Origin of the sequence: Pelomonas cellulosilytica (assembly GCF_021353265.1) — a bacterium.
In the GTDB taxonomy this organism is placed as follows: Bacteria; Pseudomonadota; Gammaproteobacteria; order Burkholderiales; family Burkholderiaceae_C; genus Pelomonas; species Pelomonas cellulosilytica.
Map to the genome: position 1 here is coordinate 1 of NZ_JAJTWU010000015.1, position 57,142 is coordinate 57,142.

The following is a 57,142-nucleotide window of genomic DNA, read 5'->3' on the forward strand; positions in this document are numbered from 1 at the left end:
CGATGGGAGACCATCATGGGATCAGCAAACAACACCCCGTCGCGCGAGCCGTGGACCAAGGGCAAGATCATCGGCCAGAAAGCGCCGTTCAAGGTCAAGGACATCTGGGCACTCCGAGTCCGGGCTCCAGATGGAGAACCGCGTTCGCGAGCTCGCGCTGTTCAATCTGGGCATCGATAGCAAACTTCGAGGTTGCGACCTCGTCTCGCTCAAGGTGCGAGATGTCTGCCACGGCGACGCTGTGGCCAGCCGCGCGGTGGTGATGCAGCACAAGACTCAGCGCCCCGTCCAGTTCGAGATCACGCAGGTGACCCGCGAAGCCGTGCAAAGTTGGATCAAGCAAGCGGGACTGAGATTCAGCGCCCCCATGTGCTCACCACACGGTGGAACTCGCCGCTCGCGTTCGCCATGGCCGGCGGAAGCTTGTCTGCCAGCAGGTCCACGAAGGCCCTGACGGCCGGCACCATGCCGCGCCGGGAAGGATACACAGCGTGCAACCGGTGTGGCGGCGGCCGGTAGCCGGGCAGCATGTCGACCAGTGCGCCGCTGCGCAACTCATCCGCGCAGACGTGATACGGCAACTGCGCAACGCCGACGCCGGCGACAGCCATGCGGCACTTCAGGTAGACGTCATCGACGGCACAACAAGGTTGGTAGGCGATGTCCAACGTGTCACCGTTTGGCCCTGTCAGGGACCATGTCGGCTTCTGACCCCGCACGCCCGCCGGCCCCATACCTCTGATCCCCTGAAGCGACTCCACCGTGCCGAAGGGCCCGTGAGCGTCCACGAAGGCCGGACTGGCCGCCAGCAGCTGGTCACTCGCGCCGAGCTGCCGGATCACGAGATCTGAGTCCTCCAGCGCGGATCGCATGCGAAGGGCCACGTCGTAGCCCTCGCCAATCAGGTCTACGCGCCGGTTGGTGAGGTCCAAGTCCAGCCTGACGCCGGGGTGGGCCAGCAGGAACTCGGGCAGCAGCGGCCCCAGGAACAGATGCGCGACGCCAATAGGGCAACTGACGCGCAGCCTGCCGGAGGGCTTGGCGTGGGCACGCGCTGCGACCTCGTAGGCGGCCTTCGCTGACGCTGAGACGGACTCGCAGTGCGTGAAGAAGGCGGCTCCGACCTCGGTCACGCTGACTGAGCGCGTGGAACGCTGCAGCAGGCGCACTGCGAGGCGGGCCTCCAGCTCTGCCACCCGCCGGCTCAGCCGTGACTTCGGAATGCCCAGTGCCCGGGCTGCTTCCGAAAAGCCGCCATGCGTAACCACCGCGGCGAATAGGGCCAGGTCGTTCAGGTCTTCCACGTTCCATCAGCTCGAAGTTGTCGGTTCATTGTCCTAAAAGTGGAACGATCCGTCCTGCTCCCGGCGGCTAGTGCAATGACGGTCGGTTCTCTATCGTGACGGCCATCAACACCTCGACTTCAACAGCCATGAAATTTCTGCACCTGGATTCCAGCTTTGCCGCCGACGCGTCGGCATCGCGACAACTAAGCCGCATCATCGTGGCGCAGATGGCCGAAGCGCTCCCTGGCGCCGAAGTGCGCTACCGCGACCTGGTCGACGATGCTGTTCCCCACCTCACCAGCGCTATCGCCGCAGGTTTCCGGAGCGTGGTCGGCGCGACGCCGGATGCCGCTGCGTCGGCGGAGCATGCCCGCTCCGAGCAGTTGGTGTCCGAGTTCCTCGACAGCGACGTCATCGTAATCGGCGTGCCGATGTACAACTTCTCGGTTCCGAGCCAGCTCAAGGCTTGGCTGGATCGCCTCGCGCAGCCCGGCCGTACCTTCCGCTACACGGCCGAAGGACCTGTCGGCCTGGCGGGCGGTCGGCGCGTCATCGTGGCCTCAACCCGTGGCGGGATGTATTCCGTGGGGGCGGGTTCGGGAATGGACTTCCAGGAGTCTTACCTGACGGCCTTCTTTGGCTTCCTGGGGATCACTGACGTGCAGTTCGTGCGCGCCGAGCGGCTGAGCAAGGGCGCGGAGGCCAGAGAGCAGTCGTTGGCCGAGGCAACAGCCCTGGTGCCCGACCTCGTCGCCCGAACCCTTGCTGCTTGAATGGAGTCCCCGTGCTGTTTCTCGTCACTCTCAGTTCGCGCGCCGAGCAGAGCGCCATTCAGCGTCAGAGCAACGCACACCGTGCCTGGTTGGCACATCACACGAGCCAAGGTCGTTTCATTGCCGCCGGGCCGTTGGCTTCGGGAGAGGGGGGCGTGATCGTTGCTCACGGAGACCAGCAATCCGAGCTTGAAGCCGTGCTGTCGTCGGACCCTTTTGTCGCCCTGGGTCTTGTGGACGTCACTGTGCAGGCCTGGACGCCCGCGATCCGCCATGACGAATTTCCCGCACGATGGGCTCAGGGCGCCACATCGCTAGCAGGCTGAAACAGACAGGAGCAAAAGACAATGACGCACTTTCGACGCTGGCTGGCCTTGTTCACGCTGGCCCTTTCCACCGCAGCGAGTGCCGCACCACCGCTGCCCAGCGTGGTGCTCGTGCACGGCGCGTTCGCTGATGGCTCCAGCTGGTCGCGTGTAATCCCGCTGCTACAGAAGCGGGGTTATCGCGTGACCGCGGTGCAACTGCCGCTGACCTCGCTGGAGGAGGACGTCACGGCGACGCGGCGCGTCATCGAACGGCAGCCGGGCGACGTCGTGCTGGTGGGCCACTCGTGGGGGGGCGTCGTTGTGACCGAGGCCGGGAACGCCCCACCAGTGAAGGCGCTGGTCTACCTCTCTGCCCTGGTGCCGGACAGCGAGGAATCGGCGCAGGCACTGCTGGGCCGCCTGAATGCTCCCATGCAGGGACTGGCGCCGGACGCCGCGGGGCTCATCTGGCTCGATGACCCTCAGGCCTTCCGCGCACTGATGGGCACCGACCTGTCGTTGCCCGCGGCTCGTGCATTGGCCGCGGTCCAGAAGCCGCTGGCCGCACGCGCGTTCGGGGAGCGCGTGTCTCACGCTGCATGGCGCGACAAACCGAGCTCCTATCTCGTGACTACTGAAGACAAGGCCCTGCCGTCGCACGTGCAGCGCCTGATAGCCGGTCAGCTGAATGCCCACACCCTGGAACTGCACTCGAGCCACCTGTCGATGGCGAGCCACCCTGACCGAGTGGCCGACTTCATCGACAGCGCTGCCCGGAGCCAGCTCCGGTAAGGCCCGAGCGCTTCTGGCGCCACGCCCCCCACCTCGGAAAACCTCATGACAAACCGCCGCCATTTCGTCACCTCTCTCGCAGCTATGGGCGCCGCCAGCCTGCTGCCGCTCCAGGCGAACTGGGCGCAGGACGCTGCTCCGTTTGGCCTGCCCATCCTGCCAACGGAGCGATTCCGCCGCTTCACGATGGGCGACGTCGAAATCATCGCGCTGCACGACGGTGCCACGCGGCTGCCCTTGCACGACAAGTACGTGACGAACGCGCCGTTTGCCGAGGTCAAGGCCTTGGCCACATCGCTCGGGCTCACTACCGACTATGTCGAATTGCCGTTCACGGGCTTTCTGGTCGTCAGCGGCTCCCGGCGCATCCTGCTCGACACCGGCCTCGGTGATATGGGAACGCCGCGACAAACGACCGGCAAGCTCGTGGAGAGCCTGCGGGCAGCGGGGCTAAAGCCTGAAGACATTGACACGGTCGTCATCACACACTTCCATCCTGACCACGTCAGCGGGCTGCGCAACTTGGCCGGTGAGTTCACGTATCCGAACGCCACCGTCTGGGTGGCATCGCGTGAGTACGAGTTCTGGATGAGCGACGAGAAGATGCGCGCGGCACCGGCGCAAAAATTCAACTTCGAGCGCGCGCAGCGCGTCTTCAAGGGCATGCCTGAAAAGATGCTGCGTCGGTACACACCGGGCGGCGAAGTCGTGCCGGGTGTGTTCTCCATCCCAGCCTATGGGCACACCCCGGGTCACACCATCTTCGAGGTGCGCGGCGGCGGTCATACCTTCCACTACATCGGCGACATGGTCAACGTCCCGGCGATCTTCCTGCGCCACCCCGAATGGTCCGTGGCCAGTGACATGGATGCCGATGCAGCGCGGGCGGTGCGACTACAGGTCTTGGCAAAGGTGGCAAGCTCCGACGGCCTGATCGGCGGCTTCCATTTTCCGTTCCCAGCCATCGGCCGGCTCCGCTCTCGTGGAGGCGGTTACGACCTTGAACCGCTGAGTTGAAGCTTCGTGTCGACCTCGTGCACTCGCCCTCTCGACTGAGCTTCAAAGGCTTCTCGCATTCGAAGCTCAAGAGGGGGCGTCAGCTTGCATTGAGCCCAAACCGCGACTGGAGCAGTAGCACAAAATCACGCTCGGACGTCATGCGCGCCGCCGGCAGCATCTAGCGGCCACTCTTGCCGTCAGACCAGTCGTTCGATCTGGCTTGCGACGCCGAGCTGGAATGCTGCGGCGGTATGGGCCCTGGCCTGGCGCAGGGAGGCAACTGCACCCGCGATGGCCGACGCCTGCTCGAGACCGCTGCATAACTTCCCGGATGCGCTGTTTTGAAGCCTGCGGTGCGATCAGGGCATGGACAGCTTCTTCCTCATGGGTGCCAAACCGCTGGTTCAAGACTCGCCGACGATGAAGTTGCACGAGTTGCCGGACTGGGCCGAGATCGCGCACAAGCTCAAGGGTCTGTACAAGCGTGAAGCCACGCACGGCGGCGGCCCTGAGCCGTACGCGCCGTTGTCCATGTTCAAGCTGATGCTGCTGGGCCGGTGGCACGGCCTGTCGGACACGCAGCTGGAGCACGCGCTCAAGGTACGACTGGACTTCATGGTGTTCACCGGCTTCGAGCCCGGTGACGGCAGTTTCACCGACGCCACCACCATCTGCCGCTTCCGCAACCGGCTCGTGACGGCCAAGCTCGACCAGGTGCTGCTGCGCCGGGTCAACGTCCATCTCGAAGGCCAGGGCCTGAAGGTTGCCGGCAGCCGCGGCGCGATCATCGATGCCACCATCATCGAGAGTGCGGCACGGCCGAACCAGCATGTCGAGGTCGATGACGAGGGGCAGGCCGACGTGGTGGACAGTGCCGATGAAGAGGCGCGCTGGGTCAAGAAGGGCAACGAGGCCTTCTTCGGCTATCGCGGCTACAGCGCGGTGGACACCGAGGACGGCTATGTCGAACACGTCGAGATGCACCCGGCCAACCAGTCCGAGGTGAACAAGCTGCCGGGCATCGTCGACGCGCTCATCGAGCAAGGCATCCAGCCTGAAGGCGTGCTGGCCGACAAAGGCTCTGCGAGCGCGGCCAACCGTGAGTACCTCCAGGCCAAGGGCATCGGTGACCTGATCCAGTTCAAGGGCAGCCGGGGTCGTGCGGTGCATCTGTTGCTGACCCAGATGAACCGGGCCATCGCCACGCTGCGCTACAAGGTCGAGCAAGGCTTCGGCACGATGAAGCGGCGCTTCCACCTGAGCCGGGCGAGGTACTTCGGGGCGGCCAAGACGCAGGCGCAGATGGCCTGGGCGGCGCTCGGCGTTAACCTGCTCAAGGCGATGAGGAAGCTGCACAAAGCGGGCGACTACAGCCGTGTGCAGGGAGTAGTCCGTCCTGAGGGGCCAAAGCCCCCCGGCAGAGGGCTCAAAAAGCCTCAAAACGGTCCGAAAGACCGCTCTAGATCGCACATCCCGAAATCCCCGCCACGATGGCTGGTCGGCGCTCGTTTCGACGTCAGTTGTGCAGCGGTCTCTGCTCGGCACGATGCGTCATGTTGAAGACCGACATCTCCACGTCTGCAGTGGCCTTGAGTGCGGCCAGCCGGAATGCCGCCAGCGCCTCAGCTTCTTGACGTAAATCACAGACGTGCGGCCTTCCAGATTGGCTTCTGCCCTAACCGCTCTTTACAGGGTTGCGCAATTCAAACTACTCAGCGGAGGAACGCCTCTCGAAGATGATCTCTTCCAGTATGCGCCTACGGTCGCGGCAAATTCCCGTGAGGCCGCATTCAATGGTTAATCCAAGCCCATAGATGAACGAATGAAACGAATCTCCAAGGGATAGAATAACCCTTTGAACAACCGTCACAGAACGGCTTGCGCTGAGAACGCGTCCCAGAAGTGCCAGTACATTCCTCAGCTCGCGAAAATCTTCGCGTGGCAAAAGCGTACAAATACGCTGTATTCCGTTCAAGGTCTGTTGGAAAGCCGCCAAGTCTAGCTTTTCAGAACTCGGAATCCACTGTGAACTAGCCAGCCTCCGAATGGCGTCGGCAACCAATGCATCGGCGTTAACGCCTGGCGTACGCTGTGCATCTGAAATGGTTTCTACCAATGCCGCCTTCAGGGTGCCCCAGTTTGAATTGGGTCTGATAATTGAGACGCATTCATCAGCCATTGCGGTTGTAAGGCTGGTTGCGTCAGGTGACATCCCACTCAAGAAGATGAAGACTTCTCGCCAGGTTTTGTCTAATAGTCTGGTGTTAACAAATGTCCACGAGCTTCTGAAAACGCGTCCGTTCATAATTGCGACCGACGTCAGATACTCTTGGATGCTCAGATGAGAGAACGAATATGCATCCTTGGCGCGACTCACAATCAGGCCCGTCTTGTATTCCAGGGCATTTAGTATTTCGATTTCCTCTTCGCCCGAGAGTAGTTTGCCTTCTGGTAGCTTTTCGTACCAACCTGATATTATTGACGCGGCTCGTGTCGGATGAAATATGTACGCTCCGGCTGCGAAGTTCTGTGCCGCCAATTCGCACAAAAGTGGTTCGTAGCGGTAGTGGGGTAGTGAAATTTTTGTATTGTCACGCTCAATATTCCTTGTCGTGTCCCACCTCCTCAACAGCGCATCTACGGCATCTTTATAAAGGTCCACTCTGCGGTGGGGTAGCTGCAATGTCTCTTCATATGCGAGACAAATGAAGGCTAGAAGCAGGGGTGTTCTTCCGAGTTCTCTTATGCCACTATTTTGTGGGGCCTTCCAATTTGTCAGGAACCTGTGAAGACGCTCTGGGTCTGATTGAAACCAGCGCTCGCAGAATGCGTCTTTCTGCTCATCGGAAAAGTCTGCGACCTCTAGATATTCGAATCGTTCGAATGCATATTCGGTGGCGGCAATTCGGCATGATACGCAAATTTGGCATTTTGGAAACCTCTTTGCTAGTGTAATAAGCTCGTTTATCAGGTGCTTCCGCTTGCCCTGATCTTCCGCCACCTCATCCAGCCCATCGAACAGTAGAAGTGCACGACCAGACTCAAGCAACTTGACCACGAATGGGCCTGCAGGAGGCATTCCGCAGTTTTGAAATTCTTTGCTAATAATGTCAACGATGGAACTTTGCGCGGTTATGTGATGCTCGCGAAAGGCAACAAAGACAGGTGTTCTGGCAATCTCTCCTTTGCAAGCAAGATATGCAAGATGCTTTAGAAATGTAGTCTTTCCCGCTCCTGGTCTTCCCAGTATGTAGATGTGCTTTCCAGACGAGACTACGTCAACGCCTCGCCGCCGGGGAAAGCTGTCTTCATGTTGTTGAAGATCGCGAGTGTCGAAATTCCTTAATTTCGAGAATCTAAAAGCGGACTCCTTGTCGTATACCATCACATCGGTATATAGCTGCGACAGGTCTATGGGTCTTGGGTGGCCGAGCAGCCGCGTCGTGCTTACTATTTGAAGCAGATTTGTCCGATATGCCGATAGCGCTGAATTCCATTTGACCTTTCCCCAAAGGGCGCGCTGGTTTTCTGCAATTTCTTTGCGTGCAACGTCTTTCGATGCTTCGACAATGGCTTTGTCGAGCGCCGGTATTAGATCGTCGGCAATCTTGTCCCATGCCCATAGCGCGAGAGCTTTAGCTGCAGAGGCGGCGATCATCGGATCCATATTGAGCATGGTGTCGTTGTGGACGCAGTCTACGGTGCAGTTATGTCTCGTGCTAGGGGGCTTCTTCGCTTTGTTGATGCGACTTTCAATCGCGGCTGTCCGCTTAGTTCTATCAAGACACCCGTATCAGTGCTGCAAGGCTTCGTCCACACAGAATCGAATGCAAACTCTCTTCAGCGCCGCGACTCTGCTGCTCTTCACCCTCACGTCCACCGCCCACGCCTGGGGCGCTGAAGGGCACCGCCTGATCGGCGAGCTCGCCGAGATCCAGCTGACACCAACTGCTCATTCCGAAGTCAACCGGCTGCTGGCGGCCGAACCAGACGCGACCATGTCGTCGGTCGCGACCTGGGCCGACGAGGTCCGTTCTCCGCAGACTGCCCATTGGCACTATGTCAATCCGCCGCTGGGCGATTGCTCCTACGCGCGCATCCGCGACTGCGCGGACGGCCAATGCTCGGTTGAGGCCTTGAGCAAGCAGATCGCGGTCCTGAAGTCCAAGGCACCGGACGAGGCGCGCCGCAAGGCACTCAAGTGGGTCATCCACCTGGTTGGCGATTTGCACCAGCCGCTGCATGCCGGTTTCAAGGGCGACAAGGGGGGCAACCTCTACCAGGTCCGGGCCTTCGGCCGTGGCACCCACCTGCACTCGCTGTGGGACGGTGTGATGATCCGCAACCGAGTGGGTGGCATTGACGAACTGCGCCGAGACGCGTCGACGGCCGGTCTCGCCGCGCCGGCCACCCCTCGGCCGGCCGCGTGGGCCGTGGAATCCTGCAAGATCGTCATCAAGACGGGCTTCTACCCCGGCGGTCGCTTCATCGAACAAAGCTACATCGACCGGTGGGATCCAGTGCTGGTGGCCCGTCTCAAGAGTGCTGCGCAGCGCCTGGCTGCCACCCTCAACGACACACTGCGCTGACGCTGCTCACCGGAGATCGCGGATCAGCGCGGATCGAGCCGGCGCGCCCGGCATCGGCGTCAAGTCCCTCAGCTTGCCGGCCACCGGCGCCGTCACATCGTGCCGCGCCTGCCGAGTGCCTTCCACGGCCAGGGGCGGGCTCTTGGGAAGTTCGCGCCGCTGCGCCTGGCGAATGCTGAGGCCAGCAGATCGCCTGCGTTTCGCCGTCCTAGTCCTAGTCCTAGTCTTCCAGCTACATGAACGTGGTCCCCTCGGCCTTCGGCTGCTGCCGGTGGCGGTCGGCGTTCGATGGCCCGCGACGACACGGCTCGACGTGGGACGGCCGCGGCTGCCCCACGGCTATGCCGGTGTTTCGTGAGGGCGGTTGCCGGTTCGTTGAAAAACTGTATGGACATACAGTACTATTCGGCGATCGAACTTCGAGCCACCAAGCCCAGGGGCGTGTCAAACGCCGCGGCGGCCACGGCCCGAGGGGACCGATCCACTCTGAACCATGTGCTCGAACTACGAACCCGTCACCGACAACGCCCGGCTGCTGGCCAGCTTCGGCGTGACGCTGCCCGAGCGCAGCGATGCCGCGCCGTACTGCAGCGCTGGGATCCTGGCGCCCTTCATCGTGCGTTCGGAAGTGAAGTCGCCGGATGCGATTGGCGAGGCAAGACTGGGGCTGTTGGGGCTGCTGCCAAGCTTTGCGACCGACATCGGGTTCGGCAGGCAGACGTACCACTGCAACAGCGAGACGATGAAGTCCAAGCCAGCCTTTCGGCAGAGCTGGTGGGCAGAGCGCCGCTGCGTGATCCCCGTGATGGCGATCTCCGAGTGGTGCTACGAGTCCGGCCGGCCCGAGATGTGGCAGATCCAGCGGGCCGATGGCGAGCCGATGGGGCTGGCGGGCCTGTGGAGTGAATGGACGAGTCCGACGAACGAGAAAGTTCTGTCGTTCACGATGCTGACCATCAACGCCGACGGGCATGAGGTCTTCGGGCGGCTGAACGCGCCGGACCATGACAAGCGCATGTCCGTGATCCTGCCGATCAGCGCGCAGGAGCTGTGGCTCTACGGATCGCTCAAGGATGCCGAGCGGCTGCTGGCGCGTTATCCCGCTGACCAACTGCTCGCGGCGCCGCGGGAGTCGTCAGCGTCAGCACCGGTACGGCGTGAGCCCAAGAGTTGGAGGGCGGTGCCCGACATGTTCGCGCCGGAATGGCATGCCATCGCTGCGGAGCAGCCGCCCAAAAGGGCAGGGCGCGTGCATCGCATGCCGCCCCGACCGCCCGAACTCCCAGGCCCCACGACGGGCGAGCTTTTTTGATCAGGAGCCTCAGATGCAACTCGACCTGAACAACGTGAACAGTATCGTGGCCTGGTGGCGGGTCTGGCCGGAACGGCACGACAGCTACCTGGACTACAAGCTCGGCACGAGTCCGGAGTTCGCTCCCACCATTCGTGCTGCGCGCCAGCTGATCGCGACCACGCCGGAGTTGCAGACGCTAAGGGTCCAGTCGCTCCAGGCAGAGCGCAACCGGCTGGCCCGGGGAGCTGAACTCGACGCTGAGGTGTCGGCGCGCGAGCTCAGGTATCGCGAGCTGGCGATGGCCTGAAGCGGCGCGGCACCGACAGGTGAGATGCCAACAGAGCAGTTGCCGTGGGTCTTGTTGACGACGCGGTATTGGGCTTGACGGTGCGTACTACCGTCAGGCCCTTTTTTGTGAGGCGTCGCATGGGTCGGCGCGATTGGCCGGGCCATGGCGTCTGGGGGGAGTGATCAAGGACGGGATCAGGCTTCGGCCGGCGTCTCAGCAGCTTTGGCGCGGGGCTTACGCGGAGCCGATGTCTTGGCCGCCGCTCTTTTTTTTGCAGCTGCCTTCGGTGCTGCCGCGGGTTTGGCCTTCTTCGGAGCTGCAGCCTTGGGAGCCTTCGCTTTGCTGGACGCGGGCTCAGCCGCCTTGTCGATCAGGAAATCTCCCAGCACCTTGCCAGCGGCCAGAGCCTGGCGAATCCATTCAGGGCGCTTGCCCATGCCGCCCCAGGTGTTGCCGGCGCCGTCGGCGTACTTCGGCGGTTTGGCGACTTTGCTTGCCTTGGTGCCAGTCTTTGCGCTGCGCTGTTTTATTGTGCTCGACGCACCGAACAATTGCTCTGCCGTCAGTCCGTACTTGGCGATGTCCTTGCGGATGCGCGTGATGACTTCAGACTGGATGGACGCCGCTTCCTTTTGAAGACGTTCGATCTGCGACAGGATGCTCGTGAGGGACTTCGCCATCTGAGGGGCTCCGATTGGTCTTGTGTGAGTCGTGCACGGGAACGCGTGCACCGGGCAGGACCATACCGCATTGCTGAAGACGAGGTCGTTGAGTGTTGGGCTTTGTGGCGGCGGCTGGCGCGCGATTGCATGAGTGCCGCAGCGCTGATCAGGGCGGCCAGGTCGGTTCCAAGCAATACAACACCATGTCGCCCGGCAGTCGACGAAGTCCTACTACAGCCCGATCGACGCCGGCTTCACAACGGCCGCGACTGCAGCCAACGACCAGAGTTCCACGGCAGCGCTTGGCAGTGGCCGCCAGGCGTCGACCGCCGCACGCTCAGCAGGGCGGCGACTTGGCCGGGCGCATGCAGCACACCCTTCATGGGACCACCGCGACCCCGACTGGCTAGATCATTTTTTGGCCCCCTTCGATATCGGTTTGGATATGTTGTCGTTGCGGCTCCGAGGGAGTTGCACCTCACGCCAATCCATCACTGAAGGTCCCCTGGGGGAAACCAGAGGAGGGGGAGCGTTTGGGCGCCAACAATGATTCCGCGGCGCGTGGCTGAGCCACTGGAGCGCGCCGGCTTGGCACGCATGGGTGCGGCATCGCTGCTGGTTCCCCGTCTTGCCACGTGGCGGGCTCCCGGCGGATTGACCGTTGCCAGCCGCTTCCTTCCCCTTCTTACGCAGGAACCGACTTGATCTCGCGCAGACAGATGTTGATGGCCCCCTTGATGGCTGGGCTGACCGGCAGCGTGCTGGCGTCGGCCGTTCGCTTCGAGCGCGGCGGCGGTGCCTTCGCCATCGCGACGTCCCAGTCCACAACGCCGGTCTGGGTAGATCCTTCCGACCACAAGGGTGTGGCACGCGTTGCGCATGACTTCGCTGCCGACGTGGCCCGCGTGACCGGCGCCGCGCCGCCCACTGTCAGCACGCGCGGCACGGGCGTACGCCGCGCCATCATCGTCGGCTCGCTCGACCGGAGTCCTCTGGTGCAGGATCTCGTGCGCCGCGGCAAGCTGGACGTGAGCGGCGTGGCCGGGCAATGGGAGGCCTGCGTCGTGCAGACCGTTGCGCAGCCCTTCCCGGGCGTCGACGAGGCGCTGGTGATCGCCGGCGCCGACAAGCGCGGCACGATCTACGGCGTCTACGACCTGTCGCGCAGCATCGGCGTCTCGCCCTGGTATTGGTGGGCCGATGTGCCGGTACGGCGCCGGGCGGGGATCTGGCTTGATGCCGGCCGACGCGTGCAGCGCTCGCCGGCCGTGAAGTACCGTGGCATCTTCCTGAACAACGAAGCGCCCTGCCTGTCTGGCTGGACCGCCGAGAAGTTCGGCGGCATGAACTCGGCCTTCTACGCCAAGGTGTTCGAGCTGCTGCTGCGCCTGAAGGCCAACTACCTGTGGCCGGCGATGTGGAACAACGCCTTCGCCGACGATGACCCCCGCAACGCCGAGCTGGCCGACGAGTACGGCATCGTCATGGGCACCTCGCACCACGAGCCGATGAACCGGGCGCACAAGGAGTTCACCAGCCGCCGCGAGCACATCGGCAACGGCGAGTGGAACTACGTCAGCAACGGCGACGCGGTCCGCGAGTTCTTCCGCGAGGGTGCGGCGCGCAGCAAGCAGCACGAGCTGCTCGTGACGCTGGGCATGCGCGGCGACGGCGACGTGGCGCTGGAGGGCACTGGCGGTCTGCAGTCCGACATTCGGCTGCTGGAGCAGGTCATCGCGGACCAGCGCCAGCTGCTCGTCGAGCAGACCGGCAAGCGCATCAAAGATATCCCGCAGGTCTGGGTGCTGTTCACCGAGGTGCAGAAGTACTACGACGCGGGCCTCAAGCTGCCGGCCGACGTGACGTTGATGTTCTCGGACGACAACGTCGGTTACCTGCGCCGCCTGCCCACTGCGGCCGAGCGCACCAGCCGCACCGGCGGCTTCGGCATCTACCACCACATGGACATGAACGGCGGCCCGTTCTCGTACAAGTGGACGAACACCAACCCGCTGCCCAAGCTTTGGGAGCAACTCAACCAGGCGCTGCACCATGGCGCCGACCGCATCTGGATCAGCAACGTCGGCGACTTGAAGCCGCTGGAGCTGCCGATCGAATTCTTCCTGGCGATGGCCTGGGACCCGGCCGCGATGGGTCGCGACAAGCTGCAGGCCTGGACCGAGGCCTGGGCCGCGCGCGACTTCGGCGCGGAGCATGCACGCGACATCGCCCGACTCGCGTCGCGCTACGCCAAGGCCAACGCCTGGCGTAAGCCCGAGGTGCTCAAGCCCGACACCTATAGCCTCGAACACCATGACGAGGCGCTACGCCTGTCGCGCTTCTGGGGTGAGCTGCGTCGCGACGCCGAAGGCGTCAACACGCGACTGCAGCCCGACCAGCGCGCGGCCTACTACCAGTTCGTGCTGCACCCGGTGCGTGCCTGCGCCAACCTCAACGAGCTGCTGCTGGCCGCCGCGCGCAACCAGCGCTTCTCGCGACAGGCTCGCGCCAGTGCCAACGACGAGGCGGCCCTCGTGCGCCGGCTGTTCGCCGAGTCGCGTCGCATCCGTGACACGTACAACCTGGAGCTGGTGGGCGGCAAATGGAACCACCTGATGGACCAGACCTACCTCGGGTACTTTGACTGGTACCAGCCCACTGCCGACATCCCTCCCGCCGTCACCGAGCTGGACCTTCCCGACGACGCGCGCTTCGGCGTAGCCGTGGATGGCTCGGTGCAGGGCTGGCCCGGCTACTACCTACCGCCCACGCTCCCCACCTTCGACGGGCTGCTGCGCAACACCAGCTGGCTCGAGGTCTTCCCGCGTGGCAAACGGCCAGCGCCGGTGCAAGTGACCGCTGAGCAGTCGTGGATCCGGCTGCGAGCGGTGCCGGCGTTCTCCGCCGGTAAGGACGACGTGCGCCACGAGGTGAGCATCGACTGGGCCAACGTGCCCGAGGGCAATGCCAGCGGCAGCATCGTCGTGACTGACGGCCGAGAGCGCGTCACCGTCGGCGTTCGCGTGGCCGGCGCGACGGTGTCGCAGCGCGACGCCGCGCGCGGCGCCTGGGGCAGCCTCGGCGCGCCGTTCAGCATCCCGGCCGACGGCTTCACGCGCAACGTCGAGGCCCGCGGCGTGCGCTGGCTGCCGCTGCCGGACTACGGCCGTGTGGAGGTGGCCATGACGCCGGAGCCTGTCACCGCCGCCTCCTTCGCCGACCCGCGCCAGGCACCCCGCCTGCACTATCCCCTCTTCGTGGGCGGCGCGGGTGAGTTCAACGTCGATGTGATCACCGCGCCCACGCTGCGCATCGACCCGGCCCATGAACTGTCGCTCGCGCTGTGGGTGGACGACGGCGCGCCCATCGTCCGCAGCGTGTTCAACCCGCAGGAGCGCGAGTCGCAGGAGTTCCTTGGCCGCCAGCATGACCTCAACGCCCGCGCCGACATGCGCGTCATGCGATTCAAGCTGCGCATCGACACGCCCGGTCGCCATGTGTTGACCGTCGCGATGGTCGACCCCGGCCTCGTGCTGCAGCAGCTCATCGTCTACCGCGACCGCCTGCCGGCGTCCTACTTCGGCCCACTGCCGCAACGCCTCGAAGCCTGACTATGCCGCCCCTGCTCCAGTCCCTCATCGCCACGTTGGCACTCGCCGCTGTGCCGCTGCTGCAAGCCGCCCCGCTCAACGCCACGCTCGTCGTCGAGGCCGACAAGCCCGGCCCGCGCATCGACCCCAACATCTACGGTCAGTTCGTTGAGCACCTCGGCCGCGGCGTGCATGAAGGCATCTGGGTTGGCGAGGGCTCGCCCATTCCCAACGTGCGCGGCATCCGCAGCGACGTGGTGGCCGCGCTCAAGCGCATCAAGGTTCCTGTCATCCGCTGGCCGGGCGGTTGCTTCGCCGAGCTCTACCACTGGCGGGACGGCATCGGCCCGCGCGACCAGCGCCCGCGGGGCGTGAACGCGGCGTGGGGCGACGAGCCGGAAACGAACGGCTTCGGCTCGCACGAGTTCATGGATCTGCTAGAGCAGATTGGCGCCAAGGCATTCCTGTCGGTCAACCTGGCCAGCGGCTCGACCGCCGAGGCCCAGACCTGGCTGCACTATCTGACGGACCCGGCCACCTCGGGTGCTGGAGCCGAGCGGGCCCGCAATGGGCATGCCGCGCCATACGCCGTGCCTTACATCGGCATCGGCAACGAGAACTGGGGCTGCGGCGGGAACATGACGGCCGACTACTACGCCGACCAGTACCGCCAGTACCTCAGCGTGTTGCGACCGTTCGGCACCCTGATCGCCACCGACGCGAACGCCGACGACTACGCCTGGACCGAGACATTGCTGAAGCGCGCGCTCTACCGCCACAGTCGATCCACGCCTCTGGCATGGATTAACAAGCAGCCGCAGCTGGCCATGATGTCGCTGCACTTCTACACCTTCGCCGGCGACGACTGGGACACCAAGAGCCCGGCCGTGGGCTTCAATGAGACGGAATGGGCGCGATCGCTGCTGCGTACGCAGAAGATGGACGAGCTGATCACCCGGCACACGGCCATCATGGACCGCTACGACCCAGCGCGGCAGGTGGGTCTCGCAGTGTCGGAGTGGGGTACGTGGTGGTCCGCCGACCCCAAGCGCCCGTCCAACCTCTACCAGGCGAATACGCTGCGCGACGCCGTCATCGCTGGCCTCACCCTGAACATTTTCCAGGACCATGCCGACCGTGTGCGCATGGCCAACCTGGCCCAGATGGCGAACGTGTTGCAGGCGCTCATCTTGACAAGAGGCGCGCAGATGATCGTGACGCCGACTTACCACGTCTTTGACCTCTACCAGGGCCACCAGGGAGCCAAGCGCGTGCCGGTCAGCGTCAGCGCGCCGGGCTACCGGGTGGACGACGTGGATTTGCCGAGCCTCAGCGTCTCGGCGTCGCTAGGCGAGGGCGGTCGGCTGACGCTTTCGATCGTGAACTTGCGCGCCAACGACGACATCCGCATCGGCATCGACCTGCGAGGCGTGGCGGCGCGCACAGCGCAAGGCCGCACCGTGACGGCAGCGGCGATGGACGCGCATCCCGACTTCGATACTCCCGACGCACTTCACCCGCGCCCTTTGGCAGGGCTTGCCCTCCAGCCGCAGCGACTTGAAGTTACCGTTCCCGCCAAGTCTGTGAACGTCATCGAAATCAACCCCTGACCGGCGGAGCCGTCATCCCGGATGAAGTTGCCCCGGCCTGCACATCACGTGGGCGACGACGGCTTGGGATCGATTTGCAGACCGGGTTCATGCAGTCGAAGTGGCGGCATGCAAAAGGTAGCCGCGTCGATGCGCCGCTTCGCGAATGGCCGACGCCATCTCAACTTCGCTGCGGCCGCCGCTGATGGCCTTTCCCGAACCGAAATCGAAGTGAGGAACCGAACGGATGCCCGCAGCGGCAGATCTGGCGACTTCCTCTGCGACCTGGTGGTGCATCGCGGGATCCAGCGCGATGGCGGGGGGGCCTGGCGATCGAATCCATGGTTGACGGCGACGTCCGCAAGCACATCGACGTCTGCGATGTTGCGCGCATCGAGGAAGTAGGCGTCGGTGATGGCGATCGCGAGTTGATGTTGGGTTCCGCGCGCTGCCGCGGCCAGAAGGAGCGCGTGAGCCGGCTGCGTCGGATACGTCCACAGTTGTCGACTGAGATCGAGACCGAAGCCTGAGGCGCGCGCCTCGGCCTCGGGCCGCGCAAACGACGCCTTCGGATCGGTCACGCCATATCGGGCACGAAGCAGGTCGGGTATGTAGAGCCGCGTGGCGGGTGCGTCGGGAAGCAGCTCGATCGCATCGCCGACAAGTGGAGCCTCTACATCATTGCGACGTTGCGCACCGGAACCCGACGGTTCAATGAGTTGAGGCGCGAGGTCGAAGGCATCTCCCAGCGCATGCTGACGCTGACATTGCGTGGGCTTGAGCGCGACGGCTTGGTCACTCGAACGATGTTTCCGACGATTCCGCCTCGCGTGGACTACGAGCTCACCGAACTGGGACAGACGCTGCTGGAGCCAGTGATGGCGCTGGTGGCCTGGGCGGAGAAGAACAAGCCGGTCATCGCGGAAGCGCAAAAGCGCTTCGATGAGGCGCCCGAACCGTTGCAAGCCTCTGGTCGAGGCACGGTGCATCGGCAGCTTTGACGATCGCGGGCTGTTGCCCACGCCGCCTGCACGACAGGGCGCTCGGGGACCTTGCCGTCGAAGAGCGACGGGAGATGGGCGCGACGGGTTCCGAGGGAGGTGGGAAAGTCGCGCCGGCTTCAGCGGCCCGCAAAGCGTGCGGGCACCAGTTGCTCGGCGCGTACGTCGAGCGCGTCGACGTCGTCTGGACGCGTGCTGCCCAGGCGGCCGTGTGACCGAGAGCAAGCGCCGTCTGAATGCCGTGGGCCGTCGAGGCCAGCACACCCGAAGAAGTCGGGAACGGCAGGGTCGAAGCCGACGACCGGGGAGCCGTCGGTACCGAAGACGCGCGGACCAGCCAGCGGTGGTGCGTTCGGAGCACGATGCAGCCGGGGACGGTCTCGAAGCGGTACACGGCAAAGGCCGCATCCGGCCCCCCTGAGATTCGGCCCAGCTCAGTCGTGTTTGGACAGCCATGACCACGGGTTGAAACCATGTCCCGAACGGCTTTTGAACGCTACAGTCCCCCGCAGGAGGCTGAAAGCACCATGCCAACGCACCCTGGAGCTCTGCGCCGCGGTGCCCACCCGGACGTGTGGGCGGCTTGGGGTTTTGCCCGATCGGCGGCGGTGGCCGTCATCGGATCGATAACGTTCTCCAGCACTGCGCGCGCGCAGTCGGTCAGTGCGCTGCCCTCGGTACTGGTCCAAGGCAGCCGCGCAAGTCTCGAGTCGGCGGACAGGCGGCGTCGCATGGACGTCGACATCGTTGATGCGGTCGCCGCCGGCGACATTAACAAGTTGCCAGACGCTAGCGTGGGTGATGCGCTGCAGCGCTTGACCGGCGTGCAAGTGCAACGTGACCGTGGCGAGGTGTCGAGCTTCGCGGTGCGTGGGCTGGTCCAGGTGGAATCGCTGCTCAACGGGCGGGAGATCTTCAGCGCCGGCGGCGCTCGCACGCTGGATCCCTCCCTTATTCCGTCTGAGATGCTGGCGGGTATCGATGTCTGGAAGACCTCAGCTGCGTCGCGCCTGGAAGGCGGCATTGGCGGCACCGTGGACCTGCGCACGCGCCGTCCGTTGGACTTCCCCGGGCCGATGACGCTGCTCTCGTTGCGGGTCCCTTATGCGGAACTCGCAGCGCGTGGCACGTTGCAGGGATCGCTCTTGTGGAGCCGGCGCGAGGCTGTTGGTGAGGGTGTCGTGGGTCTGTTGTTCAATGCGGCGCAACAGCGGCGCGCTTTCCGTGAGGACCAGAAGAGCACCGGCGCCCCGACGCTGCGAAGCGATCTGGTGCCCGGCATCGCCGTCGTGGCACCGGCCGGCAGCACCGAGAGCGCGAGCCAAGGCTGGAGAACGCGCCAGGGTGCCAGCGCCTTGCTGCAGTGGCAGCCTGGGCCGCACGCCGAGTTGCTGGCCGAGCTTCACGTCGCCGGCCTGCGCACGCGGCAGGACACACTGCAGGTCAACGCCGGTGCAGGCACCGGCTTCGAGCCCGGCAGCGTGGCGCTGTTCGACGGCAGCCGGGAGCTGCGCCGCGTCACGTGGACCGATGCGCCGGTGACGATGCTTGGTTTTGCGCGCGATACGCTGGGCCGTACTCGGCAGCTGGCGATCACGGGTTATTTCGATGACGATCGCGGTCGCTGGTCGGCCGATGCCAGTCACTCGCGCGCCCGCGACGAGCTGTTCTTTTCCGGTCCGGTACTGGCTGGCCGCGCGGCCCGCTTCACGCACGACCTGGCGTCGCGTGTGCCTAGTACGACGCTCGACGCCGGACTGCTGGACCCGGCCCATCTCGCGTTCACATCGCTGGCATATCGGGTGCGGCCCTTTGTCGGCGAGCTGACGGCGCTGCGCATCGATCGCACGCTGCATGTCGATGCCGGCGGACTTGAGCAACTCGCCTTCGGTTGGCGCGGCGCCTGGCGTCGCGCCAACAACGGCAGCGGCTTGGTGTTCGGCGATGTAGGTCTCGTCGGCAAGAACGCCGCGCAGCTGCCGGACCGCACGCAGCCCTATCCGCTCCGTCACTTCCTCGACGGCCACAGCGTCAGCATCGACCAGGTGATCATGCCCACGCTGGCCGATGCGCGTGACCCGGCCGGTCTGCGCCAGGCGTTCGGCGTCAGCACTCCGCTGCCGACAGATGGGGCAGCGCTGGGCACCTGGCGCATCGCCGAGCGCAGCGACGCGCTGTACTTGCAGGCCGACGGCCGCCATGGTGCTTTCGACGGACACGCGGGGCTGCGCGTCGTGCGCACGTCGCTGATGGCACGGGGGGCGCAGTCCCAGCCGTCCAGCGGTGGCGTGGTGCCGCGGCAGGACGATGCCCACACGACCGACACGCTGCCCAGCCTGGTGCTGCGCTGGCGGGCCAGCCAGAGCTTGCAGTGGCGGGCCGCGTGGTCGCGCACGATCACTCGGCCGGGCTTCGACCAGCTCTCGCCGTCGCTCACGCTGCTGCCCAACAGCGTGAACGCGGCGCTCAACACCGGCGCTGCGGGCAACCCTGCACTGCGGGCGGTGCGTTCGAGCAACGTCGACCTGGCCGTCGAATCAGCGCCGGGTCTGCCCACCGCGTGGTCGGTGACGGCGTTCTGGCGCCACGTCGACGGGTTCATTGCCAGTGCCAGCCAGCCGGAGTCGCACGATGGCGGGGTGTATCAGGTGACACGGCCGTACAACAGCGATCCGGCGCGCGTGCGCGGCGCCGAGTTGGCCGGACAGTGGTTTGCCGACGAGTGGTTGCCTGGTGCTGGCCTGCGCGCCAACTACACGCTGGTGGCCAGCCACACGCCCGACCGTCGGCTCGGATACGAGGTGCCGCTGCAGAACCTCTCGCGCCACAGCGTGAACCTCATCGGCTCTTACGAACGTGGCCCCTGGAGCGGGAGGCTCGCCTGGAACTGGCGCAGCCGCTTCCTGTCCGGCAGCACCAGTGGGGTCGGCATTGGCGCGCTGCCCGTCTACTCGCGCGCCTACGGCTGGGCCGACGGCACCCTGGCGTGGCAAAGCCCGGGTGGACTGACGCTGTCACTGGAGGGGGCGAACCTGCTGCGTACGCTACGGCTGTCCGACTACGGCAGTGCCACCCTACCGCAGAGCGCCTGGGTCAATGACCGGCAGTGGACGCTGGCCTTGAGCGTGTCGCTGTGAGGATCCGTTTTCGCCTTGCGCTCGGTAGCCTGCTCGTCGGCCTGCAACTCGCGGTCCAGGCGCTGCCGCTGCCCGATTGGCGGCGCGAGGCCGACGCGGTGCGCGAGCTGATCGACAACGATGCGCCCGGCGCTTTTCAGCGCGTGCGCAGACTGGCGGGCGAACTGCCGCCGGACGCGACGCCCCCGGATCACGTACGGGCCCTCACGTTGCAGGCGCGCGCCGAGATCAACCTGGGCCTGACCGAGGCCGCGGATGCCACCATTGCACGCGCCACCGAGACGGCCCGTGCGGGCGGCGACGTGGTCGGCGAGGCAGAGTCGGCGCTGATGGCCGCGATCAACGCGGTGAATCAGGGACGCATCGATCGCCTGGTGGACGCATCGACGCGCGCCGTCTCGCTGATGCAGGGCCAGGGCCCGCCCGAGCTGCTCAGCGAAGCGCTGCTGCGTGTGGGCACGATGTACGGCCGCTTCGGCCAGCTTGAGGACCAGATTGCGGTCGCCGTCCAGGCCATGGAATTCGCGCAGCGCGAGCGCCACCCGAGGGCCTTGGCATTCGCCCACCAGGGCATGGCGATCGCCTTCGACATGACCGGACGCGTGGACGAGGCCATGCAGCACTACCAGCAGATGTACGAACAGTCGCGTCGCGCCCGTTCCAGACTGCTCGAAGCGACCGCACTCCTTGGGATTTCCGGCATGGAGCGCCATCGCAAGAACTACGCTGCGTCTCTGGAAAAGGCAGAGCAGGCACGCGAGATGCTGCGCCAGTTCGGTTCACCGTTCGCGTACAACTTCGCCGTCTTCGGCCTGGCGGACCTGGCGCGCGAACAGGGGCAGCAGGTGAGGGCGCTGGAGTTGCTCGACGAGGTGCTGCGCGGCTACGGTGAACACCCTAACCGCATCGGCGAGTGGTTCGCACGCACGGCGCGCAGCCGCGTCTACGAGGCGCTGGCCAGGCCGGACGCGGCGCGCCGCGAGGCCGAGCAGGCGTACGCGCTGGCCCGGGCGATCAACTTCCCCCTCTACCTCAGCAACAGCGCGCGTCGCATGGCTGAGATCGAGGCGGCAGCGGGCCATCACCGCCGTGCCTACGAGCTGTCCATCGAGGCCGTCGACATGACCGCGAAAGCCGCACGCGAACGTTCCAGCGTTCGCGTCGTGCAGCTGCTGCAGCGTTATCGTGACGAAGGCCGTGCGCGCGATCTCGCCGAGCTCACACGGCGCAGCGAGCAGCAGCAGGCCCAGCTGGCGCAGCAGGCGCTGCATCAGCGCTGGCTGTGGACGCTGGTGGGCGCCACGGTGCTGATGCTGGCTGCCACGCTGATCTTTACGCTACGGCTTCGGCGTAAGCGCGAGGAGGTGAATGCGCTGGCAGAAACACTGGAACTGCGTGTACAGCAGCGCACGGCCGAGCTGCAGCAGGCGCAGCAGATGGCAGAGGCCGCCACGCGTGCGAAGAGCGAGTTCCTGGCAACGATGAGCCATGAGATCCGCACGCCGATGAATGCCGTGCTCGGAATGTCCTGGCTGGCGCTGCAGACGGAGCTGGACTCACAGCAGCGCAGCTACGTCGAGCATGTGCATCGCGCGGCGGAATCGCTGCTGGTGGTCATCAACGACATCCTCGATATCTCCCGCATCGAGGCCGGCCGGCTGGAGCTGGAAGACATCCCTTTCTGCCTGGGCGACGTCACGGATCGTGTTGCCGGGCTCATCGGCATGCGTGCGGCAGAAAAGGGTCTGGAGCTGCTGTTTGAGCTGCCCGCCACGCTACCGGCCCAGCTGGTGGGGGACCCGTCCCGCCTGGGCCAGGTGCTTCTGAATCTCGGGAACAACGCGGTCAAGTTCACCGAGCGTGGCGAAGTGCGCCTGCGCGTGGCCGAGCGGGAGCGCGACGGCGATCGAATGCTGCTCGAGTTCGAGGTGGCGGACTCCGGCATCGGCATCGACCCCGAGGCCGCACGGCGGCTGTTTCAGCCGTTCGCGCAAGGTGATTCGTCCACCAGCCGCCGCTACGGTGGCAGCGGGCTGGGGTTGGCGATCTGCCGTCATCTCGTGCGGCTGATGGGCGGCGAGATCGGGCTGGAGAGCACACCGGGTGTCGGCAGCCGCTTCAGCTTCACCGCCTGGTTCGGCGTGCAGGCCGGGCCGCGGGAGTTGCAGGTGCCGCCGGTGCTGCTTGGCGCGCGCGTGTTGGTGGTGGACGATCACGCAGGCACGCGTGACTTGCTTAGCCGCTTCGCAGCAGGGTTCGGTTTCGTGCCTGACACGGCCTCCGAGGGGCTGCAGGCGCTGCAGATGGTCCAGCGGGCCGACAAGGTGGGCCGTCCCTACGGCCTGCTGGTACTGGACTGGCGCATGCCCGGCGTTGATGGCGTCGAGCTGCTGGCACAGCTGCGACGCGCGCGGCTGCGCAGCTCGGCACCGGCCGTGTTGATGGTCACCGGCTTTGGCCGTCACGAGCTGGAGCAGCAGCTGGCCGCGCGGCAGCTGCACGCCGACGCGCTGCTGGTGAAGCCGGTGACGCCTTCGAGCTTCCTCGAGGCTTGCGCCGCGGCCACCGGTGCGCCGGTCGAACACCCGCGACGTGACGACTTGCGGCGTGAGGCGTTGCTGGCACATACCGAGGCCTTGCGTGGTGCGAAGGTGCTGCTGGTCGAAGACAACCCGGTGAATCAGGAACTGGCGCGGGAACTGCTGCAGCGCGCTGGCGTGCAGGTCGAACTGGCCGAGAACGGCCAGCAGGCGCTGGACCGCGTGGCGTGTGAACGATTCGACGCGGTGCTGATGGACTGCGAGATGCCGGTGCTCGATGGCTACGAGGCCACGCGCCGCCTGCGGCAGCGCCCAGAGCATCTGGCGCTGCCGGTGATTGCGATGACAGCCAACGCGATGGCGGGCGACCGCGCGCGTGCGATCGACGCCGGCATGAACGATCACGTCGCCAAGCCCGTGCGAGTGGAAGCCTTGTACGGCACGTTGGCCCGCTGGCTTGGACGTGGCGCCGAGGTGGCTCATTTGGACCACCGAGCGGCGCTGACCGCACTGTCGGGCGATGCTGCCCTGTACGCGCGGCTGAAGACCATGTTCCGGGACCGCGAGCGAGGTTTCGCGGAGCGTTTCCGCGAGGCGATGTCTGACGGCGACACCAAGGCACGGCTGCGCCTTGCTCACGACTTGAAAAGTGAAGCCGCGACGTTGGGTGCGTCCGAGCTCCGGGATGCTGCAGCTGCGCTCGAAGCGGCTATCGTCCGCGGCGCTCGGGACGCCGAACTCGCGCCGTTGCTGGATGCGGCCTTGCATGCCCTGGACAAGGTGCTGAATGAAATTGGGTGAAATAGCTCGCCGAATCTCAGCGTTCGTTGTTCCGAGCGGCCGGACCAGTTCTGGGCGAGTGACTTCACGTACGCCCCGACCTGGCAGGGCGTCCTCCTTGCACCGCACCGCGTTGATCGACTGCGAGCGCTCGAGACTGGCCGAGTCGTGGGCGTCAATCGTCGCGGTGGGCCGCGACGGGGCCATCAGTCGCTGTCCGCGAGGGCTGATTGAATGCGGGACCGAAGGTAGGGTTGGGACGGGATCGCAGTCAGGATCGGGAAATGGCGCCGTCGCTCATGGCATTGGGTCAATGGCGGGCGGGAGGCGACGTTGAGTCCAACGACTTCGGCGGCTCTGCATCATTGGCAGGGCTCCCGGTCAGCCGGGCAAGCTGGGCGTGCATCAAGGAGGTGTACAGCGGCCGGCTGATCCAGCGGGACACCAGGCTCGCACCCAATGCCGCGGCCATCAGCGTCAGCACCATGGCGTGACCGTCCACCATCTCCATGACGATGACGAACGCGGTGAGCGGCGCCTGGGTCACTGCGGCGAGGAAGCCGGCCATTCCCAGCGCGATGAGTGCCGAGGAACTCCCCTCGAACCCGGCGAAGACGGCCACATCAACGCCCAGGCCCGCGCCAATGGCGAGCGAAGGGGCGAAGACGCCACCGGGTACACCAGACCACACGGCCAGCCAGGTCGCGACGAAGCGCAGCGTTACGTACAGCAGCGGCAGGTCCGTGTGGCCGTCCAGCAATTGCTTCGTGTACTCGTAGCCGCTGCCGAAGGTACTGCCCCCGCTGGCCCAGCCGATCACGGCGATACCCAAGCCACATGCGCCGGCAAATGCTACCGGGCGAGCCTGACGCCAGCGGCCCGTCCGGCTGCTGGTGTCGGTCAGCGAAGCATGCAGCAGTCGCGAGAACAACCCGCCGAGCGCACCGCTGGCGAGCGTCACGAGCAAAGCAGGGAACAGGAAGCCGGGCGCGAGCGCCGGCACGCGGATGACGCCGAAGTAGGTTGAGTTGCCGAACGCCGACACCGCCATGAGGCCCGCGAGGACGATGCCCGCGATGATGAGGCCGCTGTTGCGCTGCTCGAAGCGTCGGCTTAGCTCCTCGATGGCGAACATGATGCCTGCCAGCGGCGCGTTGAATGCCGCTGCGATGCCGGCGGCGCCGCCGGCGACCAGCAACCCGTGGGTCGAGACCGGTGCCCCCTGCGGCATGTACCGGCGCGCGTGGTGCATGACGCCCGCAGCGATCTGCACTGAGGGGCCTTCGCGGCCCATGGCAAGCCCTCCCAGCAGGCCGCCGGCGGTCAGCACGGCCTTCGCGATGCTCAGTCGCAAGGACACGAACATGCCCCGCTCACGGTCACCCACACTTGGATCAAGGGCTGCCATGACCTGGGGAATGCCGGAGCCCGTCGCTCCAGCCGCGTAACGCCTCGTCACCCACACCAGCGTGGCCAGACAGGCCGGCGTCCAGAGGAAAGGCAGCCACCACGCATGGGCCAATCCAATTCCGAAGGCCGACAGCGCATGCTCGCACAGCCAGGTGAAGCTCACCACGGACAGCCCCGCCAGCGCCGCAAAGGTCAACACAATGAGGCGACTCATCCAGATGCGCCAATCACCCAAATCGTCACGGATGGATGCGACGACATTGGGCTGAGTGTGATGAGGCTTTCGCGGCGAAGGCTGCACGGGAGTCTTGGCAGAAGAGTGTTCGTACAAATGTATATTCTTGGCTCACATCGAGATCGACAACTCGGCGGTCGAGTTCTGCACCCTTGTCGAGAAGAGCTGGTGCTGGTGACCAGGGCCGGCGCTTGTCGGGATGACGGGGGCCACTGGCTACCGGCGACGACTGCAGCAGAGCTTGCCCAGCCGATGCGCGACACCTTCGCAACTCAGGGCGAGATGTGCAGGAAGTGAGGAGCCTGCGCAGCAGGCTCAGTGTGCGAGCGCCGGCTGATGACGCTTGCCGAACTACGGCAGCTTGGTCTGATCGAGAACGTTGGCCTCGGCAACATGACAGCCTTACAACCGGCCGAGTGCGGGCACCCCGATTGCCGAGGTTCAGCACCTTTGCAAACTGGCGCCCCGAAGGTGCTCAGGGGACCTACGGCGCTTCCTTAGAAAGGGTCGGAGCTTCGCACCGTCCGCAATGGCTTTGCCAGCTCGAAAGCCCAGATGTTGAGAGGTTGCACAGAACATTCCCAACGGATTGGTTTCGTGAGCTTGTCGATTTGGGGAGGCGCCGACCGTCGACAAGTGCGGCAGCTCATCGGGCGGGCCGCGTCCTCAACGTGACTCAAGGAGTGATTGATGTCTTACATCGATGGATTCGTGATTGCAGTCCCTACTGCAAACAAGGAGAAGTTCGTCGCCCATGCACGGCATTTCGATGCCCTGTTCATCGAGCTGGGCGCGATCCGCGTGATCGAAGGGTGGGGCGACGATGTTCCCGATGGCAAGGTCACCGACTTCCGTCGCGCTGTTCAGGCGACCGTCGAGGAGACCGTCGCCTTCTCATGGGTTGAATGGCCGGACAAGGCCACACGCGACGCCGGAATGCAAAAAATGAGGGAAGACCCTCGCATGGATCCGTCCAACCCCGAGAACCCACCGGTGCCGTTTGACGGAAAGCGAATGATCTTTGGCGGCTTTGAAGCGGTGGTTGAAGTCAAGGCTTGACCGGCTCCCATGTGGAGCGAAGGGACTGTCGGCCATCGATCACGGCCGGACGGGATGGCTTGCTATCGTCACAGTGCCAGCGGCCACCGGGTGACTGTGGGGCGCCCGTCACTCGAAGATCTCCGCTGACGGGATCGCCTGCCCGTCCGTGCCGGTGCCGCCCAGGATCAGCACCTTGCCGCTGCGCAGTACGGTAGCCGTGTGCGAATGGCGTGCCACGAGGAGCCGAGGGCCCGCGGCGCGCATGGCGCTGCGCAGGTCCAGGATTTCGGTTGTGTCCAGTGCCTGACCCTGCATGCCGCCGCTCAGCAGCCAGCGCCCATCCGTCAACAGGGCGCCGGCGAAACGGGTGCGCGGCTGCGCTAGGTCCAGTGGCCGGGTCACGGCCTTGGTGGCTGCGTCGCAGCGCAGCACACTGCCCAGTGCCGCGGGCACGTTGCTTCCGTCGTCGCCGCCCGCGATCCAGATGCCGTTGTCCATGGCGGCGGTGACGGTCGCGTTGGCACGGGCGCCGACGTCAGGTGTCGGGACGACCGTGAAGCGCCTGCGCGCCGGGTCGTACAGCTCGACAGGTGCCGGCTGGCCGTTTTCCGCAATGCCGCCGACGATCAAGGCGCCGCCGTCGGCCGTGGCGATGGCCGCGTGTCGCGAGCGCGGCACGTTGAGGCCGCCGGGCAGCAGCGTGAAGCTGCCGGTCCCTGCGTCGAAGAGTTCGACCGTGCCATCGGGCGACGTGCCAACGCCAATCGCATTGCCATCCTCCGTCACCGCCAGCAGGCCGCCGGCCAGCAACACCGTGCCATCCGCCAGGCGCGTGGCCGTTGCTCCGATGCGGTGCGAGTGTGGTTGACCCGGGGTCGCGGCCACCGCCAGGGTCCGGGCGTCGATGCGCACAGCCGCCGTCGCTGCCGACGATGGGAACCCGCCGATCAGGACCGCATCCCCGTCCGGCAGCGTGGCCACGGCGCCGCCTAGGGGGCCCGCTGTGCCCAGCAGGCCCGCCTTGGAGAACTGCTCGGTCTGCGGATCGAAAACGATCATCTGGCGCGTCACCAGACGGCTTTCGTCAAGCCCGCCAACGATGAGCACGCGCCCGTCGGGCAGCGAGACGGCCGCGTGCTGCGTGCGTGGAAACGGCAGTTCGATATGGCGCAGTGTGTTTCGGTAGACGTCAGGCTGCTGTGGCGCAGCCGGCCCGGGGGCGCCCGAGCCGCCGCAAGCCGCCAGGGCGATCGTTCCCCCCCAGCAGGAGGAGGCCGCGACGCCGCGTTCTCGACGGAAGTGGGCCTGCAAAGCGTGTCATCTTGGGAACTCCGATTGATCTGCTACAGCGTTGTGATCGGCAACGCGGGAGCAAAGGCGACACGGCCCGCCGCAGGCCCGGCAGATGAAGCACTCGCGGGACTCAGAAGTGACTTTCAAGCGATCCGTCCGGCCGCGCTCATGGGCTACGGGTTGCTGCGTGCGGCATTCCGGCCGGTGGCCGAAGTCTGCGCAATCCGCGCGGTGGCCAGGCAGCTCGAGGTGCTGCTGACCAAGCAGGCGAGCTGGGTGCAGCGCATGCAAGAGTCACTGGTGCAGATGAACATCCAACGCGCCGAAGTCATCACCGATGTGATGGTCCAGACCGGCCAGGCCACCATCCGTGCCATCGTGGCCGGAGAGCGCGAATGCGAAGGTGTTGGCGAGTCACCGCCAGGAGCGCATTGACGCGCTGCTGCACCTCACAGTCTGGATGGCGGTCTCTGTTCCCGAACGCGAACAAGGCCGGCCAGCCCGGCGCGACATAGTCATCCAACCGAGAGATCTCTGCCCGTGACCTTGCTAGCAGCCAGCCTCAGCACATGCAGCGCGTAAGCATCGGCTATTGGCTGCGGTTTGATGGCCAGGTAGCGCCCGGCGCCGCCGCCCGCAGGGCGCACCGGGGTAGCTTGTCGCTCACGCTCGTGCGTGCAGGCGTGCTTTGTTGCGTAACTGAGCGCAGATGTTCTCGCCGGTTGTGGTCAGCTTTAGGCTACCGCCTCGCCAGGTGAGCCAATCGCAGTCGACGTACGCGTTGATCGCCGTCTCCGAGAGCAGATCAGCGCGGCGCTGGATGAGGAGCTCTACCGTCTGCTGAAACGCGGCACGAAACGGGTCCGGTCGCGTCGCGACGAGGGCTGACGGCTTATCGGTCTTGCTACGGCTCATGCGGTCCTTTCAAGGTGGCCCAACTGCACCTCCACTGGTGACTAGCAAGTTGCGCGCCTGCGAGTCCGTCACGCCGGTCACCGCTACGTCATCGTGTTGCATGAGCATCAGGCCGATCCGCATGTACACCTGACGTCCCGCACGGGTGAGCGTGCGCACAATTTGCAGCCTATGGCCGGCCTGAGGACCAGGCGGCGTAGCGATCGGGGCCTTTCGGCTCAGCAGTAGACAGGTTGCGCTCGCTCCCCTTGATCAGTCAGCGTAAGACTCGGAAGCCTTGTGCTTCGGCTGAGGTCGTAGCGCAGGATCTTCTTGAACGCACGCCCTTCGAGGACCAGCCTCTCCACGAGTTGCTGCTCGACGACGGTCTCGACGGGAAGCCACTGCTGCGTCACCGGCATCAGCGAAAGTCTTGAGATGGTGGGGACGCCTACGCTTGTGACGGCGAAGCTGGCGATCATCATCATGCGAACACGTTCGGACGCGCCCCAGAGGCCGAGTTCCTCGGCGAATCGCCTCTCCATGCGGCCGTACAAACGGGCGTCCAGGGCGAAACCAATGTCGGGCACGTGCTTGACCAGTGCATGGAAGCCGTGCCGGGCCGGTTCGATGGCCTTCACTTCGGCGATGACGAGCTTCAGTGCCTGATGTTCCCGCTGAAGCGCGGGGGGGCGTGACCAGCACGCGGACCTGCGCAGACGGATCCCGTCCAGGTCGTCGGCTGAGAACGGCTCCGGCACGTACAACCTGCCGGACAGCGGCTGTCCCCCCACGATGCTCTGCTGGGCCGCCTGCTGGAGCCGGAGCCGAACGGTCGCCCAGCTTCGCTTCCGGTCGAAGCCTGGGTGCCACCGAGTCAGATCCGCTCGGTCCCAGAGGTGATGCAGCAAGCCGCGGAGCGAAAGACCACGCTGCCGTGAGGCCGTCTCGCTCGCGTCGATCGCCGTCGAAGTTCGCTGAGGTTCCCGACCGTTGCTCGTGGCCAGTGAGAAGTCCAACTTCAGCGTGGTCAGCCCCGTGGTCGGATCTTCACGGATCGCCGTGCCGAGAAGAGATTGGAGGCCGGAGCCGTCAGATGCCGGCTCGAAGTGCGGACAACTCGGCGCGTGCTGGTGGCCGGTGTCCGGCATTCGCTTGACGACGAAACCATCGTTCAGTCTGGCGACGTAGGTCTCAAGGCCGCCAGGCACGCAGATGCACCTCGGGCGTTGCTGGGATGCGTGCGCGCGCGCGATGGCTTCGGCGAACCGAGGCGAACGCCGAACGTACTGCTCGCCTGCGATCTCGTAGACAGCGGCTTGATCTTCATCGAGCTCGAGATCGGACACCATGTCACCTCAAAAGCGCGGGGACTTGACGGTCCCTCACCCGACCGGGCTCCGGCGTCTGCGGCTGCGTCGGTCGCTGAGGTTGAGCCGCCTTGTCATATACCTTCACCGCAGTCGTCTGCCCGCGACGTGCGAGCTCCGCCAGCTTCTGCTCGGCCACGGCCAGTACGGCGTTCCGCTTGGCTTGCGACACGCCTTTGTCGATCAGCACCGCCTCCATGGCCGCCATCACGGCTTTGCGGCCGCCACTGCCGCGCGCTGACCCCTTTGCTGTCGGCTGGGAGCCGCTGTCGTCAGCATCGTTGCGCGTGGGCTCGATTCGATTGGTGAGCCGCGCCTGTTGTTCGCGCCGCAATACGTCCAGGTCGACCGGATTTGGCTCGTAGCCAACGGCCTTGAGACCCCGGACGGAGGCCTCGAGCCAGACCAGGCGTCGGAAGTCCTCACTGCCTGACACCCGGAGTCCGCCCCAATTGCGCGTCTGTGCGACATCGACCATCGAGCGGGCGACGAAGGGGCTGTTGATGTCGGTCGCCAGTTTGAACATGGACTCCGTGAAGGCGATCCGCGAGCTGTCCCCCCTGAAACGGTATTCCCTGTGTCCGACGATCACCGGACCGGCGGAGACTGGTGCGCGCTTGATGATGTAACGCTCCTTCAGCGATTCCTCGAGCTTGGCAACGAGTGCCTGCCGTTCGGCCCGCAGGTCGATCTTGGCCAGTGCCTGCGCATCGGCCTGGCCCTGCTGCTTGGCGTCCTTGTCGGTCTGCGCGGCCAAACTCCCTGGCGCTCCGTGGGTCTCGCCTCTGGCCGGCCCGGGATCCGATGGTCGCTCGTGTCGCGCAGCGAGAGTGGTGCCCCGTCGCCATTCGTCGCCGACTTTCTTGATGGCTGTTCGACTGCCGTCGGGCGCGATGATGGTGAACCCGCTGCTGCCCAGCTCATCGGCCTTCGCGATGGTCGCCTCGAGGGACTTCGGGCGGTAGACCACTTGCGCGGACGGGTCTCGCAGTTCATAGCGTTCCGCCGCGACCTCTGCCGGCGGCTGAACCTTCTGGTTCGCAACCGCCGCGCGATTGGCGGGCTCGACGACACCACCCGGGGTTGAGCTGCCGGTGGCAGACGGCGTGTTGCCCTTAGCCATGGTGGTCCCCGCCTGCCGCGGAGTCGCCCCGGCGTGCCAGCTCCTTCGCAGCAGGCATGGCGCGGTAGATCTCGATCTCCACGCGACGGTTGAGTGCGCGCCCTGCAGCGCTGGCGTTGTCGGCGACGTGGTCTCCGGCGGGCTGGTAGGTGGAGCGGATCCGGGAAGGATCGACGCCCGCAGTCACCAGAAACTCTCTGACAGCCGCGGCCCGCTGCCGTGCGATGCGGGCCTCCGCGGGAGTGTCGTTGTCGCCGTCCGTCCGCCCGCGCAAAAGGACCAGAGGTGCCGCCTTGGCTTCGTCGATCAACGAGGTGGCCCGGTCGGGCGCCAGGTCGAAGCGAGAGCTTCCGTACTCGAATTGGACGGTGTAGATGCTGTTGGCCTGCGGTGGCGGCCGGTCACGTCGGTGCAGATCCGCGAGCGCTTGCTGATGCGCCGTGATGCTGGCGAGCGTCGCTGCCGATGCCTGCGCGCGCCGAGTGTTTTCGGTGGCCAGCAGCCGCGTGTTCTGCAGCTCATTCCTGCAGACCTGCAGATCCACCGCCATGGCGGTGTTCGCGGGCCGCTTGCGCGACTCATCCACGGCTGGCGGCTTGGGTGGCGAGCTGCAGGACACCAGCAACGCCAAGGGCAGCATGAAGGGCGTGAGGGGGATGCGCGTTTGCATGGCGGGTCTCCATCAGGAACGGGTGAGCTCGAATTCCGGTCGGCCTGGGTCTGCGGCGTGCTGCTCGGGGAGCAGCACGCCGTCGTCGTCGGGTAACGGTTCCACCGCACCATCGTCGACCGCACCTGAAGGCGGCTCTGCGGCGAAGAACCTCAGGAGGTTCTCCGCGAGCTTGTCAACCGACTCGTCGAGCGCGTCTGGAAGCTCCGAGAAGTCGTGGGCGAGCTGCTTGATGTGCAGTCCCTCTCCGTCGGCCAGCTCGTCGGCGGCTACGCGCCAGCGTTGCTGCACTCGCGCCAGGTGGAGGTCCAGGTTCATCGCAGGCACAGCCGGCGCCGGCATGAGCCGGTCCTTGAACGCCCTTTCCCGGTGGTAGCGGATCTTGTCTGCCAGGATGGGTTTGCAGTTCTCCATGACGATCACCTCGCGCTCGATGCCCAATTCTTTGAACTCCTGAGGCAACAACAGCGCGCGGCGTTGGTCGCTGTCGTTGCGGCTGACCGTCGTGTGACCGTGGTTGCTGAACGAGCGACTGCGTCCGCGCGAGGTGGCCTGTTCCGTGAACGTCCCCAGCATCGCGCTGTACTCGTCGGCATCGCGCTGCTCTCGCGGCGCGAACAGGATCTGCAGGCCGTGGTTCGTCGCGAAGGTCCTGGCTTCCTTCTCGCCATAGACCGCGTCGAGCTGGGACATCGCTTGCACGACGGTCAGCAGACGCAGGTTGTAGCCGGCCAGAAAGGCGGCCGCGTTCGTGATCACGCTGACCCGGCCCATGGCGGTGAACTCGTCGTTGACGAGCAGGCACTGGTAGCGCAGTGTCGGGTCCTGCTCCGGCAGGTGCCGGGTGTTCAGGCTCACCAGCTGGGAGAAGAAGAGATTCAGCAGTGGCTTGGCGGTGGCCAGGCGGTTGGGCGGGATGCGAACGTAGATGGACATTCGGCGCCGCCGGACATCAGCCAGAGAGAAGTCATCCGCGCTGGTCGCTGCGTCGACGATGGCATCGGCAAACACCGTCAGCGGGGCGTTGAACGTCGCGACGATGCTGGACAGCGTGTTGTCCGAGTTCGACAGCAGCCGCCGCAACGCGTCCGTGCATTCCTGGGAGAAGGGACGGCCCGCTTCGTTGCGTGACGCCATGAGCTCGGCCAGGTGGGCGTTCAGGGGCCGGCCTTTGCCGGAGGATTGGCGCAGCATCTCGCCGACCGTGCGCGGGAGCTCGGGCGACTCCAGCAACAGCAGGCCCAGGCCGAGGAAGAGGTTGCGGGCCTGATCATTGAAGAAGGCCTCCGACGACGTGCCACTGCCATCGTTCGGGAAGAAGACTTGACCGATCGTCAGCAGGTCGCCGACGCGGTGCAGTTCGCTGGTTCTGACCGCGCTCAGCGGGTTCCATCGGTGACTGCGTCCTTCTTCGTTGAAGGGCGCAAAGGCATAGACCTCCTGGCCCTGTGCGGCGCGGTAACCCGCTGTGATCTCGTAGTTCTCTCCCTTGACATCCAGCGTGACCGCCGAGTCCGGCCAGTTGAGGAGGTTGGGAACCACGACGCCCACGCCTTTGCCGCCGCGCGTGGGCGCTGCCAGCAGCACGGACAGCTGGCCTCGGAGGGACAGGAACCGCCCGTGGTGTTTTCCGACCAAGATGCCGGGCCCGCCGCCAGCGCTCAGGCCCGCGCGCGCCACCTCGGCCGGCGTCGCGAACCGTGCGGCACCGTGCAGCGGACGCCGCTGCTGGGTCGCGGCCAGCAAGGTCAACGGCAATGCGACCAGGAGCCCACCGGCCGAGACCGCGATCGACAGCTGCAGCTTCTTCCGCTGCTTGGTATCGCTGGCGTGGAGCCGCCAGTAGCCTGTGATGCTTGAGAACCCAGCCTGGGCGGGATTGGACTTGTTCAGCAGCAGGAACAGGACGCCGGACAGGTAGACGGCTGCACAGGCGAGCCCTGCGTAGCCGGCCGCGCCGAAGAGGATGGCGGCGGCCTTGCGCTTGGTCGACCAGGGCGCCGAAGGCAGGGCGGCTGCAGCGCTCATAGCAGTGACCCCTGGCGGTCGTCCGCGCGACCCATGCGTAGCGCGCGCGGCTCGTAGTGGATCTCGGAGATGAAGCGGCCGTGGTCGTCCCGGTCGAACTGGACAACCACGTCGACCACCAGGTGCAACAGGCGCTGGATCTCGTCCATCGTCAGGCCGCCGCCGGCGCCCGTCTCGCGGATCATCAGCGCCATCTGCTCGAAGGCCAGTGCGCAACTGCCGGCGTGGACGCTCGTGATGCTTCCGGGGTGTCCGGAGGCGGCCAGGCGCACGAAGTGAAAGCACTCGTCGCCGCGGACTTCCGCGAGGAAGATGCGGTCCGGCTTCATGCGCAGGCAGGCTTCCAGCAGCGACTTCGCCGTCACCCGCGCGGTTCCCTGGCCATCCTTGCTGTAGAACAGATGGACGACGTTGACGTGGCTGGGCAGCGTCAGCTCGGCCGTGTCCTCGATCGTGATCAGGCGTTCGTGCTTCGGGACCTCTTCAATGAGGCCTTTCATGAACGTGGTCTTGCCGGACCCCGTTCGACCGCTGACGACGATGGTCTGGTGCCGGCGCACGGCGAGGCGAAGGAAGTCCGTGTAGCGTCGCGCCGTCTTGAGCTGCATCAGTTCGAGTTCGAGCAGCTGGCCATGGCGGTCCGCTCCGACCCGGTCGGTGAGATGGTCGAACATGCCCTCGCGCTCGAAGTCGTCCAGCCGCTTGATCAGCTGCGTGGGCTTGCGGATCGTGATGGAGACGGTGTCGCGCGACACGGCTGGCGGGATGGCGAACTGGATGCGCTCGCCCGTCGGCAGCGTCGCCGACAGCAGCGGCCGCTCCTGGTTGATCTGCTGGTCACAGTAGGTCGCCATGGCATTGGCCAGAGACAGGCAGCGCTCCATCGTGAGGGCCGGTGAAGGGACGGTGTGCCATCCGTCGACCGCCTCGATGAAAAGTTGGCCGGGCGCGTTGACACAGACCTCCATGACGCCCGGCGCGTCCAGCAGCTCCCGGAGCGGCCTCAGGAACTCCACGACCGACGTGGCATCGCCGCGCCAGCCTTGGTCGTCGCAGGAAGGATCGGGCCTGTCGGTGTCCACCGCATCACCTGGCGCTGAGCGACCCGGCCGTCGGCACGAGCTCGTAGACGGACGAGAAATCGACATCGCGGGCGACGTAGATGCCGACGACGCCGCCCTGGTTCTGGTAGACCAGAGGCGGGATGTTGATCGTGCTGTCCAGCACCTTCTCGGCCAGCTTGCTGGTGTTGGAAGTCGTGGACGGCAGCACGATGGTGTCGCCCTGCCGGTCGTTCGACTGGCTCTGGATGACGAGCTTCACCGAGTCGTCGATCAGCGACAGCAGCATGGCAGCTCCGATGCGTTCGCCCCAGCGGTTGTCGACGTAGCCGTCGATGCCGGACTCACCGAGCTGGCCGGTCGCCGGCGAGTCGATGTCCACGACCACACCCAGCGGTGTGCGGATGCGGGTCCAGAGCACCGGGATGCGTACAGTGCCGGGCCGGACCGACGTGATTCGGTATTCACCGTCGAAGTGGGAGCCGCGCTCGATCAGCAGCACGCGGCCATCGTCGCCGTACACGTTGCGCAGAACCTGGCAGGCCACCAGGCCCGACGCCGCGGAAATCACGCGAGTCTTGAGCGCGCAGGTGAACGCAGTGCCCTTGGGCAGCGTCAGGCTGCGGTTGCCGAGCATCCGTGCGGCCACCTTCGGTGTCGACGATCCCGGCAGCGCGCCTCCCAGGAGCCCGTTTGTCGCACCGGCCGGCCCAAGGGGCGAAGCCTGGCTCGACAGCAGAGCGGTTGTGCCTGCCGGCATCCCGCCCGTCGTCGCCTCCGTGGTCCTGGTCAGGTTGTCCAGCAGCCCCTGCAGCTGGCGCTGGTAGCTCTGCAGGTTCTTCGAGGTCGCTGCGAGCGGATCGTGTGGTTCACCCTCTGTGTCGGACGGTTCCGTGGCGCTGACGGCCGCATTTCGGCTCGCCTGGGCGCCGGGCGTCGCAGAGCCAGGTCGTGAGCTCACGAGCAGCACCGGGGCGTCTTCAGGTGAGGGCGGCCTGGTGCCGGCGCTCGGCTGAGTGCCACCCCCGGTCCGCCGGACGCCGATGGGCTCCGCGACCTCGCCGTCCTCGGCCGCAATCGCCGGGACCTTGATCGCGGTGGAAGGTGGCGCAGCAGAGGCGGGGAGCGACGCCAGTTCCAGCCTGCGAGGCTCCGCCGTGGCTGACGCCGGCCTGTCGCCGACCTTTTTTCCGTCGTCCGCCTTGGCCTGCCTGGCGCTGGCCGAGAACCGTTGGATGCCCACGGCCGACACGGCGACGAGGCTGCCGATCAGCAGCACGACGGCCAGCAGGCCCTTCTTGGAGATCGCCGTACTCCGCGGCGCCGCGACGTCGGGAAGGCCAAGCTCCCCCTCAAGCGGGGCGATGCCGTCCCCTTGTTGGCCCTGGCCTTCCGGTTCGGGGTTTGGGGCTGGTGTGGGGCGATCGGCGTTCATGGCGTTGCTCCGTCTGAGACACGGGTTGGCGCGGCTGGGTCTGCCTTGAGGAGGCGCTGCACGCCGGGCACGGTCGTCCCCATGGTGGGCGGGATACCGTCGACATCGAATGCGTCGTTCCAGAGCCCGACCACGGCGCTTCCTGCGCGCAACATGATGCGGCGGCTGACGCGATCAACGACCAGCAGGTTGTCTTCCATGCGGGCATTCGCCAGCGCTTCGGTGCCGTCGCCCAGCACGTGGAACACCGCGGGCACCTCCCGGTTGCCGGGGAAGCGCAGGTAGGTGAAGCGGCCGTCGTCGAACACGAGGTCTGGGACGATGTCGTCGGATCCACGCCCTTCGGCCATCGAGTAGCGCGTGTTCATCACCGCGGGCTTGGCCTGCAGGCGTTCTGCGACGACCTGGTCGGCCGATGGCGGGAGCGGCGTTGGTGGCAGCAGGGGCAGCACCGGTGCAGGCTGATGGACGATGCGTGCAGCAGCCGGCGCCATTGGCGGGGTGATGACCAGCCGGTAGACAGGTTGGGTCGCGTCACCGTCAGCGAGGAGCACGAAGCGCAGGTTGTGGACACGCCGGTCGGTCACCACCGCCAGGTTGTTGGCGGCACTTGCCGAGCTTTTGGGCTTCACGAAAAGCGTCCTGCCACCGGACTGGGCGGCCACGCACCAGGCCGCCTCGGTCTTCGTACAGTCCGAGCCAAGGCCGGCTGCGACTTCCGAGATCGCCTCATCGGCGCCAAGCACGACCAGGGTGACCACGCCTCGTTTCACGGGGACGGTCACGACCCCGCGAGGGTCGTAGCCGACCTCGCGGAGCCGCGGGTCGCCGGCATGGCCGGCGGGACCGGCAGGACCGGCAGGACCGGCACTGGCCGTCGCCGCAGCCAGCAAGAGCAGCAAGGCGAGCCTTGTTGGCGCGAGGCGCTTCATGGCTTGACCTCCGCAGGCGCCGTATTGATCTCGGGGTCGGAGCGGTAGGCGGTCACGACGAACCCGAGGGGGTTCTCAAGTCGGTCCCGCTCCTTGGCGAGCACCTTGGGCTGGTACTCGTAGACGATGCTTGCGACGTGGCGGGTCCTGACGTCCGGCACGTTCCGTTCGGCCTGGTGGACCACCTTTTCGTAGGTGACCGTCGCCTGGCCATGGTTGCCCGTGCGTCTGGCGACATCGAGGCGCACACTGCCGACGTTGATGTTCCAGTCCGTGGAGTCCGCCAGCTTCTTGTGCAGGGCGTCCGGGCCTTCGAACTGGCGGTTGTAGACCTCGAACACGGCCGGCACCGACATGCGCGAGACCTGGTCGAAGTCGCGCTGCAGGAAGGACCAGTTGTAGCCTTCACGGGCTCGCAGGAAGACGGCGACGTAGTGCTTGTCCAGGGCGTCGTTCGTCGGAATGGTGTCCGCGCTGAGCCGCTGCTGCACGGTCGTCTCACCGGTGGCCTTGTCGACGATGATGGGAATCTCGACGGTGCTGCGCAGCGGCCCTTGGACGAACACGGCGCCAACGCCCAGCACGGCGAGTGTCACGCCGGCGATGGCGACGCGCCACGCCCGGCGCTCCGAGCGATCGAGCATCTCAGCCCGATCGATTTCCCAGGCGCCATTGGCGAGATACCTTTCGCCATCGTCATCGGCGGGTAAGGTTTCGGCGCGAGACGGCCATGCAGCGGCTCTGCCTGTCGTGGAGACAGCATCCATGGGGGGACCTCTTTGGGTTGGTGCCGGCGTCAGTGCAGGAAGTCGGAGACCTTGCCGGTGCGGTTCAGCATCTCGTACTGGCGCTCTCGGTCGCGCGAGCGCGCGATGCGTTCTTCACTTTCGGCCATGCCCTGCAGCATCTGCACCTGCGACAGCTCGTGGGCCAGCAAAGCGTTCTCGGCGCCGATTCGGGCCTGGATTTCCTGGACCGACTTCTGGTCGGGCGTGGCGTTGATCTGGGTCATCAGCGCCTGGATCTGGCTGAGCCGCCCAGACGCCCGGGTCATGGCGTCCTGCAGCAATCCCTGGTGCTGATAGGGCTGGGCGAGGGTGGCCTGACAGCGGGTGCGTGCGCCGCCGGTCAGGTCCAGGCAGTTGTAGATCATGGCGACGTCGCGCAGCGACTTCCCGGTCGCACCCAGGCCGGCATAGCCGGAAGCGTCAACGGCATGCAGCTGCTCGAAGGCCTTCGCGGGCACATAGTTCATCAGTCCGGTGTTGTTGAACACATTGCCCAGGTTGCGAACGCCGTTGATGCTGGTCAGCTGCGCCTGCATCTGTTGGATCTGCTTGACCTGGTTGGTGATCTGCGTGACGTCGTCGAGCACCTGCTGGATCGTCTGGGCCAGATTGGCGACGTCGATGACGGGGATTCCACTGGCGTGGGCGCTGCTTGCGCCGGCAATGGCCAGCAGTGTCGCGGCGAGCTTGTTCCGGATGCGCATGATGCTTCTCCTTCAACGCAGTTCAAGTCCGGCCGCGCATGGCAGCGAGCTTGTAGGCGGCCGTCCTGACGGTGCCGTATCCGTGGCGCGCCATGGCGCCGGCGCCGGTGGTGGCTGCGCTCGCGAGCCCTCCGGCCACGTTGGCGGCGGCGCCCGCTGCGCGCCCCGCCGTGTAGGGCAGCCCGACCCCGGCGCGAACGACGCCGCCAGCGACGGCGGACGCGCCGCCGCGGCCGTTGCGAGCCAACCGCAAATTGGACGACACCATCAGCACGTTCTGCATCATCTGCAGGCCCTGCTGAACGGCAGCGCCGCCGGTCAGGGCAGACGCCAGGCTGGGTGCTTGGAAGCAGATGATCGCCATCAGGATCATGAGCACGCAGTAACGCGTGGCCTCGCCCAGCACGTTGAAGGTGCCGCCGAGGAAGCCGCCGCCATCGTGAATGGCCAGGAATATGGCTTCACCCATGAAGGTGCTGAGGCCAAGCGTGAAGAACGCGAACCAGGCCAACACAACTGAGTTCAGCACCATCGACAACCAACTGTCGAAGAAGCGTGCGGTGGGGCGCCAGGCAAGGCACAGGATGAACAGAGGTCCCACGCCGATCACGAAGGTCAGCAGGACCTTGGCCAGCGTTACGACGAAGAGCGCCATGCAGAGAAACAGCACCGACCCGATCGAGAAGATGCCTGCGGCGAGAAGCAGGTCGAGCCGGAACATGCTCGCCTCCTTCATGATGTCCGCGGTCTGGGAGCTGGCTTGGTCGTTGAACTTGTCCAACAGCGTGTAAGGTGTAGTGATCGTGCTGGGATCAACTCCCGCCGGCAGGAATGTCGAAGCGACGCCCATCGACAAAGCGTTTGCCGCATCGGCGACGTTTGAGATGTAGAAGCCGCCCTGTAGCGCGAATGCGAGCACCAAACCGATCTTGAAGATCTTCCAGGTGAAGGCAGGAATCGACTCCGAGACCTCATTCCTGACCACGGCCCATCCGTACAGAACGATCCAGAGCGTCATGACCGTCAGCGCAATGGGGGTGAGGGCCGCGCACAACGCCGACACCACGCCCAGGACGTAGCCGTTCAGAAGGACGTCCAGCTTTGATCCGAGCCAGGCAAACATTGGGCACTCCTACTGCACGGCGTCGTACGGCAGATTGGCGGGCGGGGAAGCGAAGATCGGCACGCACTTGCTCTTCACGTCGGGGAACTGACATTGCAGCCAGCTGCCTCCGACCTTAACCACCCACAGGCGGCTGCGCTTCTCTGTTCCGTATGTAGACGCGCGGCATGTCGTCGGGCGTGCGTAGACCTCTGTGCATTCCAGGAGGCCGCCAGCGGTCTCGACCATGCGCCAGGGGCCGGCATGGCAGCCTCCATCCGCCTTGCACGGGGACATCCGCGTGGATGCAGTCCTGGGCAGCGGCGGCGTCTCGACAACCTTCTTGCCATCGGGCAGCAGCCGTACGGCTTCGTTGCCCTTGACGAACTGTGCCTGGGCCGCGGACGCGCATGCGAGCGCGGCGATGGCGAGGAGCGAGGCGACGTGGCTCATGCAACTCTCCTGAGAGTGTGGAGCCTGCGATGCTGAACCTCGCGGAGCAGAACGGGAAGCCAATCCGTAGGGGCATCGCCGTGTCGCGCGCGTATGTCGTCGAGCAGCGCAACGTTGTCAGTCGTGGCCGAGAGCACGGTAATGAACTCCTCCAGGCCGGTCAGGTCCAGTTCGCAGATCGCGCTGGCGTGCCCCTGCTTGACGAGGAAGCGCCTGCCGCCTTGCGAGGTGAGGCTGCGGACGATCTCGAACTCGGATTCGCTGAGACCAAATCCGTCGACGTATTCCTCGCGCACCGCCTCCGGGTTGGCCAGGAAGATTTTGGTCACGCTCTGCTCGACCATCGTCCTGCCGATCGGGTGACGCAGGACGTCCGAGGGGCTCTGGGTGTCGAAGATGCCCAGGCCGTTCTGCTTGCGGATGGTCTTCTGCTTCTGCTTGGCGAACTCGCTGAAGACCTCGTGATCGAGCGCCTTCCAGAACTCGGAGATCACGTAGATCAGCCGTTCACCGTTGACCAGCTGCTCCATGACTTCGAGCAGGTACATCATGACGGGCGTCCGGACTTCTGGCAGGTCGAGGAATTCCGTCGTGTCGAAGCCGATGACACGCGCGTCACGCAGGTTCTGGAGGCGGTCGTCAGCTTGGTCGAAGACCCAGCCCAGCGCGCCGCCATCGCACCAGCGGCCGAGGCGCTCGTAGAGGCTGTTGTCGCCGGCCTTGGGCAGGTTCTGGCGCACCGTCGAAAGCCGGCGCAGCGCCGCTGGCATCAGCGCGACGGCCCGGACCGCATTGGCAATGGCGTGCTCGTCCGCTGGCAGCAGCGGCATGGGGGAGGAGGCGATCAGGGTCCTGATCCACTGCGCCCAGAACTGGATGCGGGCCGGTGTCGCCTCCCACTGCAGCGGGTTGCAGCCCGTAGGCCGGCCGGCATCCAGCGTGAAATAGATGCCGCCAAGCGCGCGCACCGCGATCTCGCAGCCGCGGTCCAGGTCGAAGAGGACGAGACGCGGCGCTGGATCCCACTTGCGCGTCAGCGTGAGCAGGAACATTTCCAGCGTGGTCTTGCCCACGCCGGTGGAACCGATCAGCAGCGTGTTTCCCGGCAGCTTCTTGTCGACGGAGTCTTCGCCCTCGGGGCTGGCGTGAAGGTTCAAGTAATACGGCTGGCCGGACGGCGTGCGAAGCAGAGCCAGCGCCTGGCCCCAAGGGTTGCCGTCGCGCTTGCCGGTGGCGAAGTTGTGCGCGCTGGCCAGCGCGGCGAAGGCCCTGGACGACAGCTTTGCGTCCCGCGGCCGCCATTGCCAGTTGCCCGGCAGCTGCGCGAACCATGCAGCGTCGGCGACGAGGTCAACTGGCGACATCTGCAGGCTGGAGGCTTCGCCTACGGCGCCGATGGCGCGGCCGGCGCGCCGGCCGGCGTCGGCCGCGTCGCGCCCGAAGACCACCAGCGAGTAGTGGTACTCGCCCATGCAGAACTGGCCGTCACCGAGATCGTTCAGAGCGGCATCCATGTCGTCGACCTGGCTGGCGACGACGTCGTCGCTGGCGATCAGCTGGTCGCGCTGCAGTTCGAGTGCGCGCATGGCTTCGCGGCGAGGCAGGATGGAGAAGCTCTGTGTTTCGATGAACTCGCTGGCTTCGTAGAGCAGGGCGTTCAGCACGCCGGGTTCGACGGCGTCGGCGTACTCCTTGATATCGACCAACGCAGCGCAGCGCCGGCCGTCGCCGTGGCGCAACTCCAGCTTGTCGCCGCCGAAGGACAGACGTGTCGTGGGTAGGGTGCGGTACAGCGGGCCAGCGGATGCTGGCACAGGCCGCCAGATGCCGTTGACCAGGTAGCCGAGGAACTCCGCGACTTCGGAGTAACGGCGCCCGTGGCGGATGCACTCGCCCAGCAGCTGCGGTCCGAAGCCGCGCAGCACGCGGTCGACGAGGGCGGAGCGCTCTTCCATGACCCGAAGGGCATCCGCCTGCATCTCGGCGGTGGCCTCCCTGGTGCGCCTGCTCGGCTGCAGCGCGCGGCTCACGCGTGACACGTTGGGGCGATAGACCAGCGTCAGGTAGAGCTCGTTGCTCATCATCTGCTGCCGGTCCAGCTTGGCCTGGTAGGCGCGCGAGAGATCTTGCGCGAAGCCGGCATCCTGTGGATCGTCGAGTCCGTCGGAAACGCTGCGGTGGAGGCGATGCATCCAGACAGCCCATTGGCCCCCTGCCAAGTTCCGCAAGAGGCTGCACAGCGCTTCGTGTCTTTCCGCGACATGGGGCTCATCGGCGGTCTCGAACGGCACCCCGTCCAGGCGCCATACGCGCAGGTAGTCGCCGCCGCGCGTGATGACGTCGCTTGGGCTGAGCAGAGACGAGAAGGGTACGAAGGCGGCCAGCGGGTTCTCGGTCCGGGCCTGGGCCCAATGGCGCGGCCGTGCGATGTGCTTGTCGAACCAGCGCGGGCCGGTGCGGCGATCAGACATGCCAGGCATCGTTGGCTCCTCGGTAGAGGGTGGGGGAGTAGCTGCGCGCCCGCCACAGGCCGTGGTTGCGGTCGTGCAGTCGCAGCTTCAGCGCCACAAACATTTGGTGGAAGCGCTGGTCATCCTTGGCGGTGACGTGTCGCATCCAGGCAAGGGCGGGGCCGATGCCAAGCGCGACGCCGAGCGCGATCCACCAGCTGACCAGCACGCCGCTCCACATGACGAGGAGCATGCTGCCGCCAAACAGGACCACGAGCGGGACGAGGGGGATGCCCATCTTCATGGCCGGGCGCGTGGCGCCCTTGTAGATCGCTTCGCTTTGCATGGCTCGGCTCCGTGCGTTCAGCTGACGATGTAGGTGGCCATCGCGCCAGCGCCGCCGATCAGCGTGCCGCCGATCAGGATGTTCGACACGTCGACCAGGCGGGCGCCCTGGAAGATCATCTTGAAGCCGGCCCAGATGATTGCGATCGTGACGACTGCTATGGAGACCGTCACCAGGATGGTGTTGACGTTGACGACCGTATCGTTGATCTTGTCGAAGCCGGCTGCAAAGGCGGGCGACGTGGTCAGCAGAGCGAGTTGCGTGGCCAGCGCCGGCACGGCGCGCGAGAGGCAAGCGTTGCGCTTCATAACTACTCCTTGGGCTTTAGGTTGAGGACCTGGGACGGGGAAGCCAGACGTCTGGTCGAGGCCGACGCGTTGATCACTCGTTGCACGTAGCCGTGCACAAAACCGGTGGAGAAGTCGCCGCTGTAGTAGCAGGACAGGGCGCGCTGAAGCACGCGTTGCTCGCTTCCGGCGGACGCGCCGGCGCGCTCATGGCATTCGGTGAGCACCGCCTGCATCGCGGCCAGGTTCGAGCAGGGTTCGAAGGCCGTCTCCAGCGTGAGGCCGAGACGGCGGAGGTTGCGCGCGTTGATCTGGGCGAGGCCGACGCTGATGTTCCATCCGTTGGCCTGCAGTGCGCGCGCGGTGGCCAGGGCTTCAGCGCGGCGGCTGGGCTGGCGCACGAGTGTGCCGCCCACCACACCGATGGCCCACGGATTGAGGGCGCTTTCGACGTCGACAAGCGCTTGCGCGGTGTCGATGTGAACGGCGGGCGCGCAGGCGAGCGCCAGCGTCATGAACGCAGTGGAGTCCACGGCGGTGGCTCAGTTCTGCGGCGCGGTGCCGGCGGGCTGCGCGGCCAGCCATGCGGCGAACTCGTCGTCGAAGCGCTTGTCCCAGGTGCCGAGCTGGGTCTTGGCCGAGGGGCTGAAGTCCGTCACCGAATCACCGCTCATCGACCACCAGGTCCGCGCGAACGGGACGCCGTTGACGGTCACCGAGATGGCCCCGTCGTAGTCGCAGCTGTAGATCTCGCGGTCGAAGCTGAAGGTGATGTGGGTGTACTGCGGTGGGCAAAAGTCGGGGGCTGCGGTCCAGGCATGGCTGGCGGTGTTGCCGGCGCCCGCCATCGCACATGTCGGAAAGGGCCTTCCAAGGGCGAGGTCACGCAGTACTTGCCGCACGGGAGGAACGCATTGCTCGATGGAACGCCAGCTGGCCGCGGCCAGGCAGAGAAGGACGGTGCAGCCGTCGACGGCATGCGCCGACGTGGCGGCGAGCAACGGTACAAGGATGGCAACCTTGCCGATCGAGCAGCGCGGCAGTTGACTTCTGCCGGTGTGACGGTTGCGCGTCGGCGTAAGAAACTGGAACTTCATGGCATGGACCTCGCTTAAGGGCGCCGTGTCTGACGCTCCGTGCGGCTCGTGGGAGCCATGAGGTCAAATTAGTCTTCGCAACGCGCTATCGCGTGGGGCTTTCGGGGGCCGATGCCACCGGCGCTAGATCAGGCCGTACAGGCGAGCGATGCGCACGGCGGTCTTCCGGTCGGGGGCGTCCAGCCTCTCCATCGCGCGCTGGAACCGGCGGTCTACCGCCTTTGGCTTGATCCGAAGATCGGCGGCGATCATCTTGCTGGTGTGGCCGCTGGCCTCGCGCCGAAGCAGGTCAACCTGATCGGGCGTGATGCCGGACCGTTCCACCAGATCCTCGCGGATGGTGCGCAAGAGCCACTCGTGCAGTTCCATCGCAAGCGCCCGGGCGACGATCAGGACGAGGTGGTCGGCGGTATCGAAGTGGCCGGGGGTGCTCGATCCCAGGACCAATACACCCACACGTGCGGCTCCGAAACTGGATGGCGCCGGGATCACCAGTGCTGATGCAAAGCCCAGCTCCGTCGAGCGCGCATTGAAGTCGGCTTCCCAGGCGTGCAGGTGAAGTTCACTGCTGCGGATGGGCGTCTGGCTCTCCAGTGCGTACCGCAGCCACGGGTCCTTCCCATGCCAGCCCTGTCGCGAGTATTCGACCGCCCATCGCTCATCGCACGCGAGCAGTGATCGGATGGAAGTACGCATCGCGTCGTCGGCGATCAGGCTGAGGAACATGCCGGAGTCCGCACCCATCAGAGGCAGGAGCTGGCCGAGCAGCGTGACCACGGATTCGGCGCTGGGTGCACGGCGAACGCTGGGCAGCCGTTCGATGACGTGCAATGCGGATGCTCGCGAACCTGGCCAAGTCGTTGGAAGCGCTTCAGCGGTGGTCTGCAAAGAACGCATGGCCTCTGCGACGCAGTTGGTCGCACAGCAGGGGGTCGTCGAAGCGGGCGGGTTCGATGTCACACCATCGGTCGAACGCCGACGCGTCCTCGAACAGCATCACGTGTGACGTGCGCGGGCCTTCAGAAGGGCAATGCCGCTTCTCGATGACCAGTGCCGCGCTCGTTTGACTGATGACGAATGCGGTCGTTCCGTCGGCAGAGATCAGCAAGCAGGCGCCCTGGTTGTCCGTTGTGCGGATCAGGCCGACATGCCGATGGCGCGTGGCCTGCCGATGCTTTCGGGCCCGCAGTGCAGACCGCTTTGCACTCAGTGGCCTTGGTGTCGGCTCAAGGCTCTGGCGTGCAGCGAGAAAGATTGCGCTGCGTTTCGCGCCGTTGACGGCGGCTTTGCTGGCTTCGGGTGAATCCATCGTTGGCTCCCGGTGACGACGCCGGGCATCAATCCGCTCTATCGGCGGGTTTGAAGTGGCGTGCAAAAGGCCCCGACGCATTTAGGACCGCTCTTGTGCGGTTGTCTAGACTGGCCTACTGTGGACTGCGCAGCCGGGATGGCGTTCTTCGCAATGGCTACATGGCCTCAACCTGTCCAACTCGCTGTTCAGTACCGAACGTTTCGGTCGACGTTCAGTCGATTCGCAATGGGCCATAGGGTTTTCGATAACACCGTTGCTTTGGAAGTTTGTGCCGGTCAATCGTCCGGTTAGTGGCGGCGGCGTTTGGGGTGCTTCGAAATTTACGATTTGTTTCCATCTCGTCGCTGCTCAGGGTAATGGGCGGATCCATTGCGTCCGCGCGCTGACGGGTGATGTGCATAGAAAGGGGGAGTCATGTTCGTCTTGATACTGCGCCGCGAGCGACGTCCGGACGCGCCCTATTGGCCGGGCCGGCGCCTGCTTGCGGCGATGGATGCGGTGGCGTGGCCGCTGGCCTGCGCGGTGCTGGCGCTCCAAATCCCGAAGGCGGCTGGACTGGCCTTCCTGGTGACTGTCGTTGCCGCCCTTTGCGCCTTCTTCAGGCTGTGCGGGGCGATCCTCAACAATCAGCGCTACTGGTTCACCAGTTGGCGCGTTCTGCGTCTGTGCGCTTTTCTGCTCTTCGTCGGTCTCGTGACGAAGCTTGCGATGTGGGCCGCGCCCGCGATTAGGTGAGTTGTCGAGGACGGGCTTCCAGCCATGCGTCAATGGTCGACTTCGGCCATCCCACCGCGCGTGTGCTCAGCTGCACGGCGCTCGGGAAGCTTTGTTGTGCCATCAGCCGATAGATCGTGGAGCTCCCGAGACCCATGCGCTGGCACACGGTCGGCAGACGTTGAATGTCTGATGGAGAGGTTCCCAACTGTGCTGCGGTGGCATGTGTGCGGATCGTGGCCATGGCGGACTCCTGGGGACATTCGCGGCTCGATGCCACGGTGACCTGAAATCGCCGCTCCTGTCTTTTGAGGCCTCGGAAAAGTTCGCAGCCGTCCTCGAGGTCGTCAGCGATCCAGGTTGAGGACGCCATCGACTGCGACCTTAAGCTTCTGCTCCATCGGAGCGGCGGAGCGGCGTTTTTCGGGCGCGGTCACGCACAGCGGCCACATATGGGCGCCGGACTCTGGCGTAGCCGCTGGTCCGTCGGCTGCACTCGAGGGAGGGAGCTTTCCAGTGGCTGCGGTGCCGTCGTTCGGTAGGCGGCAGGTAGACTGGCTTCAAGGTGCAACTATGTCCTCCCGTCCCGACCGGAACTCACTGACCGAACGAGGGATGCGGATCGCCGAACGACGCATCCCTGAACTCGCGGCCAGGGCAGGGCATGAGGCCTACCGTGCCGCACTCAGACGCACGGGCGCGGTGACCGTGAAGACGGCGAACGGTCAGGTGGTCGAGCGCAAGCTGGATGGCAGCGTGACGGTCATCAAGGTGCTTCCGGTTGGCAAGCGTGTGAAGCCAGGCACGATATTGAAACGTGTCAAGTAAGGCGCCAGACGCCCAGCCTGAGGCCAAGTCAGCTCGGTCCGCTCCAGCCCAGCCGCGACTGCGTGTCCTTGCCGGTCCGAACGTCGCCGCATGCTGCAGGGGGGCACCCTGTCGCGGACGAGAAGGTGATCAGCCAGTATCACAAGTCGATCGCCTTGATGACCGAGGCCTGCGAGGTCGCACACCGCGCCTACATCTTTGACAACTCGGGTTCGAAGCACAAGCTGTTGGCCGAGATCACCGATTTTGACGAGATCAGGCTGGATGCCAGCGTCATCAATCCTTGGTTCCTTGGGACTGAGCTATGGAAGGACTTTTCCTAGAGCCCCACGCAGCTTCGCCCAGCGCAAAAGGCCGCCCTTCAAGCAATGTGGGGTTGCGCTATGCGGCAGGGAACAAGTCCCGAACCGGAACCTTCAGCGCCGAAGCAAGTAACTCAATTGCATCAAGGGAAGGGTTGGCTCCGCCGGTCTCAATGCGGGACATGTACGAGCGCGCGAAGCCGCAACGCTCGGCGAATTCGTCCTGCTTATAGCCAGCCGCTCGCCGAAGTTCGGCGATACGTTGACCAAAGGAACGACGGAGCGGCGTCATAGGCCGCACATCGTCTATTCATGTCCACTATTCACGAACCCACTAATCGTGACATGATCCGCATCGCGTAGTCGTGCCACTTTCATTCTGAAGTCTCAGGGAAGCGCGCGCGAACGCACGTCCACTTGTGATCCAAGGTTAGGAGCACGCGATGAAAATGCCTGAAACCAGCGCAGAGATGAATCGTTGGCTGCATCGGCCGCTTTGCCGGCGATACGCGGCAGTGGTGTTCGGTGCAATTTCCGATGTCCGGTTGAAGACCGATGCCGACAAAGGCCGAACGATTTGTTGGGCGTTCGGCAGTTTGATCAATGGCGATGGCGAAATATTGGGTGCGTGGATTTCTGACACCCAGTCCGGAGCGGCGACTGAAGTGTTCGGTGATCTTCGAAGCCGCGGCGTCGAGTCCATCCGATGTGGACTCGGAAATTTCGGTGACGTCGCAGACGTGTTCGGAGCCACCTTCCAGCAGTCGGCGCTGCACCCGTCCGGGGAGCTCGCATTTGCGCGCGCCATCGGGAAGGTCAAGCCGGCACATCGAAGCGCCCTGGCGAGCATGCTGCGTGAGGTAAGTGGCGACCGCGGCGCGGCCCCGGAGACCGTCGCGGCCGCGGAGATTTCAAGTGAAAAGTTGCGCCAAAAGTACCCGGAAGTCCTGGATCAATGGCGCGAAACCGTCGCACGATCCCAGCCGCTCTTGGCGCTGCCAGAGCCCTACCGGCGGCTGGTCCGCCTTGTCGATCAGACGGCCAGCGGGATGCAGGAGCGCTTGATGAAGTCGATCCACCAGCGTGGAGCCTTTGTCGATTCGGCTGAGGCGTTCGCCTTTGTCGTCGAGTGGTTGGTGCGGGCGGATCGTCAGCTTCAGCGTGACGTCAAAGCGGAGCGCGCGGAGCTCGACGCCTCGGGTTCGCAATCCGGTCGCTTCGTGCCGGTCATGGGAAGTGCCGTAGGCACACTTGCGGTAGCCTAAGGGGATTACCATGAACATCGACTGGCGAAAGGTATTCTCCGAAACCAAGGCCATGCTGCTGAGGCGTGGGCGCTCGGCACAGGACGCAGAGGACTACATGCAGGATGCCTACCTGCGCCTGACCGAGTTTGCGAAGAGGAACAGCGTCACCGACGTGAAGGCACTTTTCATGAAGACGGCGTTCAACCTGTCCATCGATGCCTATCGGGCTCGGGAGTCTCGTGGTGACGAGGTGCTGCCCGAGGATGTGGAGATTGCTGATCCTCAGCCGAGCCTGGAAGCCGAGGTGCTCGGGCGCGAGTGCATCGAACGCATGGACGTGTGTCTCGGACGGCTTGACGAACGAGTGCGGCAGATGGTGCTGGAGTACCACGCACTGGGTATGACCTTCGAGCAAATCGCGCGCAAGCACGGCTTGAACACCAGTACGGTTCACCATCAGGTGTCGACGGCCATGTTCAAGATCGCGGGTTGGATGCATGGCTGGTATCCATGAGCCGTTTCGAATCAGGCGCTGACGATCGCCAGTTCCCTGGCGATCGGGTGAAGGTGACGCCTGAGATCGCCGCCGAGGCCGCCGCGTGGATCGCGAGTCTTCATGGGCCTGATCGCAGCCCTGAGATGGAAGATGACTTCCGAGCCTGGCAGAGACAGTCACCTGTGCATCGAGAGGCGTTCGAGAAGATGACGGACGTCTGGCAGGCCATCCCAGGCACCCAGGCGGCCAAGGCCTTCGTTCAGGCCGCGGAGCGCGAAAAACAGAAGGCCCGGCGCGCGCGCAGCGCGGCTTGGCGATGGGCTGGAGCGGCGGCGCTGGGCGTGTTCATCACCGCCGGCGTGTTTACGATTCAGCAGTGGCGCGACCGGGACCTCTACACCACGTCAGTCGGTGAGCAGCGTTCCGTGGTGCTGGACGACGGCACGCGCATGCTGTTGAACACCGCGACCCAGGCCCGCGTCGAGTTCGGCTCGAAGCAGCGCACGGTCAAGGTGACCGCCGGTGAAGCGCTGTTCGAGGTCGCAAAGGATGCGTCGCGTCCGTTCGTCGTGCGCGTTGCAGGCAGCGAGGTCGTTGCCGTGGGAACGATGTTCTCGGTGCGCTTCACCGACAGCCCGACGCATCAGGACGCGCTGACCGTGACGCTCGTTGAGGGCCAGGTGAACGTACGGCCCGCGGACGGTGGCGGGGATGGTCTGCGACCGCTGCAGGCCGTGGCGCTCAAGCCCGGGGATCGCCTGACGCTGCGGCATGACGCAAGTCCGGCTTCGTCCGACGTCGCCTTCAAAGTGGATCGTCCGAACATCGAGCGCGCCATGGCATGGCAGCGACGCGAGGCGGCGTTCGACGGCGCGTCGCTGCCCGACGTCATTGCTGAATTCAACCGCTACAGCCGAACACAAATCGTGTTGTCGGAGGAAGTGCGCAAGGAAAACTACGTTGTCAGCGGCATCTATCGCACTGGCGACAACGCAGCTTTCGCGAATTCACTCTCGATGTTGTACGGCCTGAAAGTCCGCGAAATCGACGGACGGTTGGAACTCGAAAAAATCCGATAGGGCAATCACGGGGCAATTTCCCTCTCGACAAACCCGTCTTCATGTTGTCACTCCGACGACAACAGATAAGGGTACGAGATGCTCAAAAAGCCGAACGCCAGACGACGCCGAAAAGCGCTCTGGCTCCCTATTCCGATCGCGATCTCCCTCCTCATAGGTTGCAGTGCGGCGCATGCCGCCGAGCCCACCATTGCCGTGCGCTACCAGATCGAACAGCCCTCGCAGGAGATGGGCGCCGCGTTGCGTGAGATTGCCCGCGTGACAAGGACGTCCGTGATCTTCGATACCCGCGTTGTCGCGGGGCGCACTGCAAAGGCGGTGTCTGGTCGCCTGTCTGGCGCCGAGGCCATCGCTGCAGCAGTGCAGGGGTCAGGCCTTGAATCGCAGGTCACGCCGGACGGCGCGGTGATCGTGCGGCCCGCGCCCGTGCCCGCCGCAGCCCCCTTCGCGCCGACGGCCAGTGGCCCGGCGCTGGTTCGAACCCGTGCTGTGTCGCCGGGTGAGGGAGTCCAGGCATCGCCTGAGGACGAGTCCGGGACACCAGGCCGTGCCGAGAGCAGTGGCGAAGGCCGCGTCGAGCAGTTCACGCGGGTCGAGATCACCGGGTCGCGGCTGCGGCGCATCGAAGCCGATGGCCCGGCGCCGGTGAATGTCTACACGGCCAAGGACATCGAGAAGAGCGGTCAGGCCAGCCTGCAGCGCTTCCTGACCAACCTGAGCGAAGTCTCGGCGTCGGCCGGGGAGGGCGGTTTCGGCCGGGCGCTGGCGCAGGGCACTGTGCAGCTGCGTGGGCTGCCGCTGGGCTCCACCCTTGTGCTCGTGAACGGTCGCAAGGTCGAGGCGGTCGGCTCCAGCACCGGCAGCGTCTTCAACCTGAACCTCATCCCGCTGGCAGCGATCGAGCGCGTCGAAGTCGTGCCGTCGGGCTCGTCGGCGGTCTACGGCGGCGACGCGTTGGCAGGTGTGGTCAACATCATCCTGAAGAAGTCCATGAACGGCCCGTCGTTGGCTGCTCGACTCGGCACGGGGCGCGGCCTCGGGGACGGCAGCCTGTCCGTCGCGACGGGTGGGCACAACGACAAGGGCAGCTATCTGCTGATGGGTTCGTTCAGTCGCTCGACGCCGCTGAATACCATCGATCGAGAGCTCTTCAAGAACAACGATTTCCGCTCGATCGGCGGCAACGACGAGCGGCAGCCGTACTGCTCGCCGGGCAACGTCACCAGTCTCAGCGGAAACCTGCCGGGTCTGAACTCCAGCTTTGCGGCCGTGCCGCAGCTGGGTCCCACACAGGTCCCCAAAGTCGCGGATTTCCAGGCCACCGCCGGCACACGCAACCTCTGCAATCTCTACGCGACCGGTGGCGGCTCGGCGCTGATTCACGGTGACCAGACCCTGGCCCTTCATACGCTCGCCGAGTACCGCCTGGCCGGTACCTGGTCGGTGTTCGGCGAGGTGATGTTTGCCAAGGATCGTGCGGAAGCGCCCGGACGCGGCGTCACCATGAGCAACATCACGGTGCCGGCGAGCAACCTGTTCAATCCCTTCGGCGTCGACGTCAAGCTCACGGCTGCGCTGACGGACGAGAGCGAGCGCCAGAACCTCGTGCGGCGCAGCCGGTTCACACGCGTGCTGGCTGGCGTGAAGGGGGAAGTGGCGGCGGACTGGGACGCCGAGCTGACGATGTCCACCAGCAGTGATCATGGTCACTCCGTCGATCGGCATGACAACGTGGACCCGGCGGCGCTGGCTACTGCGCTGGCGTCCACTGATCCGGCGACCGCCTTCAATCCGTTCACGTCGGGCAAGGCCGCGAACGATGCGGTGCTGCGCAACATCCTGATCGACACGGTCCGTTTCGACCGTGGGCGCAAGGATCAGGTCGCCGGCATCGTGCGCGGCAGCCTCGGCCAGCTGTGGGCCGGCCCGGTGGACGTTGTCATCGGTGCGGAAGCGGCGCGCGACTGGTATGACATGAACGTGATCGGCCAGACGGACGTCCATGGCAGCCGCAGCAGCTCAGCGGCGTACGGAGAAGTTCGAGCGCCGCTGTTCAGTGCACACGAGGAGGGCCGTCCGGCCTGGAGCCTCGCTGCGCTCACGCTGGCCGCCCGGCATGACCACTACAGCGACTTCGGGTCGGCCAATACATTCCAGGGCGGGCTCGAGCTGCGCCCCACGCGCAACCTGCTGATCCGCGGCTCGGCGGCCAGCTCTTTCAAGCCCCCGACGCTGCTGCAGACCAACGTGAAGGACAACAGCTTCGATGCGTCGCAGTTCGGACTGGTCGATCCGGCGCGCAATGGCGAAGCGCTCTCGTCCGGCACGGTGACCCGTGCGACGAACAAGGCGCTGGCGCCAGAACACGGACAGGCGCGCGGCATCGGTGCCGTGTGGGAACCGGAGGGCGGCTTGGGCACGCGGCTCAGCGCCACCTACTGGCAACTGCGCATCCGGTCCATGATCGCCGTGCTGTCGCCTCAGGCAGCCCTGAACTACGAGAGCACCTTCCCGTCGTTCGTGACACGCGGCCCATCGGTGAATGGTCTGCCCGGCGTCGTCACCAACATCAAGCAGGCCGAGGTCAACTTCGGTCGGCTGGACACCGCCGGTACCGACGTGGACATCGCATATGCATGGAGGACGTCCGTCGGTCGCGTGACCGCTGCGGCTGGCGCCACCCACGTGAACGAGTACAAAGTCCAGCTGGCGCCTGGCGCGGCCGTCGTCGATCGGCTCGGACGGCGCTTTTCCGATTTCTGGGCCCCGCGTTGGAAGGGGCGGCTGTCGGCAGGCATTGATGAGCGGTCATGGGCGCTCGGGCTGACGAGCCGCTACCTCGGGACCTACAAGGACCAGGGCACGAGCGAACGGCGCCTGGGCAACTACTGGATGCACGACCTCGCCGGATCGCTGAATCTGAAGCTGCTCTGGCCCACGATGTTTACCGGCTTCAGCGCTTCGACGTTCGGGATGAGCATCACGAACGTCACGAATCGGTTGCCGCAGTACGTGCCCGGCCCGCCGAACTTCGACGTCACGCAGGCCGACTGGCGTGGCCGCTACGGATCCGTGCGTCTGACGCTGGACTGGTAGCCCGCGAAAGGGGCCGCTCTTCGGCGGCCCCAATCCCCCTCCAACAACTGCCGCTCTCCGCCTGTTCCGGGTGGTAGAGCCGCGCTTTTGCCCGAACCCACCATGCGTCTACCTCTCATCGCGCTTCTGAGCGCGTCGCTCTGGGCTGCCTCGGCCGCCAGCGCGGCCCAACCCGGAGCCGCGCCCACCGTCCGCGACGTCGTCGAGTTCACGAGGCTCGTTCAACCGCAAAGTGCCGACCCCGAGGTCCTGCAAAAGCTCGTGTCTCCCAACGGGCGTCAGGCGTTCATCGTCACCCGTCAGGCCGATGTCGCCACGGACAGGAATCACTACGAGATCCAGCTGCTGTCTCTGAACGCAGAGCGACTGGCAGTGGGACAGTCGAGCGTCGAGACCGTATTCCGGTTCGATGCAGACCAGGACCCCAATTACGCGGACTCGGCCGTCCAGCACGTCCGGTGGGTGGATGACCGCACGCTCGTGTTCTCGGGGCGGCTGAAGGATGGCGTGCGGCAGGCCTATCGACTGGATGTCGCTTCGCAGGCGCTGACCCAGCTGACCCATGAGGCCACTCCCGTCGTCTCCTTCGCACTGTCACACGACATGCGGCGCATCGTCTATGCGGCACAGGTTCCCAATCCCCCCATGAAGGAGGGTGAACGCAGCATCGTCTACGGCAACCAGACGTTCTGGATGGTCAAGTGGGGTCAGCAGCGGCTGATCTCGCAGTTGCGCATGTACCGGTTCTACGTCGTGGACATCGATGCGGCCGGGGCATCCGGTGCACCGCGGCCGCTGGGCGAACCGTTCCTGGAGGCCAATGCAGCGAGCCCAGTCGTCGACATCTCGCCGGACGGTCGCTGGGCAGTTCTTCCCCGCTACGAGCGGGCCCGAACGCTTGCGTGGAGCCAGCAGTACCCGATGCTCGGCGAATTCGTGGCGCGGTTCTCGATGGCGACGAAGGAGGATCCGTTGCACTACTTCTCGGGATCGTTGGTCAGGACTGCCCGGCGGATGGTGGCCTGGCGCCTGGACGACGCGCGCGAGCAGACCATCGTCGACGCGCCTGATGACGCCCTGCCGGCGGGCGGGCAATTCCGGCAGGACAGACTGTGGATGGACCACGGCTCGTCCCTGGTTCTGGCCGGCACGCAGCTTCCGCTCGCGCACAAGGGCGCTTCGGCGGCCTCCTCTTACGTCATCGAGTACTGGCCGGACGCTGATCGATGGGCGGTGGTTGCAAAGCTGACAGGGCGGCTCAGCAAGATCTTTGCGAGCGCGGATGGCTTCGAGCTGGTCGACGAGGGAGACCATCGCCGGTTCGCTCGCGCCGCCGGAGGAGCGTGGCAGGAGCTTCCCGCCTCGACGGGGAAGGCCGAACACCCGCAACCGCCGTGGACCCTGCGGATCCAGCAGGCGTTGAACCAGCCACCCGACCTGGTGGCCCAGGGCCCCGGTGGCCGGACCGTGAGGTTGACGACGCTGAACCCTCAGTTCAATGCGGGGACTTGGGGAACGATGAAGTCCTACGCGTGGCGGGATGCCAAGGGGCGCAGCTGGCTCGGTGGGCTGATGGTTCCGCAAGGTTCGGAGGATCGCAGCAAGCTTCCGTTGATCATCCAGACCTACGACTATGAGCCGGACAAGTTCTATCTGGACGGCCCGAATGGCGGTGACGCGCCCAGCGCGTTCGCCGGCCGCGCATTCATGAAGGAGGGGATGCTGGTGCTCGGCATGGGGTTCCGGCCCGTCTCGGGCGCAGAGCCGCCTACCGACAAGGTCATGCGGCTTCGCCAGTTCCAGGACGGGGTTCGTGCCGCCGTGGCGGCGCTGGTCAAGGAGGGCCGGGTCGACCCGGACCGCATCGGCATCATCGGCTGGAGCACGACGGGAGAGCAGGTGCTCAACCTCGTGACATTCACAGACGTGCCGATTCGCGCCGCGACCAGTGCGGATGGTGACGTCAGCTCGTTGTTCGCCTACTCGATCGCGTACGGCGCGGAGTTCTGGCAGCACATGGAGGCAACCAATCATGGCGCCCCGTTCGGGCCTACGCGCGCCGAGTGGATCCGCAACGACCCGTCGATGAACACCGAGTGTGTCCGGGCCGCGATGCGGTTCGAGGCGTACGGCGTGCCGGTCTATGGCAACTACGACGTCTACACGCTGTTGCGGCGCCAGTACAAGCCCGCGGAGATGGTGTTTGTGCCGGGCGGCTATCACATGCTCTCCACCCCGAGCGAGCGCATGATTTCCCTTCAGGGCAACGTGGACTGGTTTCGCTTCTGGCTGAAAGGAGAGAAGCGCAATGTGCCGATGCTGGCTGGCGAGACCACGGCCTCGCTGCGGGCGCAGTACGACGCTTGGGATCAGATGGCGGCGATGAAGTCCGCGAACGACCTGAAGCCGCCGTGTGCGCGTATCACCGGCGGCGCCTAGGTCACGCCGACCCGTCGGTCTGCTGTCGCCATAGCTGCGAGTAGAGACCCCCGCTGGCGAGCAGCTCGGCGTGACGGCCGCGCTCGCGGACCTGGCCATCGTCAAGGACGACGATCTCGTCCGCGTGCATGACGGTGGAGAGCCGATGCGCGATGACGATGGTCGTGCAGCCTGCCGTGAGCTTGCGCAGCGCTCGCAGCACGGCGGCTTCCGTCTTTGCGTCCAGCATCGATGTGGGCTCGTCCAGCAAATAGATCTTCGGTGCCCTCAATACCGCACGCGCGATTGCCAGGCGCTGGCGTTCGCCGCCGGACAAGGTCTGGCCCCGCTCGCCAAGCCGTGTGTCGTAGCCCCGTGGAAGAGCCTCGATCTGTTGCCTGATCTGCGCATGATCGGCGGCCCGTTCGATGTCCTGGCTTGATGCTTCGGGACGCCCCAGCGCGATGTTGGAACGCACGCTCGCGTGGAGCAGGGCGGCCTCCTGCGGCACGAGACCGAAGAGCCTGCGGGCGGTCTCGGCCGGAAGCGTGTCGATGGAGTGGCCATCCACGAGGATTCGCCCCGCCTGCGGGGCATACAGCCGCAGTAGAAGGCGCACCAGCGACGATTTTCCGGAACCGCTGCTCCCGACGATGGCGGTCGTGCGGCCGGCGGCGATGTCCAGGTTCAGGCCGCGGATGACTGGTCGCTCCGGGTCGTAGCCGAAGCAAAGGTTCTCGATCCGCACCGCTGGCGCAGTGGTCGGGGGCGTCCATCCGTTCGGTGGCGGGCGGTCGGCTTCCGTCGGTTCGGCCAGGATGTCGAGCAGTGGTCGCATGAAGCCTACGGCGCGCAAGCATTCCCTGGCCGCTGCACCCAGCAGCTCCAGGGGCCGCACCATCTGGAGCATGTAGACGCTGGCGAGCACGAAGCCGCCCGGCGTCATTTGCCCGTGGGCTACGGCGTCCGCGCTGATCCAGAGGCACGAGGCGAGCGCCACCGCGACCACCGCCGACACCGCGACGGCGCTCTGGACAGAGATGCGACTGAGCCGGTGCCACTGAAGCATCAGGCGCAACGAGCATTCCTTCAGCGAGTCCTCGGCATGGGCTGCAGCATCAAAGCAGCGCAGCGTCTCGACGTGTGTGATGCCATCACTGAGCTGCCCGTAGACCTCCAAGCTCGCAGAAGAGACCTCTTGCAAGATTGGGCGCTGCCGGACAACCCCCACGGCAAACACTGCCAGGTACAGCGCGGAGGTGGCGATGAACAGGGCAGCAAGCGCAGGCTGGTCGAGCCCGG

At 65.5% G+C, this 57,142-nt stretch carries 49 protein-coding genes and 3 pseudogenes (1 of these 52 cut by a window edge); 24 read left to right on the forward strand and 28 right to left on the reverse strand.

The window, feature by feature from the left end:
• Nucleotides 1-15: 15 nt before the first annotated feature.
• Nucleotides 16-397, forward strand: a pseudogene (locus LXT13_RS26635) (site-specific integrase); the annotation flags it as partial.
• On the opposite strand, the gene LXT13_RS26640 reads toward LXT13_RS26635, so the two are convergent.
• On the reverse strand, nt 357-1,304 hold the full coding sequence (locus LXT13_RS26640; protein WP_233375369.1) for a LysR substrate-binding domain-containing protein: 948 nt from the start codon (nt 1,302-1,304) through the stop codon (nt 357-359). The pseudogene LXT13_RS26635 and the gene LXT13_RS26640 sit on opposite strands and share 41 nt — an antisense overlap.
• 128 nt (nt 1,305-1,432) lie before the next feature.
• On the opposite strand from LXT13_RS26640, the gene LXT13_RS26645 reads away from it, so the two are divergent.
• The 5 genes and pseudogenes from LXT13_RS26645 to LXT13_RS26665 form a co-directional block, all read left to right on the forward strand.
• Nucleotides 1,433-2,059, forward strand: coding sequence for an FMN-dependent NADH-azoreductase (locus LXT13_RS26645; RefSeq protein ID WP_233375370.1), 627 nt, complete (start codon nt 1,433-1,435; stop codon nt 2,057-2,059).
• An 11-nt stretch (nt 2,060-2,070) separates the two neighbouring features.
• Complete coding sequence (locus LXT13_RS26650) at nt 2,071-2,385, forward strand: YciI family protein (protein ID WP_233375371.1); 315 nt, start codon at nt 2,071-2,073, stop codon at nt 2,383-2,385.
• Nucleotides 2,386-2,406: 21 nt separating this feature from the next.
• Nucleotides 2,407-3,159: an alpha/beta fold hydrolase gene (locus LXT13_RS26655; RefSeq protein ID WP_233375372.1), complete on the forward strand. Its 753-nt coding sequence runs from the start codon at nt 2,407-2,409 to the stop codon at nt 3,157-3,159.
• A 45-nt stretch (nt 3,160-3,204) separates the two neighbouring features.
• Nucleotides 3,205-4,176, forward strand: coding sequence for an MBL fold metallo-hydrolase (locus tag LXT13_RS26660; RefSeq protein ID WP_233375373.1), 972 nt, complete (start codon nt 3,205-3,207; stop codon nt 4,174-4,176).
• 348 nt (nt 4,177-4,524) lie between these two features.
• A pseudogene (locus tag LXT13_RS26665) lies at nt 4,525-5,511 on the forward strand (IS5 family transposase); the annotation flags it as partial.
• Nucleotides 5,512-5,866: 355 nt separating this feature from the next.
• Here the strand turns inward: LXT13_RS26665 and LXT13_RS26670 are convergent.
• Nucleotides 5,867-7,834, reverse strand: coding sequence for an NACHT domain-containing protein (locus LXT13_RS26670; RefSeq protein ID WP_233375375.1), 1,968 nt, complete (start codon nt 7,832-7,834; stop codon nt 5,867-5,869).
• Between LXT13_RS26670 and LXT13_RS26675 the strand changes: the two genes are divergently transcribed.
• The 3 genes from LXT13_RS26675 to LXT13_RS26685 all read left to right on the forward strand — a co-directional run bounded on the left by LXT13_RS26675 (nt 7,833) and on the right by LXT13_RS26685 (nt 10,348).
• Nucleotides 7,833-8,747, forward strand: coding sequence for a S1/P1 nuclease (locus LXT13_RS26675; RefSeq protein WP_233375376.1), 915 nt, complete (start codon nt 7,833-7,835; stop codon nt 8,745-8,747). The genes LXT13_RS26670 and LXT13_RS26675 overlap by 2 nt on opposite strands.
• Nucleotides 8,748-9,240: 493 nt before the next feature.
• Nucleotides 9,241-10,059, forward strand: a complete 819-nt coding sequence (locus LXT13_RS26680) for an SOS response-associated peptidase (protein WP_233375377.1) — start codon at nt 9,241-9,243, stop codon at nt 10,057-10,059.
• A 13-nt stretch (nt 10,060-10,072) separates the two neighbouring features.
• Nucleotides 10,073-10,348 (forward strand): hypothetical protein, encoded by a 276-nt coding sequence (locus tag LXT13_RS26685; protein ID WP_233375378.1) that lies wholly within the window; start codon nt 10,073-10,075, stop codon nt 10,346-10,348.
• Nucleotides 10,349-10,524: 176 nt separating this feature from the next.
• Here LXT13_RS26685 and LXT13_RS28880 read toward each other — a convergent pair whose 3' ends face one another.
• Nucleotides 10,525-11,010, reverse strand: a complete 486-nt coding sequence (locus tag LXT13_RS28880; RefSeq protein WP_349254872.1) for an H-NS histone family protein — start codon at nt 11,008-11,010, stop codon at nt 10,525-10,527.
• A 707-nt stretch (nt 11,011-11,717) separates the two neighbouring features.
• On the opposite strand from LXT13_RS28880, the gene LXT13_RS26695 reads away from it, so the two are divergent.
• Together LXT13_RS26695 and LXT13_RS26700 are read left to right on the forward strand one after the other, a co-directional pair.
• Complete coding sequence (locus tag LXT13_RS26695) at nt 11,718-14,603, forward strand: glycosyl hydrolase 115 family protein (RefSeq protein ID WP_233375379.1); 2,886 nt, start codon at nt 11,718-11,720, stop codon at nt 14,601-14,603.
• A gap of 2 nt (nt 14,604-14,605) precedes the next feature.
• Entirely contained in the window at nt 14,606-16,192 is a 1,587-nt protein-coding gene (locus LXT13_RS26700; RefSeq protein ID WP_233375380.1) for an alpha-N-arabinofuranosidase, read from the forward strand.
• 44 nt (nt 16,193-16,236) lie between these two features.
• On the opposite strand, the gene LXT13_RS26705 is transcribed toward LXT13_RS26700, so the two are convergent.
• A complete protein-coding gene (locus LXT13_RS26705) occupies nt 16,237-16,752 on the reverse strand; it encodes a hypothetical protein (RefSeq protein WP_233375381.1) in 516 nt (171 codons plus the stop codon).
• A gap of 3 nt (nt 16,753-16,755) precedes the next feature.
• On the opposite strand from LXT13_RS26705, the gene LXT13_RS26710 reads away from it, so the two are divergent.
• The 3 genes from LXT13_RS26710 (at nt 16,756) to LXT13_RS28885 (ending at nt 23,650) form a co-directional block, all read left to right on the forward strand.
• A complete protein-coding gene (locus tag LXT13_RS26710; RefSeq protein WP_233375427.1) occupies nt 16,756-17,172 on the forward strand; it encodes a winged helix-turn-helix transcriptional regulator in 417 nt (138 codons plus the stop codon).
• 527 nt (nt 17,173-17,699) lie between these two features.
• A complete protein-coding gene (locus tag LXT13_RS26715) occupies nt 17,700-20,309 on the forward strand; it encodes a TonB-dependent receptor (RefSeq protein ID WP_255719759.1) in 2,610 nt (869 codons plus the stop codon).
• The gene (locus LXT13_RS28885; RefSeq protein ID WP_233375383.1) at nt 20,306-23,650 is read left to right on the forward strand and encodes a response regulator; all 3,345 of its coding nucleotides are present in this window, start codon (nt 20,306-20,308) and stop codon (nt 23,648-23,650) included. The genes LXT13_RS26715 and LXT13_RS28885 overlap by 4 nt, the downstream gene beginning before the upstream one ends.
• Before the next feature lie 289 nt (nt 23,651-23,939).
• Here the strand turns inward: LXT13_RS28885 and LXT13_RS26725 are convergent, their stop codons facing one another.
• Entirely contained in the window at nt 23,940-25,253 is a 1,314-nt protein-coding gene (locus tag LXT13_RS26725) for a chloride channel protein (protein WP_349254873.1), read from the reverse strand.
• A 711-nt stretch (nt 25,254-25,964) separates the two neighbouring features.
• Here LXT13_RS26725 and LXT13_RS26730 point away from each other — a divergent pair.
• Entirely contained in the window at nt 25,965-26,333 is a 369-nt protein-coding gene (locus LXT13_RS26730) for a DUF1428 domain-containing protein (protein ID WP_233375384.1), read from the forward strand.
• Between the two features lie 108 nt (nt 26,334-26,441).
• Here LXT13_RS26730 and LXT13_RS26735 read toward each other — a convergent pair whose 3' ends face one another.
• The gene (locus LXT13_RS26735; protein ID WP_233375385.1) at nt 26,442-27,626 is read right to left on the reverse strand and encodes a Kelch repeat-containing protein; all 1,185 of its coding nucleotides are present in this window, start codon (nt 27,624-27,626) and stop codon (nt 26,442-26,444) included.
• Nucleotides 27,627-27,711: 85 nt separating this feature from the next.
• On the opposite strand from LXT13_RS26735, the pseudogene LXT13_RS26740 reads away from it, so the two are divergent.
• Nucleotides 27,712-28,047: pseudogene (locus tag LXT13_RS26740) on the forward strand (IS110 family transposase); the annotation flags it as partial.
• Nucleotides 28,048-28,271: 224 nt separating this feature from the next.
• On the opposite strand, the gene LXT13_RS26745 reads toward LXT13_RS26740, so the two are convergent.
• The 19 genes from LXT13_RS26745 to LXT13_RS26835 form a co-directional block, all read right to left on the reverse strand.
• Nucleotides 28,272-28,523 carry a hypothetical protein gene (locus LXT13_RS26745; RefSeq protein ID WP_233375386.1) on the reverse strand — a complete coding sequence of 84 codons (252 nt, stop codon included), beginning with the start codon at nt 28,521-28,523 and terminating at the stop codon, nt 28,272-28,274.
• A 218-nt stretch (nt 28,524-28,741) separates the two neighbouring features.
• Nucleotides 28,742-29,851 carry a DUF1173 family protein gene (locus LXT13_RS26750; RefSeq protein ID WP_233375387.1) on the reverse strand — a complete coding sequence of 370 codons (1,110 nt, stop codon included), beginning with the start codon at nt 29,849-29,851 and terminating at the stop codon, nt 28,742-28,744.
• A 4-nt stretch (nt 29,852-29,855) separates the two neighbouring features.
• Entirely contained in the window at nt 29,856-30,995 is a 1,140-nt protein-coding gene (locus LXT13_RS26755; protein WP_233375388.1) for an LPD7 domain-containing protein, read from the reverse strand.
• The gene (locus LXT13_RS26760) at nt 30,988-31,665 is read right to left on the reverse strand and encodes an OmpA family protein (protein WP_233375389.1); all 678 of its coding nucleotides are present in this window, start codon (nt 31,663-31,665) and stop codon (nt 30,988-30,990) included. Before LXT13_RS26760 ends, LXT13_RS26755 begins: the two co-directional genes overlap by 8 nt.
• A 12-nt stretch (nt 31,666-31,677) precedes the next feature.
• The gene (locus tag LXT13_RS26765) at nt 31,678-33,693 is read right to left on the reverse strand and encodes a type IV secretory system conjugative DNA transfer family protein (protein WP_233375390.1); all 2,016 of its coding nucleotides are present in this window, start codon (nt 33,691-33,693) and stop codon (nt 31,678-31,680) included.
• The gene (gene virB11 / locus LXT13_RS26770) at nt 33,690-34,775 is read right to left on the reverse strand and encodes a P-type DNA transfer ATPase VirB11 (RefSeq protein ID WP_233375392.1); all 1,086 of its coding nucleotides are present in this window, start codon (nt 34,773-34,775) and stop codon (nt 33,690-33,692) included. Before virB11 ends, LXT13_RS26765 begins: the two co-directional genes overlap by 4 nt.
• Before the next feature lie 4 nt (nt 34,776-34,779).
• Complete coding sequence (gene virB10, locus LXT13_RS26775) at nt 34,780-36,189, reverse strand: type IV secretion system protein VirB10 (protein ID WP_233375393.1); 1,410 nt, start codon at nt 36,187-36,189, stop codon at nt 34,780-34,782.
• On the reverse strand, nt 36,186-37,121 hold the full coding sequence (locus LXT13_RS26780; RefSeq protein ID WP_233375394.1) for a TrbG/VirB9 family P-type conjugative transfer protein: 936 nt from the start codon (nt 37,119-37,121) through the stop codon (nt 36,186-36,188). Before LXT13_RS26780 ends, virB10 begins: the two co-directional genes overlap by 4 nt.
• On the reverse strand, nt 37,118-37,888 hold the full coding sequence (locus tag LXT13_RS26785; protein ID WP_255719763.1) for a VirB8 family type IV secretion system protein: 771 nt from the start codon (nt 37,886-37,888) through the stop codon (nt 37,118-37,120). Before LXT13_RS26785 ends, LXT13_RS26780 begins: the two co-directional genes overlap by 4 nt.
• A 29-nt stretch (nt 37,889-37,917) precedes the next feature.
• Complete coding sequence (locus LXT13_RS26790; RefSeq protein ID WP_233375396.1) at nt 37,918-38,613, reverse strand: TrbJ/VirB5 family protein; 696 nt, start codon at nt 38,611-38,613, stop codon at nt 37,918-37,920.
• A 22-nt stretch (nt 38,614-38,635) separates the two neighbouring features.
• Nucleotides 38,636-39,736, reverse strand: coding sequence for a TrbL/VirB6 family protein (locus tag LXT13_RS26795; RefSeq protein WP_233375397.1), 1,101 nt, complete (start codon nt 39,734-39,736; stop codon nt 38,636-38,638).
• Nucleotides 39,737-39,745: 9 nt separating this feature from the next.
• On the reverse strand, nt 39,746-40,168 hold the full coding sequence (locus LXT13_RS26800; RefSeq protein WP_233375398.1) for a hypothetical protein: 423 nt from the start codon (nt 40,166-40,168) through the stop codon (nt 39,746-39,748).
• On the reverse strand, nt 40,165-42,648 hold the full coding sequence (locus LXT13_RS26805) for a VirB4 family type IV secretion/conjugal transfer ATPase (protein WP_419964719.1): 2,484 nt from the start codon (nt 42,646-42,648) through the stop codon (nt 40,165-40,167). The genes LXT13_RS26800 and LXT13_RS26805 overlap by 4 nt, the downstream gene beginning before the upstream one ends.
• Nucleotides 42,632-42,964 (reverse strand): VirB3 family type IV secretion system protein, encoded by a 333-nt coding sequence (locus LXT13_RS26810; RefSeq protein ID WP_233375400.1) that lies wholly within the window; start codon nt 42,962-42,964, stop codon nt 42,632-42,634. The genes LXT13_RS26805 and LXT13_RS26810 overlap by 17 nt, the downstream gene beginning before the upstream one ends.
• Before the next feature lie 17 nt (nt 42,965-42,981).
• On the reverse strand, nt 42,982-43,272 hold the full coding sequence (locus tag LXT13_RS26815) for a TrbC/VirB2 family protein (RefSeq protein ID WP_233375401.1): 291 nt from the start codon (nt 43,270-43,272) through the stop codon (nt 42,982-42,984).
• Nucleotides 43,273-43,274: 2 nt separating this feature from the next.
• On the reverse strand, nt 43,275-43,784 hold the full coding sequence (locus LXT13_RS26820) for a lytic transglycosylase domain-containing protein (protein ID WP_233375402.1): 510 nt from the start codon (nt 43,782-43,784) through the stop codon (nt 43,275-43,277).
• Nucleotides 43,785-43,793: 9 nt separating this feature from the next.
• Nucleotides 43,794-44,348, reverse strand: coding sequence for a hypothetical protein (locus LXT13_RS26825; protein ID WP_233375403.1), 555 nt, complete (start codon nt 44,346-44,348; stop codon nt 43,794-43,796).
• A gap of 123 nt (nt 44,349-44,471) precedes the next feature.
• Nucleotides 44,472-45,179 (reverse strand): helix-turn-helix transcriptional regulator, encoded by a 708-nt coding sequence (locus LXT13_RS26830; protein WP_233375404.1) that lies wholly within the window; start codon nt 45,177-45,179, stop codon nt 44,472-44,474.
• Nucleotides 45,180-45,219: 40 nt separating this feature from the next.
• The gene (locus LXT13_RS26835; protein ID WP_233375405.1) at nt 45,220-45,657 is read right to left on the reverse strand and encodes a hypothetical protein; all 438 of its coding nucleotides are present in this window, start codon (nt 45,655-45,657) and stop codon (nt 45,220-45,222) included.
• A gap of 417 nt (nt 45,658-46,074) precedes the next feature.
• Between LXT13_RS26835 and LXT13_RS26840 the strand changes: the two genes are divergently transcribed.
• Nucleotides 46,075-46,395, forward strand: a complete 321-nt coding sequence (locus LXT13_RS26840) for a hypothetical protein (RefSeq protein WP_233375406.1) — start codon at nt 46,075-46,077, stop codon at nt 46,393-46,395.
• Here the strand turns inward: LXT13_RS26840 and LXT13_RS26845 are convergent.
• The gene (locus tag LXT13_RS26845) at nt 46,388-46,618 is read right to left on the reverse strand and encodes a helix-turn-helix transcriptional regulator (protein ID WP_233375407.1); all 231 of its coding nucleotides are present in this window, start codon (nt 46,616-46,618) and stop codon (nt 46,388-46,390) included. The two genes, LXT13_RS26840 and LXT13_RS26845, sit on opposite strands and share 8 nt — an antisense overlap.
• A gap of 329 nt (nt 46,619-46,947) precedes the next feature.
• Between LXT13_RS26845 and LXT13_RS26850 the strand changes: the two genes are divergently transcribed.
• Nucleotides 46,948-47,202 (forward strand): hypothetical protein, encoded by a 255-nt coding sequence (locus tag LXT13_RS26850; RefSeq protein WP_233375409.1) that lies wholly within the window; start codon nt 46,948-46,950, stop codon nt 47,200-47,202.
• A gap of 62 nt (nt 47,203-47,264) precedes the next feature.
• On the forward strand, nt 47,265-47,525 hold the full coding sequence (locus LXT13_RS26855) for a hypothetical protein (RefSeq protein WP_233375410.1): 261 nt from the start codon (nt 47,265-47,267) through the stop codon (nt 47,523-47,525).
• Between the two features lie 58 nt (nt 47,526-47,583).
• On the opposite strand, the gene LXT13_RS26860 is transcribed toward LXT13_RS26855, so the two are convergent.
• Nucleotides 47,584-47,796: a helix-turn-helix domain-containing protein gene (locus LXT13_RS26860; RefSeq protein ID WP_233375411.1), complete on the reverse strand. Its 213-nt coding sequence runs from the start codon at nt 47,794-47,796 to the stop codon at nt 47,584-47,586.
• Nucleotides 47,797-47,947: 151 nt separating this feature from the next.
• On the opposite strand from LXT13_RS26860, the gene LXT13_RS26865 reads away from it, so the two are divergent.
• The 5 genes from LXT13_RS26865 (at nt 47,948) to LXT13_RS26885 (ending at nt 55,861) form a co-directional block, all read left to right on the forward strand.
• Nucleotides 47,948-48,769, forward strand: coding sequence for a transposase (locus tag LXT13_RS26865; protein ID WP_233375413.1), 822 nt, complete (start codon nt 47,948-47,950; stop codon nt 48,767-48,769).
• Nucleotides 48,770-48,779: 10 nt separating this feature from the next.
• Nucleotides 48,780-49,265 (forward strand): RNA polymerase sigma factor, encoded by a 486-nt coding sequence (locus LXT13_RS26870; RefSeq protein WP_233375414.1) that lies wholly within the window; start codon nt 48,780-48,782, stop codon nt 49,263-49,265.
• The gene (locus LXT13_RS26875; protein WP_233375415.1) at nt 49,262-50,326 is read left to right on the forward strand and encodes a FecR family protein; all 1,065 of its coding nucleotides are present in this window, start codon (nt 49,262-49,264) and stop codon (nt 50,324-50,326) included. The genes LXT13_RS26870 and LXT13_RS26875 overlap by 4 nt, the downstream gene beginning before the upstream one ends.
• A gap of 195 nt (nt 50,327-50,521) precedes the next feature.
• Nucleotides 50,522-53,422 (forward strand): TonB-dependent receptor domain-containing protein, encoded by a 2,901-nt coding sequence (locus LXT13_RS26880; protein ID WP_233375416.1) that lies wholly within the window; start codon nt 50,522-50,524, stop codon nt 53,420-53,422.
• 102 nt (nt 53,423-53,524) lie between these two features.
• Nucleotides 53,525-55,861, forward strand: coding sequence for a prolyl oligopeptidase family serine peptidase (locus LXT13_RS26885; RefSeq protein ID WP_233375417.1), 2,337 nt, complete (start codon nt 53,525-53,527; stop codon nt 55,859-55,861).
• Between the two features lies 1 nt (nt 55,862).
• On the opposite strand, the gene LXT13_RS26890 is transcribed toward LXT13_RS26885, so the two are convergent.
• A protein-coding gene (locus LXT13_RS26890) for an ABC transporter ATP-binding protein (RefSeq protein ID WP_233375418.1) crosses the window boundary here: on the reverse strand, nt 55,863-57,142 show its 3' portion. Its footprint extends 493 nt past the window's final position; the window shows 1,280 of its 1,773 coding nt (coding positions 494-1,773); its start codon lies off the right edge, out of view — the gene reads right to left on this strand; its stop codon occupies nt 55,863-55,865.

Bases quoted from the DNA above. Each gene is read 5' to 3' on its own strand.
- LXT13_RS26645 (WP_233375370.1), top strand. From the start codon at position 1,433: ATGAAATTTCTGCACCTGGATTCCAGCTTTGCCGCCGACGCGTCGGCA.
- LXT13_RS26655 (WP_233375372.1), top strand. From the start codon at position 2,407: ATGACGCACTTTCGACGCTGGCTGGCCTTGTTCACGCTGGCCCTTTCC.
- LXT13_RS26660 (WP_233375373.1), top strand. From the start codon at position 3,205: ATGACAAACCGCCGCCATTTCGTCACCTCTCTCGCAGCTATGGGCGCC.
- LXT13_RS26675 (WP_233375376.1), top strand. From the start codon at position 7,833: ATGGTGTCGTTGTGGACGCAGTCTACGGTGCAGTTATGTCTCGTGCTA.
- LXT13_RS26670 (WP_233375375.1), bottom strand. From the start codon at position 7,834: ATGCTCAATATGGATCCGATGATCGCCGCCTCTGCAGCTAAAGCTCTC.
- LXT13_RS26680 (WP_233375377.1), top strand. From the start codon at position 9,241: ATGTGCTCGAACTACGAACCCGTCACCGACAACGCCCGGCTGCTGGCC.
- LXT13_RS26685 (WP_233375378.1), top strand. From the start codon at position 10,073: ATGCAACTCGACCTGAACAACGTGAACAGTATCGTGGCCTGGTGGCGG.
- LXT13_RS28880 (WP_349254872.1), bottom strand. From the start codon at position 11,010: ATGGCGAAGTCCCTCACGAGCATCCTGTCGCAGATCGAACGTCTTCAA.
- LXT13_RS26695 (WP_233375379.1), top strand. From the start codon at position 11,718: ATGGCCCCCTTGATGGCTGGGCTGACCGGCAGCGTGCTGGCGTCGGCC.
- LXT13_RS26700 (WP_233375380.1), top strand. From the start codon at position 14,606: ATGCCGCCCCTGCTCCAGTCCCTCATCGCCACGTTGGCACTCGCCGCT.
- LXT13_RS26715 (WP_255719759.1), top strand. From the start codon at position 17,700: ATGCCAACGCACCCTGGAGCTCTGCGCCGCGGTGCCCACCCGGACGTG.
- LXT13_RS26725 (WP_349254873.1), bottom strand. From the start codon at position 25,253: ATGAGTCGCCTCATTGTGTTGACCTTTGCGGCGCTGGCGGGGCTGTCC.
- LXT13_RS26730 (WP_233375384.1), top strand. From the start codon at position 25,965: ATGTCTTACATCGATGGATTCGTGATTGCAGTCCCTACTGCAAACAAG.
- LXT13_RS26745 (WP_233375386.1), bottom strand. From the start codon at position 28,523: ATGAGCCGTAGCAAGACCGATAAGCCGTCAGCCCTCGTCGCGACGCGA.
- LXT13_RS26755 (WP_233375388.1), bottom strand. From the start codon at position 30,995: ATGGCTAAGGGCAACACGCCGTCTGCCACCGGCAGCTCAACCCCGGGT.
- LXT13_RS26760 (WP_233375389.1), bottom strand. From the start codon at position 31,665: ATGCAAACGCGCATCCCCCTCACGCCCTTCATGCTGCCCTTGGCGTTG.
- LXT13_RS26765 (WP_233375390.1), bottom strand. From the start codon at position 33,693: ATGAGCGCTGCAGCCGCCCTGCCTTCGGCGCCCTGGTCGACCAAGCGC.
- virB10 (WP_233375393.1), bottom strand. From the start codon at position 36,189: ATGAACGCCGATCGCCCCACACCAGCCCCAAACCCCGAACCGGAAGGC.
- LXT13_RS26780 (WP_233375394.1), bottom strand. From the start codon at position 37,121: ATGAAGCGCCTCGCGCCAACAAGGCTCGCCTTGCTGCTCTTGCTGGCT.
- LXT13_RS26785 (WP_255719763.1), bottom strand. From the start codon at position 37,888: ATGGATGCTGTCTCCACGACAGGCAGAGCCGCTGCATGGCCGTCTCGC.
- LXT13_RS26790 (WP_233375396.1), bottom strand. From the start codon at position 38,613: ATGCGCATCCGGAACAAGCTCGCCGCGACACTGCTGGCCATTGCCGGC.
- LXT13_RS26795 (WP_233375397.1), bottom strand. From the start codon at position 39,736: ATGTTTGCCTGGCTCGGATCAAAGCTGGACGTCCTTCTGAACGGCTAC.
- LXT13_RS26800 (WP_233375398.1), bottom strand. From the start codon at position 40,168: ATGAGCCACGTCGCCTCGCTCCTCGCCATCGCCGCGCTCGCATGCGCG.
- LXT13_RS26805 (WP_419964719.1), bottom strand. From the start codon at position 42,648: ATGCCTGGCATGTCTGATCGCCGCACCGGCCCGCGCTGGTTCGACAAG.
- LXT13_RS26810 (WP_233375400.1), bottom strand. From the start codon at position 42,964: ATGCAAAGCGAAGCGATCTACAAGGGCGCCACGCGCCCGGCCATGAAG.
- LXT13_RS26815 (WP_233375401.1), bottom strand. From the start codon at position 43,272: ATGAAGCGCAACGCTTGCCTCTCGCGCGCCGTGCCGGCGCTGGCCACG.
- LXT13_RS26825 (WP_233375403.1), bottom strand. From the start codon at position 44,348: ATGAAGTTCCAGTTTCTTACGCCGACGCGCAACCGTCACACCGGCAGA.
- LXT13_RS26835 (WP_233375405.1), bottom strand. From the start codon at position 45,657: ATGGATTCACCCGAAGCCAGCAAAGCCGCCGTCAACGGCGCGAAACGC.
- LXT13_RS26840 (WP_233375406.1), top strand. From the start codon at position 46,075: ATGTTCGTCTTGATACTGCGCCGCGAGCGACGTCCGGACGCGCCCTAT.
- LXT13_RS26845 (WP_233375407.1), bottom strand. From the start codon at position 46,618: ATGGCCACGATCCGCACACATGCCACCGCAGCACAGTTGGGAACCTCT.
- LXT13_RS26850 (WP_233375409.1), top strand. From the start codon at position 46,948: ATGTCCTCCCGTCCCGACCGGAACTCACTGACCGAACGAGGGATGCGG.
- LXT13_RS26860 (WP_233375411.1), bottom strand. From the start codon at position 47,796: ATGACGCCGCTCCGTCGTTCCTTTGGTCAACGTATCGCCGAACTTCGG.
- LXT13_RS26865 (WP_233375413.1), top strand. From the start codon at position 47,948: ATGAAAATGCCTGAAACCAGCGCAGAGATGAATCGTTGGCTGCATCGG.
- LXT13_RS26870 (WP_233375414.1), top strand. From the start codon at position 48,780: ATGAACATCGACTGGCGAAAGGTATTCTCCGAAACCAAGGCCATGCTG.
- LXT13_RS26875 (WP_233375415.1), top strand. From the start codon at position 49,262: ATGAGCCGTTTCGAATCAGGCGCTGACGATCGCCAGTTCCCTGGCGAT.
- LXT13_RS26885 (WP_233375417.1), top strand. From the start codon at position 53,525: ATGCGTCTACCTCTCATCGCGCTTCTGAGCGCGTCGCTCTGGGCTGCC.